This is a genomic window from Streptomyces sp. NPDC052687, from assembly GCF_040678395.1.
In the GTDB taxonomy this organism is placed as follows: Bacteria; Actinomycetota; Actinomycetes; order Streptomycetales; family Streptomycetaceae; genus Streptomyces.
Window position 1 is genome coordinate 57,672 of sequence record NZ_JBFATR010000014.1, and the last position, 57,671, is coordinate 115,342.

Consider the following 57,671-nt stretch of genomic DNA (forward strand, 5'->3'; position numbering starts at 1 on the left):
GCGTCCCTGGGTGGGACCGCGTGCCGTCCCTCGTCCGGCACCCTGGGGAAACCGTTTCACGGGCATGGGGCGGCGCCCCATAGGATTGGGCCAAAACACTCACACTCACCCCAGAGGATCGCTGCATGCCTGGCATCACGCGCGAGGAGGTCGCCCACCTCGCCCGGCTGGCGCGTCTGGAGCTGAAGCCCGAAGAGCTCGACCACTTCGCGGGACAGCTGGACGACATCATCGGCGCGGTCGCCCGCGTCAGCGAGGTCGCCGACCAAGACGTACCGCCGACCTCGCACCCGCTCCCGCTGACGAACGTCATGCGCCCGGACGAGGTCCGCCCCTCGCTCACCCCCGAGCAGGCGCTCTCCGGCGCCCCGGCCCAGGAGCAGCAGCGTTTCAAGGTGCCGCAGATCCTGGGGGAGGAGTAATCCGCCATGACGGACATCATCAAGCTGACCGCGGCCGAGACCGCCGCGAAGATCGCGTCCGGCGAGCTGACCGCCGTCGAGGTCACCGAGGCGCACCTGGCCCGGATCGAGGCCGTCGACGAGAAGGTGCACGCCTTCCTGCACGTCGACCGTGAGGGCGCCCTCGCCCAGGCCCGCGCCGTCGACGCCAAGCGCGAGCGCGGCGAGAAGCTCGGCCCGCTGGCCGGCGTCCCCCTCGCCCTCAAGGACATCTTCACCACCGTCGGCATCCCGACGACGGTCGGTTCGAAGATGCTCGAGGGCTGGATCCCGCCGTACGACGCGACGGTCACGAAGAAGCTGAAGGACGCCGACGTCGTCATCCTCGGCAAGACCAACATGGACGAGTTCGCCATGGGGTCGTCGACGGAGAACAGCGCCTACGGCCCGACCGGCAACCCCTGGGACCTCACCAGGATCCCCGGCGGCTCCGGCGGCGGCTCCTCCGCCGCGCTCGCCGCCTTCGAGGCGCCGCTCGCGATCGGCACCGACACCGGCGGCTCCATCCGCCAGCCCGCCGCCGTCACCGGCACGGTCGGCGTGAAGCCGACGTACGGCGCGGTGTCCCGCTACGGCATGGTCGCCTTCTCGTCCTCCCTCGACCAGGGCGGCCCCTGCGCCCGTACGGTCCTGGACGCGGCGCTGCTGCACGAGGTCATCGCCGGGCACGACCCGATGGACTCCACCTCCATCGACGCGCCCGTCCCGCCGGTCGTCGAGGCCGCCCGCAACGGCTCGGTCGCCGGCATGCGCGTCGGCGTGGTCAAGCAGTTCCGCGGCGAGGGCTACCAGGCCGGCGTCATCCAGCGGTTCGACGAGTCCGTCGCGCTGCTGAAGGAGCTGGGTGCCGAGATCGTCGAGCTGGACTGCCCGTCCTTCGACCTCGCCCTGTCGGCGTACTACCTGATCGCCCCCTCCGAGTGCTCCTCCAACCTCGCCCGCTTCGACGGCCTGCGCTACGGCCTGCGGACCGGTGACGACGGCACGCACTCCGCCGAGGAGGTCACCTCCCTCACCCGTGAGGCGGGCTTCGGCCCCGAGGTCAAGCGCCGCATCATGCTCGGCACCTACGCGCTCAGCTCCGGCTACTACGACGCGTACTACGGCAGCGCGCAGAAGGTCCGCACCCTCATCACGCGGGACTTCGAAAAGGCGTTCGAGCAGGTCGACGTGATCGTCTCCCCGACGACCCCGACCACCGCCTTCCCGATCGGCGAGCGCGCCGACGACCCGATGGCGATGTACCTCGCCGACCTGTGCACCATCCCGACCAACCTGGCGGGCAACGCGGCCATGTCGCTGCCCTGCGGCCTCGCCCCCGAGGACAACCTGCCGGTGGGCCTGCAGATCATCGCCCCGGCGATGAAGGACGACCGGCTGTACAAGGTCGGCGCCGCCGTCGAGGCCGCCTTCGTGGAAAAGTGGGGCCACCCGCTTCTCGAGGAGGCTCCGTCGCTGTGAGCAAGCTGTCGAAGGCCAAGGGCTTCAAGAAGTCCAAGAACGGCCTGTACCTGTCCATGGCCACCACCGCGTTCGGCGCGCTCAGCGTCGCGAAGCAGGCGAAGCTCGCCCGCGCCGAGAGCGACACGCTCCGCCTGGTCGACGCCGCCGTGTCCGCCGCCGCCATCGTCACCGGCCTCGCCATCCTCTACCGCGAGCTGAAGCGGCTGGGCGACGACGACGTCCTGCTGGGCTGAGAGGGAAGTTTCACCGTGACCACCACGACCGACCTGGTGTCGTACGAGGACGCGCTGGCGTCGTACGACCCCGTCATGGGCCTCGAGGTCCATGTCGAACTCGGCACCGAGACCAAGATGTTCTGCGGCTGTTCGACCGCGCTCGGCGCCGACCCGAACACCCAGACCTGCCCGGTCTGCCTCGGCCTGCCCGGCGCGCTCCCGGTCGTCAACGCGACCGGCGTCGAGTCCGCCATCAAGATCGGCCTCGCGCTGAACTGCGAGATCGCCGAGTGGTGCCGCTTCGCCCGGAAGAACTACTTCTATCCGGACATGCCGAAGAACTTCCAGACCTCCCAGTACGACGAGCCGATCGCCTTCAACGGCTACCTCGACGTGCAGCTGGAGGACGGCGAGACCTTCCGCGTGGAGATCGAGCGCGCCCACATGGAGGAGGACACCGGCAAGTCGACCCACGTCGGCGGCGCCACCGGCCGCATCCACGGCGCGTCCCACTCCCTGCTCGACTACAACCGCGCGGGCATCCCGCTCATCGAGATCGTCACCAAGCCGATCACCGGCGCGGGCGAGCGCGCTCCGGAGGTCGCCAAGGCGTACGTCCGTGAGCTGCGCGAGGTCATCCGCGCCCTCGGGGTCTCCGAGGCGCGCATGGAGATGGGCCAGATGCGCTGCGACGTGAACCTCTCGCTGATGCCGAAGGGCAGCGAGACGTTCGGCACCCGCTCCGAGACGAAGAACGTGAACTCGCTGCGGTCCGTGGAGCGCGCGGCCCGCTACGAGATCCAGCGTCACGCGGCCGTGCTGTCCTCCGGCGGCACGATCGTGCAGGAGACCCGCCACTTCCACGAGGACACCGGCTCCACCACCTCGGGCCGCGTGAAGGAGGAGGCGGAGGACTACCGGTACTTCCCGGAGCCCGACCTGGTGCCGGTCGCCCCGTCCCGTGAGTGGGTCGAGGAGCTGCGCGCCGCGCTGCCCGAGCTGCCGCTGGTCCGCCGCAACCGGCTGCGCGAGGAGTGGGGGATCTCCGGCACCGACATGCAGGCGATCCTCAACGCCGGCGCGCTCGATCTGATCGTCGCGACGATCGAGGCCGGTGCCGACGCCGCCGCCGCCCGCAAGTGGTGGATGGGCGAGCTCGCGCGCAGCGCCAACGAGTCCGGCACGGCGCTCGACGAGCTGGCGATCACCCCGGCGCAGGTCGCCCGGGTCGCCGAGCTGGTCGCGAAGGGCGACCTGAACGACAAGCTGGCCCGCCAGGTCATCGAGGGCGTCCTCGCGGGCGAGGGCACCCCGGACGAGGTCGTCGACAAGCGCGGTCTGAAGGTCGTCTCGGACGAGGGCGCGCTGACCGCCGCCGTCGACGAGGCGATCGCCGGGAACCCGGCCGTCGCGGACAAGATCCGCGGCGGCAAGGTGGCGGCGGTCGGCGCCCTGGTCGGCGCGGTCATGAAGGCCACCCGCGGCCAGGCCGACGCGGCGCGGGTCAAGGAGCTGATCCTGCAGAAGCTGGACGTCAGCGAGGGCTGAGCCCGTTTCTCACCGCCCGAGGGGGATGTGCCGGCTACTGCGCATCCCCCTCGGCGCGGGCACGGACGTACGCGCTACGCTGCCGCGCCATGAGTGGACGCCCTGATTCCGACACGCCCTCCGAGATAGCCCGGGATCCGGCCGCGGAGCCGGCCGAGCGGTGGCCGGAGGATCCGGCCGAGGGGCCGGCCGAGCGGTGGCCTGAGGAGCCTGCGGCGGAGTCGCCGGAGGCGCCGGCCGAGGGGCTGAGCGAGGCGCGGCGGGCCCGCTGGACGGCCTCCGGGGCCGGGGCCCTGCTGACCCTCGCGGGGCTCTCCGCGTCCGCACTGCGCGCGACCGCCTCCGCCCCGGCCCTCGTCCCCGCCGCCTACGGCCTGGGCGCCGCCGTGTGCGCCCTCGCCGCCGTCCTGGGCTCCCGGGGCCGCACCCGTCGCGCGCTGTGGCTGCTGGTCGCCGGCGTGATGGTGATGGCGGTGGGGGACCACTTCGACTGAGGTGCACCGTGTGAGGTGACCGACGTGTGAATAAGCGCACGAATCGGCCAAACGATCATTTGTGCCTGTAAGAGTGACCCCGCATAGCTCATACGTTCTTTGCGGGCCGTTCACCTCATGAACGACTGTTCCCGACCAAAGATCCACACGTCACCACCTGGGAGCACGTTCGTGGCAGCCCTTGCACGCTGGTGTGTCCGGCACCGCCTCGTCGCTGTTCTGCTCTGGGTCCTCGCCCTGGCCGGGGTGGGCGCGGGAGCGTTCGTCGCGGGCACGGCGTACTCGAACGACTACAAGGTCCCCGGCACCGAGTCCGGCCGCGCCGGGGAACTGCTGGCCGCGGGGTTCCCGGACCTCGGCGGTGACAGCGACACGGTCGTCTGGCACACCGACGAGGGCACCGTCCGCGCGGCGGACGTCGAGCAGACCATGACCCGGACGCTCGGCCGGATCGCCGACCTGCCGGGCGTCGCCTCGGTGACCGGCCCCTACGACGGCCACGGCGCCGGCCGGATCAGCGAGGACGGCCGCACCGCGTACGCCACCGTCACCTTCCGCGACCAGGCCAAGGACATCGACGCCGCCGAGGCGAAGGCCGTCGTGGACACGGCCAGGGCCGCCGAGGGCGACGGGCTGCGCGTGGAACTGGGCGGCAGCGCGGTCGCGCTCACCGAGTCCCCCGGCGGGCACCTGGCCGAGGTGGTCGGCGTGGTCGTCGCCGCCGTCGTGCTGTTCCTCGCCTTCGGCTCGCTCGCCGCGTCCCTGCTGCCCATCGCCACGGCGCTGGTCAGTGTCGGCACCGCGTACGCCGGGATCGTGCTGCTCGGCCATGTCATGACGGTCGCCGACTTCGCGCCCATGCTGGGCGTGCTGATCGGCCTGGGCGTCGGCATCGACTACGCGCTGTTCATCGTCACCCGCCACCGGCGCGGCCTGAAACGCGGGCTGAGCGTGACCGAGGCGGTCACCGGCGCCGTCGCGACCACCGGCCGCGCGGTCGTCTTCGCCGGGGCCACCGTGTGCATCGCCCTGCTGGGCATGCTGATCCTGCGGCTCGGCTTCCTCAACGGCGTCGCCATCGCCGCCTCGCTGACCGTCGTCCTCACCGTCGCGGCCTCCGTGACCCTGCTGCCCGCCCTGCTGTCCCTGATCGGCATGCGGGCCCTCAGCCGCCGCGAACGCCGCAGGCTCGCCGAGCACGGCCCCGAGCCCGAGCTGCCCACCGGGTTCGCCGCCCGCTGGTCCGCCTTCGTCGAACGGCACCCCAGGAAGCTCGGCGCGCTCGCGCTCGCCGCGATCACCCTGCTCGCCCTGCCCACCCTCTCCCTCCACCTGGGCACCTCCGACCAGGGCAACGGCCCCGCGACGGCCACCACGCGGCAGGCCTACGACCTCCTCGCCGACGGCTTCGGCCCCGGCGTGAACGGCCCCCTCACCCTCGTCACCGAGGTGCGCGGCGCCGAGGACCGGCTCGCCCTCGACAACCTCGACGCCACCCTGCGCGCCACCGAGGGCGTCGCCTCCGCGACCCCCGTGACCTTCGACGCCGGCGGCGACACCGCGTACCTCACCGTCGTCCCCGAGTCCTCCCCGCAGTCCGAGCGGACCAGCGAGCTGGTGGACCGGCTGCGCACCGAGGTGCTGCCCCGCGCGGAGGCGGGCACCTCGCTCGACCTGCACGTGGGTGGCGTCACGGCCGGCTACGACGACTTCGCCGAGGTGATCGTCGGCAAGCTGCCGCTGTTCGTCGGCGTCGTCATCGGCCTGGGCTGCCTGCTGCTCCTGCTCGCCTTCCGCTCGATCGGCATCCCGCTGAAGGCCGCCGCGATGAACGTCGCCGCCGTCGCGGGCGCGTTCGGCGTCGTCGTGGTGATCTTCCAGTGGGGCTGGGGCAGCGAACTGCTCGGCCTCGGCCGCGCGGGCCCCATCGAGCCGTTCCTGCCGGTGATCATGGTGTCGGTGCTCTTCGGGCTCTCCATGGACTACCAGGTATTCCTGGTCAGCCGGATGTACGAGGAGTGGCTGGAGACCGGTGACAACCGGCGCGCGGTGCGGATCGGGCTCGCGGAGACCAGCCGGGTGATCAACTCGGCCGCCGTGATCATGATCTCGGTCTTCCTCGCGTTCGTGCTCAGCGGCGACCGGGTGATCGCCATGTTCGGCATCGCGCTCGCCGCCGCCGTCGCCCTGGACGCCTTCGTCCTGCGCACGCTGCTGGTGCCCGCGCTGATGCATCTGCTCGGCGGCGCCAACTGGTGGCTGCCGCGCTGGCTGGACCGGCGCCTGCCGCGGATCAGCATCGAGCCGCCCGAGGACCGCACCGGGCGGGAAAAGCCCGCGGACGCCGGCGCCGGACGTGAAAGGCTCACGGACGTCGATGACGTACTGCACGAGGAGCGGCAGCCCGATGTACGCGATATCCCTGGGTGACGACGGAGCCGAACTGCGCCCCCTGGAGCCCTGGCACGCCGAGGAGTTCCTGCACCACCTGGACCGCGGCAGGGAGTTCATCAACCGCTTCGTGCCCTTCGGGGAGCAGGCCACCGACGTGGCCGGGGCGCGCGAGCTGCTGCAGCGGTACGCCGACGGGCGCGCCGCCGACCACCGCTCCCTGCACGGCATCTGGCTCGACGGCACGCTCGTCGGCGGCGTCCTCTGCCTCAACTTCGACGCCGCCCAGGGCACCTGCGAGGTCGGCTGCTGGCTGGAACCCGCCGGCACCGGGCGCGGGCTGGTCACCCGCGCGATGCGGGTGCTGATCGACTGGGCGGTCGAGGAGCGCGGCGTGCACCGCGTGGAGTGGGTCGCCGCCGCGGGCAACGAGGCCAGCCTGAACGTGGCCCGGCGGCTGGGGATGACCCGCGACGGCGTCCAGCGCGAGAGCTACCTCCATCACGGCGTACGGCACGACATGGAGATCTGGTCGGTGCTCGCTCCCGAGTGGCGCGCGGCCCGCGGCGCTCGTTAAGACGGCTCTCAGACTCCGTCCGTACGGTGCTGGGCATGGGTACCAGGACTGTGGACGAGACCGAGCCGACGACCGCGGGGGACGCGGCGGCTGCCGGTGACGCGACGACCGCCGGGGATGCGACGGCTGCCGGGGATGCGACCGCTGCCGGTGACGCGCCGACCGCCGGGGACGCGGCGACCGCCGGGGACGCGGCGATCGCCGGGGACGCGACGAGCGACGAGGTGACGGAGGCGGAGGCCGCCGCCGCGGAAGCCGGGGAGGGAGCCGCCGAGGCCTCCGGGGAGGCGGCGGCGCCGGAAGGCCCCTCCGGGGTCGGGCAGGGTGCCGGGGCCGTCGTCTCCGCCGCCCTCGGTGTCGTCTCGCTGACCGGCGGCTGGGTCGGCACGGTGGCCTCCGCGCGGGAGTCGCTGATCGGCCAGCTGGAGACGTCGGCGTCCTCCAGCGTGGCGGACATGGTCCAGGCGGGCTACGGCGACGCCTGGCGGGCCAGTGCCCTGTGGGCGGGAGTCTTCGCGCTGGCCGCGCTGATCGTCGGCGCCGTGGTCCTGGTCCGGCCCGCGTTCGGCGTGCCCGGCAGGCCGCAGGCCCCCTGGATCAAGTCCGTGGCCTGGGGAGGCGTCTCGCTCGGTGTCCTCGGCCTGCTGCTGGCCGTCCTGAAGTACACCGACGTACTGCTGGGACTGCCGTCGGCCTAAGGGTCCTTCCCCTGGCAGTGCCTCCCCCAGGGGTCCTCTCCCTGGGGGCCTTACGGCGGTGGGCTCCCGGCTCCCGCGGCCGCTAAGCCCCCGCGCGCCCGTCTAAGGCACCACCCCGCACCGAAGATGCGGCACTCTCCCGATGTGCCCGACCCCCCTGGGCGACGAAAGTCGAGGCATCGCAGCGAGCGATGACCGAACCTTTCGAACCCCCTGGGGAGAGACCATGTACGCGCCCGAACTCCAGCAGTTGCGCTCCGCAGAACTGCTCCGCCACGCCGAGCAGGAGCGCCTGGCCCGCGAGGTGGCCCGGAGCAACCGCGCCGCCCGCCGGGAAGCCGCCGCACGCACCGCCGAGAGCGAGTCCCATAGCCGGCTCGGCCGGCTGGGCCGGCTCCGTCCACCGCGCACCGCGTGACCGCGGCGGCCCGGCCCGGACCGGCTCGCCCCGGCGAACGGCCCGCCACCGACGCGTCCGGCCGGCCCGGCGCCCCTTCCACGGGCGCCGGGCCGCTCTCACGTCACACCCCGTCCGCCCCCTCCGGCCCGGATTCCGCCCTCTCCGGCCAAGGGTCCACCCTCTCCGGCCGGGAATCCGCCCCCTCCGGCCAAGGTCCCGCTCTCTCCGGCTCAGGTGCCGCCCTCTCAGGTGCCGCCCTCTCCGGCCCGGAATCCGCCCTAGCCGGCTCAGATTCCGCCGTCCCCGGCCCAAGAGCCGCCCTCTCCGGCCAAGGTCCCGCCCTTTCGGGCGGTGTCGCCCTGCTGGATCCCGCCGGGCGCAGCCCAACTTCCGCCCTTTCCAGCCGAGATTCCGCCCTCCCCAGCCGAGATTCCGCCCTCCCCAGCCCGGGATCCCCCCTCTCCGGCCAAGGTCCCGCCCTCCCGGGCCGCCGGTCCGCCCGCCCCGGCCGCCGGAAAACCGGTGACACGTCGTCGGACGCACGTGCGATGCTCTGGCCCGTGCAGACCAGTTCCGTCAGTCCCGTGTTCGTCGGCCGCGTCGAGGAGTTGGGGACGCTGGGCGACGCGCTCGCCCGTGCCGCCGCGGGCGAGCCGCAGGCGCTGCTCGTCGGCGGCGAGGCCGGTGTCGGCAAGACCCGGCTCATCGAGGAGTTCGCCGCCGTCGCCGCCCGCGCGGGCGCCGTCGTCGCGCTCGGCGGCTGCGTCGAGATCGGCGCCGACGGACTGCCCTTCGCCCCGTTCTCCACCGCCCTGCGCACCCTGCGCCGCGCCCTCCCGGACGCCGTGGCCGCCGCGGTCGCCGGCCAGGAGGAGGAACTGGCCCGGCTGCTGCCCGAACTGGGCGAGGTCGGCGCCGGCCGGCACGACGACGAGGAGGGCGTGGCCCGCCTCTTCGAACTCACCGCCCGCCTCCTGGAACGCGTCGCCGCCGACCGCACGGTCGTCCTCGCCCTGGAGGACCTGCACTGGGCCGACGCCTCCACCCGCCACCTGCTCTCCTACCTGCTGCGCACCCTGCGCACCGGCCGCCTCGTCGTCCTCGCCACCTACCGCTCCGACGACATCCACCGCCGCCACCCGATGCGCCCCCTGCTCGCCGAACTCGACCGGCTGCGCACCGTGCGCCGTATCGAACTCGCCCGCTTCACCCGCGACGAGGTCGGCCGCCAGATCGCCGGCATCCTCGCCGCCGAACCCGACCCCGCCGACGTCGACGACATCTTCGAACGCTCCGACGGCAACGCCTTCTTCGTCGAGGAACTCGCCGTCGCCGCCCACGAGGGCTGCCACACGGGCCTCACCGACTCCCTGCGCGACCTCCTCCTCGTCCGCGTCGAGGCGCTGCCCGAGAGTGCCCAGCGGATCGCCCGGATCGTCGCCGAAGGCGGCTCCACCGTCGAACACCCGCTGCTCGCCGCCGTCGCCGGCCTCGGCGAGGACGAGCTCGACGAGGCGCTGCGGGCCGCCGTCAACGCCCACCTCCTGCTCCCCACCCCGGCCGGCGACGGCTACCGCTTCCGCCACTCCCTGGTCCGCGAGGCCGTCAGCGACGACCTGCTGCCCGGCGAGCGCACCCGCCTCAATCGCCGCTACGCCGAGGCCCTGGAGGCCGACCCGGCCCTCGTCCCCGCCGACCAGCGCGTCACCCGGCTGGCCAGCTACTGGTACCACGCCCACGACGCCGCCAAGGCCCTCCCCGCCGTCCTCGACGCCGCCTCCGCCGCCCGCCGCCGCCACGCCTACGCCGAACAGCTCCGGCTCCTGGAACGCGCGATGGAACTGTGGGACTCCGCCCCCGAGGAAACTCGCGCCACCCTGCGCCCCGTCGACCACACCGAGGTCTATCCGCCCTGCGGCGGCGACCCGCGCACCGCCCCCCTGCGCTACCTCGACCTCATGGCCGAGGCCGCCGTCGCCGGCCGGCTCTGCGGCGAACGCGAACGCGCCCTGAAGATCACCAAGCGGGCCCTCGGCCTGCTGGAGGACGACCCCGACCCGCTGCGCGCCGCCTGGTTCTGGGTCCAGCGCGCCCAGCTCGTGCAGAGCCAGGCCCGCGGCGACGGCTGGCGTGAACTGGCCACCGCCCAGGACCTCGTGCGCGGTCTGCCGCCGTCCCGGGTGCACGCCGACGTGCTCGCCGCCGTCGCCGGCTGGCTCATGCTGCGCGCCCCCGGCCCGCAGGCCTTCTCCGCCGCCGAACGCGCGGTGGAGTACGCCCGGATGGTCGGCGCCCGCGAGACCGAGCTGAACGCCCGCCTCACCCTCGGCGGCCTCATGGTCGACTCCGGCGACACCGAGGCCGGGCTCGCGGTGATGTACGAGGTCAGGGACCGCACCGTCGCCGAGGGCATGTCGTACGTCGCGGGCCGCGCCTACGTGAACCTGCCCTCCGAGCTGGAGGCCGTCGGCCGTTCCCGCGAAGCCGTCCCGCTGCTCGAACAGGGCGTCGCGCACAGCCGCGCCTACGGCCTGCTCAACACCGAGGCGTGGGTGTGGGCCAACCTGTCCGACTCGCTGTACTCCCTGGGGCGCTGGGACGAGGCCGCCCAGGCCGCCGAGAACGCCCGGCGGCGCGGCCAGAACGCCAAGCCGCAGGGAGCGGGCACCATGTGCCTCGCCCGCGTCGCCCTGGGCCGCGGCGACGTGGCCGAGGCGGCCCGCCGGCTCGCCGCCGCCCGCGACTACTTCGGCACTCACGACCCCATGCCCCAGCAGTCCCTCCCGCTCGTCGACATCAGCGTCGGCGTCGCCGCCGCCGAGGGCCGCCTCCTCGACCTGCGCGCCGAACTCCACGCCACCGTGGAGGCCGGCTTCCCGCCCGGCACCCACCGCTACGGCTGGCCCCTGCTCCTCGCCGCCGCCACCGCCGAGGCCGACGCCCGCGCCCTGCCCACCGCCCGGCCGGGCCGCGCCGAGGCCGTCGACCGCATCCGCGACGCCGCCAAGCGGCTCACCACCAACGCGCCCGTCTGGCTCGCCCACGACACGTGGGTCCGCGCCGAGCTGGCCCGCGCCGAGGACACCGCCGGCGTGGACACCTGGTCCGACGTCGTCACCGCCTTCGAAGGGCTGGAACGCCCCTACGACCTCGCCCGCGTCCGCCACCGCCTCGCCGAGGCCCTGCTCACGTGCGGCGGCGAGGACGACCGCGACCGCGCCGCCGAGCTGCTGCGCCTCGCCCACGCCGTCGCCGGCCACCTCGGCGCCCGCCCGCTCGCCGACGCCGTCACCCAGCTCGCCCAGCGCGCCCGCCTCTCCCTGACCGGCGCCCCGCGGCCGGCCCTCACCCCGGCCGACCCGGCCGAGGCGCTGGGCCTGACCAGCCGGGAGCGGGACGTGCTGCGGCTGGTCTCCGCCGGGCGCACCAACCGCCAGATAGCGGAGGAGCTGTTCATCTCCCCGAAGACGGCCAGCGTCCACGTGTCGAACATCCTCGCCAAGCTGGGCGTCTCCGGCCGGGGCGAGGCGGCGGCGGTGGCCCACCGGCTCGGGCTGTTCGCCGCGGAGCCGCTCACGGCCGGCTTGTCCGGACCCTCCGGCCCGGCCGGTCCCGCCGGGTGAGGTCTACGCTGGAGGGACGCCGGCCCAGGGAGGTTCCGTGTTCAACTTCTTCGAGGAACTGTTCGCCCCGGGCCGCAAGCACACCCAGGACGAACAGAACCGCCTGGAGCTGACCCGTGAGGACGTCGGCGACGGGGACCCCGGCCGCGGCCCGATAGACCTCACCTCCGGGAAGGTCGTCATACGACGGCCCGACGCCGACCCGGCGGAACCGGCGGACCCGGGGGGCCGGGCGGATCCGGGGGACGAGGAACCGGACGAGGACTGAGCACGCGCCCCCGGTGCCGCGGGTCAGCTCACCTGGAGCTCCAGGATGCGGTCGTCGCCCTTACCGGGGGAGCCACGGCCGTCCGTCTCGCTGGTGACCAGCCACAGCCGGTCGCCGCCCGCGGGGACGACCGTGCGCAGCCGGCCGTGGTCGCCCTCCAGGAAGGACTGCGGGTCGGCCGAGGCCTTCGTGCCCTTCAGCGGAACGCGCCACAGACGCTCGCCGCGCAGGCCCGCCATCCAGATCGAGCCCTCGGCGTAGGCGATGCCGCTGGGGGAGGCCTCGTCGGTGGACCACTGGGCTATCGGGTCCCGGAAGCCGGCCTCGCCCGATCTGCCCTCGGCCTCCGGCCAGCCGTAGTTGCCGCCCGGCTCGATCGCGTTCAGCTCGTCCCAGGTGTCCTGGCCGAACTCGGCGGCGAACAGGCGCTGTTTCGTGTCCCAGGCGAGGCCCTGCACATTGCGGTGCCCGTACGAGTACACCGCGGAGTCCGGGAACGGGTTGCCCGGGGCCGGCTCGCCTTCCGGGGTGAGGCGCAGGATCTTGCCGCCCAAAGACTTCTTGTCCTGGGACAGGCCCTCCTCGCCGCTCTCGCCCGTGCCGGCGTAGAGCATCCTGTCGGGGCCGAAGGCGATCCGGCCGCCGTTGTGGACGAAGCCCTTCGGGATGCCCTTGAAGATCGTGTCCGGGGCGCCGAGCTGTTCGCCGGCGGGCTTCTTCTCCTCGTAGAGCATGCGGACGATGCGGTTGTCCGAGGCGGAGGTGAAGTACGCGTAGACCATGTGGTCCGAGGCGTATTCCGGGGACAGGGCGATGCCGAGCAGGCCGCCCTCACCGGCCGCGGAGACTCCGGGGACCTCGCCCAGCTCCGTCTTCTCGCCCGTCTCGCCGTCGACGCGCACGATCGTGCCCTCGTCGCGCGAGGAGACGAGCAGGTCGCCGTCCGGCAGCGGGGCGAGGCCCCACGGGCTGTCCAGGCCCTCGGCGACGGTGCGCACCACCTTGACGGTGCCGGTCGCGGGCGGGGCCTTCTCGGCCGCGCCGCCGCCCGCGGACGGGGCCCGCTCCGTCGCCGTACGGCTCGGGGTGGCGCTCGCGGCGCCGCCCGGCGGCCCTCCGTCGTCCCCGGAGGAGCACGCGGCGGTCAGCACGAGCGCGGCCGCGGCCAGCACGGCCGACACAGCTCGACGTTGCACGATCTTGGTCCCTTCGACGCGGCGGTCTCCAGCCCAGCTTCCACTTGTCATACACCGCTCGCGCCCCACAAGTTCCCCATCCCTTCCACCCCGCACCGCATCCAGGCCGACGAGGTTGCCGGGAACGCACACCGGCACCGTCTCCCCGGCCAACGCGGACAAGTCGACGCGGACAAGCCGACGCGGACAAGCGTCGGGGCTCGCGCCGCCAGGGTCCCCGCCCCACGCCGTCCGAGGTCCGGCTCGCGCCGCCCGAAAGCCGCCCTACGCCCCGGGCATCCGCCCTACGCCGCAGGCACCCGCCCCACGCCACAGGCACCCGGCTCGCGCCGACAGGTACTCCGCCCCGCGCCGACAGGCACTCTGCCCCGTGCCGACAGGCACTCCGCCCCGCGCCGCCGTCCGGGGCCTACTCCCAGGACCCCTGCGCCCCCGGCAGCCCCGCCACCTCGGCCAGGTCCTGCGGGGTCAGGCGCAGGTTCGCCGCCGCCGCGTTCTGGGTGACCCAGCGCTCCTGCTTGGTGCCGGGGACGGGGACGACGTGGCGGCCCTGGGCGAGTATCCAGGCGAGGGCGACCTGGGCTGGGGTGACGTGGTCGCCGTGGCGGGCGGCTATGCGGCGCAGGCCCACCACTATGGGCTGGTTCGCGGCCATCATCTCGGCGGTGAAGCGGGGGTGGCGGGCGCGCATGTCGTCGGGCTCGAAGCCCTCACCGGGGGTCAGCGTGCCGGTGAGGAAGCCGTTGCCGAGCGGCATCGCCGCCAGGAAGCCGATGCCGCGCGACTCGCACCAGGGCAGCAGGGTGTCCAGGGCCTCCGGGGACCACACCGACAGCTCCGCCTCCACCGCGCTCACCGGGAACACCTGCTGCAGGCGCTGGAGCTGTCGGATCGTCGCGTCGTAGAGGCGGCTCCCGCCGCGCCGGCCGCCGCGCGCGCCCACCGCGCACAGGCCCAGCGCCCGTACCTTCCCGGCCCGCACCAGCTCCGCCATCGCGCCCCACGTCTCCTCGACCGGGACCTCGGGGTCCGCGCGGTGCAGCTGGTACAGGTCGATGACGTCCGTCTGGAGCCGCCGCAGGGACGCGTCGCAGGCGCGCCTCACATAGCCGGGACGCCCGTTGGCCACGATGTGCTGCTCGCCCACCAGCAGCCCCACCTTGGTCGAGACGAACGCGTCGGACCGCCGCTCCTTCAGCACCCGGCCCAGCAGCAGCTCGTTGGTGAAGGGACCGTACATGTCGGCGGTGTCCAGCAGCGTCGAGCCCAGGTCCAGAGCCCGGTGCACCGCTCGCAGCGACTCGTCGCCGCGCTGCCTGGACGTGCTGTACCCCCAGCTCATCGGCATGCACCCGAGTCCGACGGCCCCCACCGCGAGTGCCGCCGCGCCGATCGTCCTGCGCTCCACGTGGTCGTGACCCTCCCTCTCCAGGCACCCCAACCTAACCTCTGCGCTCACGCGCCCCTGACATAGCCTCCGGACCATGACTGCTGACGTGTGGCTGCCCATCCCGCCGGAGGAGATCGAGGGGCTTCCGGAGGGGCCGGCGTACCGTTTCTGGGACGGTGCGGAAACCTTTCCCTCGGACCCTGCCGACTGCGCCTTCTACGTCGTCCCCTACATGAAGCCCGCCCCGCTGGGGCAGCGTCCCCTGCCGGAGATGACGTCCCTGGAGGTGGTGCAGACGCTGTCGGCGGGGGTCGACCACGTGCTGCCGGTGCTGGACCGGGTCCGCGCGGGGGTGCGGCTGTGCAACGCGCGCGGTGTGCACGAGGCGAGCACGGCAGAGTTGACGCTCACGCTGATCCTCGCCTCGCTGCGGGGCGTCCCCGACTACGTGCGCGCCCAGGACCGGGGCGAGTGGCTCGGCGGGTTCCGTCCCGCGCTGGCCGACAAGACCGTCCTCATCGTGGGCTACGGTTCGATCGGATCAGCGATCGAGGACCGGCTCGAACCCTTCGAGCTCGCGCGGGTGGCGCGCGTCGCGCGCTCCAGGCGCACCACGGCGCGCGGTCCCGTGCACCCGCTCACCGACCTGCCCGCGCTGCTGCCGGAAGCGGACGTCGTGGTGATCTCCACCCCGCTCACCGAGGACACCCGTGGTCTGGTGAACGCCCAGTTCCTGGCCCGGATGAAGGACGGAGCGCTGCTGGTCAACGTGGCCCGCGGGCCCGTCGTCGACACCGAGGCGCTGCTCGCCGAGCTGGGGCGCCGCCGGATCACGGCGGCCCTGGACGTCACCGATCCCGAGCCGCTGCCCCCCGCTCACCCCCTGTGGCGTGCGCCGGGGGTACTGATCAGCCCCCATGTCGGCGGACCCACCTCCGCGTTCCTGCCGCGCGCCAAGCGGCTCCTGGTGGACCAGTTGAGCCGTTTCGTGAACCGGGAGCCCTTGCGCAACGTGATCCTTACGACGGGCGCCGACAGGTCTGGCGCTCCGGGCGCAGCGGGCGTGTAATCCGATTCGGGCACCCTCCGCAACCTCTCGGACGCGGGGGGTACTCGCTTCCCGCAGGTGGTCACGGAGCGTAGAGAAGCTATGTCCCTGAGTGACGAGACTGGTGTATCGTCCCGACAGGGGCTGCGCCGCGCACCGTTCGGCGCCGGGGATGGACATTTCAGACTGCGAGGGGGGCGACGGGCGATGCACGGCCTATGGACCAACGATCCGACTCGGCGGGGCCGCCGGCGGCGACCCTGGCGCACGGCCACGCGCAGGCGTGGCCACCACGCCGGTCACGGCGGCCACCACGGCAGCCACAACCTCAGTCACCACCGCCGGCACGGCAGCCGCAGGCGGCACGGGCACCCGGCACAGCGGGTCCCGCGGGACGCGGGCGCGGCGCCGCGGAGCGGGAGGGACCGGTGAACGCGCCGACGCCCACCCTCGACGCCCGTCTGCGGACCCAGCGCGCCACCGGCGCGCTGCGTCCCCGCCCGCCCGTCGCGCGCCGCGGACCGACCGCGGTCCACCAGCTGCTGCTGGCCCTGGTGTGCGCCGCCTACGCCGTCGGTTCCGCCGTCGGCTGGGGCTCGGAGCAACTGGCACTGATCATGGGGGACTTCGGACTCAGCGCGGCGGCCGCGGCCGCCGCGGTCTCCTGCCTCCTGTACGCGCGCGGCCGCCAGGCCCGGTTCCGGCCCGCCTGGCTGCTGTTCGCCCTGTCCTCCACGATGGCGGCCCTGGGCAACCTGGTCTGGGGCTGGTACGAGGTGGTCCTGGGCCGCCCCGTGCCCAGCCCCTCCTACGCCGACCTGTTCTTCCTGTGCTTCGCGCCGCCCGCCATCGTGGGCCTGCTCGTGCTCGCCAAGCGGCCGGTGACGAAGGCGGGCTGGATCTGCCTGGCCCTCGACGCCTGGCTGATCGGCGGCTCGCTGCTCACCCTGTCGTGGAGCCTCGCGCTCGCGCAGGCCGCCAAGGGCGGCGACCAGGGCGTGGCGCACGCCGCGCTCTCGCTCGCCTACCCGCTGCTCGACATCGCCCTGGTCAGCATGGTGCTGGCGCTGCACTTCCGGCGTTCGGGCGCGCACCGTTCGGCCGTCAACACGGCGATCGGCGCCCTGGCCCTGACCGTCATGTGCGACGCCCTGTTCACCTCGCCGCTGCTGCACCACAGCTACCGCTCGGGCCAGCTGCTCGACGCGGGCTGGTTCGCCGGTTCGCTGCTGCTGGCGTACGCCCCGTGGGTGGCGCCCCGGCAGCCCGAGGAACAGCACACCCGCGTGGTGCACGAGCACGTGCCCGGCCAGCGTCCCGCCGGCCACCCGCCGCACGGTCCGTTGCCGCCGGGCGAGCACAGCCGCTACCCGGCCACCCGCCCGCTCACCGGTTCGCTGGCCGCCCTCACGCCGTACCTGGCCGCCGCCGTCTGCACGCTGGGGATCCTCTACAACGTGCTCAACGGCCGCAGCGTCGACCGCGTGGTGCTGCTCACCGGCGGCACCGTGGTGCTCGCGCTGGTGATGCGCCAGGGGATCATGCTGCTCGACAACATCACCCTCACCCAGGAGCTGGCGCAGAAGGAGAACCACTTCCGCTCCCTGGTGCAGGGCTCCAGCGACGTCATCATGATCGCCGCGCCCAACGGCATCCTGCGGTACGTCTCACCGGCCGCGGCCGGGGTCTACGGACGCCCCGCCGAGGAACTGGTGGGCTCCGAACTGGCCGATCTCATCCACCCCGAGGACCTGGGCTGTGTGGTGCACGAGGTGCGCCGCTTCCTCGCCGCCAGCCCCCTGGAGGAGCCCACCACGCGCATCGAGTGCCGGTTCCGCTCCGGCGACGGCGGCTGGCTGAACGTCGAGTCGACCGTCAACCGCCACCACGGCGGGCTGATCTTCAACAGCCGGGACGTCACCGAACGCGTGCGCCTCCAGGCGCAGCTCCAGCACAACGCCGAGCACGACCCGCTCACCGACCTGCCCAACCGGGCGCTGTTCACCAAGCGCGTCCAGCACGCCCTCTCGGGCCGCCGCGCCTCCGACCGGGGCGCCGCCCTGCGGGGCACCGCGGTGCTCTTCATCGACCTGGACGGCTTCAAGGCCGTCAACGACACCATCGGGCACCAGGCCGGGGACGAACTCCTCGTGCAGGCCGCCCGCCGGCTCCAGGAGGCGGTCCGCCAGGGCGACACCGCGGCCCGGCTGGGCGGCGACGAGTTCGCGGCCCTGATCGTCGGCGACGGCACCACCCGGGACCGGGCGGCCCGCGAACGCAACATCCTGGAGCTCGCCGACCGCCTCAGGGTGAAGCTGTCGCAGCCGTACGTCATCGACGGCAACGATGTCCGGGTCGCCGCCTCCATCGGCGTCGCCTTCGCCGAACCCGGCCTCGGCGCGGGCGAGCTGCTGCGCAACGCCGACCTCGCGATGTACCGGGCGAAGTCGGCCGGCAAGGGCCGCGTGGTGCTGTACAAGCCGCAGATGCAGCAGGACGTCGTCCGCAAGGCGGAGCTGGCCACCCGGCTGCGCGCCGCCCTGCACGACGGGGAGTTCACGCTGCTGCACCAGCCCGTGGTGCGGCTCGCGGACGGCCGGATCACGTCGGTCACCGCGCAGGCGCGCTGGCGGTCCTCACAAGGGGTGCTGTTCACGCCCGCCGAGTTCCTGCGGGTGGCCGAGGACAGCGACAAGGCCGCCGAGCTGGGCCGCTGGATGATCCAGGAGGCCGTCGAGCAGGCCGCCGAACGTGCCGCGAGCGGGCTCGTGGTGCCCGTGGCCGTCCGGACGACCGCCCGCCGCCTGCTGGACCGCTCGATGCCCGTCGGCTCGGTCGAGGCCCTGCTGACCCGGCACGGACTGCCGTCGGGGTCGCTGATCATCGAACTGACCGACATCGATCCGCGCGTCCCGCTGGACGAGCTGGAGCGCCGCCTCAGCCATCTCAGGCGGCTCGGCGTCCGCGTCGCGCTGGACGGGTTCGGCACCGGCTGTCCGGCCATCACGGCGCTGCGCCGGCTCCCGCTGGACGTGCTGAAGCTCGACCGCGGCCTGGTCGAGGGCGTCGTCGAGTCCGCGCGGCTGCACAAGATCACCAGTGGGCTGCTGCGGATCGCCGGCGACCTCGGGATGCAGTCCGTGGCCGAGGGCGTGGACCTGCCGGAGCAGGTCGCCGCGCTGCGCGCGATGGGCTGCACCCACGGCCAGGGCATGGCGTTCTCCGGGCCCCTGGACGAGTACCGGCTGCGCCGGGCGCTCGGATCCGGCCACTATCCGGTGCCGCACGCACCGGCCGAGCCGGCTCTGGCGCGCGGCGCCGCGGGGGTGTACACGAGTGGTGTGACCGCCGTCTTCGGAGGCGGGACGGCCCTTCGCTCACATTCTGAGACTCCCGTCCCACCCACTTGACAGTGGGTGCGTGCCGGGGGGAGGGTCAGTGCCATGCGCACCCGAATTCTCGTACTTGGACAGCGCGTCGGCTGAGCTGGGGCCCACCGGAGGACGATCCGGAACCCCCAGCGACCTCACCGGCGCGCTCCCCTCGCTTGCCTTTCGGCACGAGGGGTTTTTTGTTGCACAGGCACCTGCCGAACCGCGGTACGACACCGCACAAAACTCGCAAAAACCCTCAGCATCGAGAAGAGAATGCCGATGACCGAGCAGGCCACCGGGGCCCATCATCCGCAGCCGCGGCCCCGTTCCGGAGGACAGCAGCCGACGCCCGTCGAGCACGTCACGGGTGCGCAGTCCCTCATCCGCTCTCTCGAGGAGGTCGGCGCCGACACGGTATTCGGCATTCCCGGTGGGGCCATCCTCCCGGCCTACGACCCGCTGATGGACTCCACCAGGGTGCGCCACGTCCTGGTCCGCCACGAGCAGGGCGCCGGCCACGCGGCCACCGGCTACGCGCAGGCCACCGGCAAGGTCGGCGTCTGCATGGCCACCTCCGGCCCCGGCGCCACCAACCTGGTCACGCCGATCGCGGACGCCCACATGGACTCGGTGCCCCTGGTCGCGATCACCGGCCAGGTGTCCTCCAAGGCGATCGGCACGGACGCCTTCCAGGAGGCGGACATCGTCGGCATCACCATGCCGATCACCAAGCACAACTTCCTCGTCACCAAGGCCGAGGACATCCCGCGGGTGATCGCGGAGGCCTTCCACATCGCCTCCACCGGCCGCCCCGGCCCGGTCCTGGTCGACATCTCCAAGGACGCCCTCCAGGCCCGGACCACCTTCTCCTGGCCGCCCGCCATGGACCTGCCCGGCTACCGCCCGGTGACCAAGCCGCACGCCAAGCAGATCCGCGAGGCCGCCAAGCTGATCACCGCCGCCAGGCGGCCCGTCCTCTACGTCGGCGGCGGCGTCCTGAAGGCCCGGGCCACCGCCGAGCTGAAGGTCCTCGCCGAGCTCACCGGAGCGCCCGTCACCACCACCCTGATGGCGCTCGGCGCGTTCCCCGACAGCCACCCGCTGCACGTGGGAATGCCGGGCATGCACGGTGCGGTCACCGCCGTCACCGCGCTGCAGAAGGCCGACCTGATCGTCGCCCTCGGCGCCCGCTTCGACGACCGCGTCACCGGCAAGCTGGACAGCTTCGCCCCGCACGCCAAGATCGTCCACGCGGACATCGACCCGGCCGAGATCGGCAAGAACCGCGCCGCGGACGTGCCGATCGTCGGTGACGCCCGCGAGGTCATCGCCGACCTGATCCAGGCCGTCCAGAAGGAGCACAGCGAGGGCCACAAGGGCGACTACACCGCCTGGTGGCACGACCTGAACCGCTGGCGCGAGACCTACCCGCTCGGCTACGACCAGCCCGACGACGGCTCGCTCTCCCCGCAGCAGGTCATCGAGCGGATCGGGCAGCTCGCCCCCGAGGGCACGATCTTCGCCGCGGGCGTCGGCCAGCACCAGATGTGGGCCGCCCACTTCATCAGCTACGAGACGCCCGCGACCTGGCTGAACTCCGGCGGCGCCGGAACCATGGGCTACGCCGTCCCGGCCGCCATGGGCGCCAAGGCCGGCGCGCCCGACAAGACGGTCTGGGCGATCGACGGCGACGGCTGCTTCCAGATGACCAACCAGGAGCTGACCACCTGCGCCCTGAACGGCATCCCGATCAAGGTCGCCATCATCAACAACGGCGCCCTCGGCATGGTCCGCCAGTGGCAGACCCTCTTCTACAACCAGCGGTACTCCAACACCGTCCTGCACTCCGGCCCGGAGCACGACGGCAAGGCGCCCGGCCAGGGCACCCGGATCCCCGACTTCGTGAAGCTGTCGGAGGCCATGGGTTGCTACGCGATCCGCTGCGAGGACCCCGCCGATCTCGACAAGGTCATCGAGGAGGCGAACTCGATCAACGACCGTCCGGTCGTCATCGACTTCATCGTCCACGAGGACGCGATGGTGTGGCCGATGGTGGCCGCCGGCACCTCCAACGACGAGATCATGGCCGCCCGGGACGTCCGCCCCGACTTCGGCGACAACGAAGACGACTGAGCGAGAGAGACCGAAGAGAACATGTCCAAGCACACGCTCTCCGTCCTGGTGGAGAACACGCCCGGCATCCTCGCCCGGATCGCCGCCCTGTTCTCCCGCCGCGGCTTCAACATCGACTCGCTCGCCGTCGGCGTCACCGAGCACCCCGACATCTCCCGCATCACCATCGTGGTGAACGTCGAGGACCTGCCGCTGGAGCAGGTGACCAAGCAGCTCAACAAGCTGGTCAACGTGCTGAAGATCGTCGAGCTGGAGCCGTCCCAGGCCGTCCAGCGCGAACTGGTCCTGGTGAAGGTGCGCGCCGACAACGAGACCCGCTCCCAGATCGTCGAGATCGTCCAGCTGTTCCGCGCCAAGACCGTCGACGTCTCCCCGGAGGCCGTCACCATCGAGGCCACCGGCTCCGGCGACAAGCTGTCCGCCATGCTCAAGATGCTGGAGCCGTACGGCATCAAGGAGCTGGTCCAGTCCGGCACGATCGCGATCGGACGCGGAGCCCGGTCCATCACGGACCGCTCGCTGCGCGCCCTCGACCGCAGCGCCTGATCCGTCCCCCGGCCCGGCCCTCGTACGGCCGATCCCTCGTACGGGCGGCATTCGGCCGAGGACGCCGCCCGTATACCGAGACCCCCGGACTTCCCTTCCCGCCACCGTCATACGGTGGGACGCAACACCTGCACTCAAGGAGAGAACCCAAAGTGGCCGAGCTGTTCTACGACGCCGACGCCGACCTGTCCATCATCCAGGGCCGCAAGGTCGCGGTCATCGGTTACGGCAGCCAGGGCCACGCGCACGCCCTGTCGCTGCGTGACTCGGGTGTCGACGTCCGCGTCGGTCTGCACGAGGGCTCCAAGTCCAAGGCGAAGGCCGAGGAGCAGGGCCTGCGCGTGGTGACCCCGTCCGAGGCCGCCGCCGAGGCCGACGTCATCATGATCCTCGTTCCGGACCCGATCCAGGCGCAGGTCTACGAGGAGCACATCGCGCCCCACCTGAAGGACGGCGACGCGCTGTTCTTCGGCCACGGCTTCAACATCCGCTTCGGCTTCATCAAGCCCCCGGCCGGCGTCGACGTCTGCATGGTCGCCCCGAAGGGCCCGGGCCACCTGGTGCGCCGTCAGTACGAGGAGGGCCGCGGCGTTCCCTGCATCGCGGCCGTCGAGCAGGACGCCACCGGCAACGCCTTCGCGCTGGCCCTGTCGTACGCCAAGGGCATCGGCGGCACCCGCGCCGGCGTCATCAAGACCACCTTCACCGAGGAGACCGAGACCGACCTGTTCGGCGAGCAGGCCGTGCTCTGCGGTGGCACCGCCGCCCTGGTCAAGGCCGGCTTCGAGACGCTGACCGAGGCGGGCTACCAGCCGGAGATCGCCTACTTCGAGTGCCTGCACGAGCTGAAGCTGATCGTCGACCTCATGTACGAGGGCGGCCTGGAGAAGATGCGCTGGTCGATCTCCGAGACCGCCGAGTGGGGCGACTACGTCACCGGCCCGCGGATCATCACCGACGCCACCAAGGCCGAGATGAAGAAGGTCCTCGCCGAGATCCAGGACGGCACCTTCGCCCAGCAGTGGATGGACGAGTACCACGGCGGTCTGAAGAAGTACAACGAGTACAAGCAGCAGGACTCCGAGCACCTGCTGGAGACCACCGGCAAGGAGCTGCGCAAGCTCATGAGCTGGGTGAACGAGGAGGCGTAAGCCTCACCCGAAGGGCTGTCGCCACACGGCGACAGCCCTTTCGGCGAACCCGGGGCGACGCCGACGAGAGGCGTTGTCCATCCCGTCCAGCCACGGACGGGTGATCCTTCCGCAGAGGCGCAAGACGACCTCCGCCGCGCCACTAGACTGCAGTTCAACAAACGCGTCAGGCCCACAGCGTCGTGCGTCTTCCACGCGGCTAGCACTTCTTCACCGCCTGCGGCCGTCGGGACGGCCGTCCGCATTGGACATGTGAGGACTCACGTGAGCTCGAAACCCGTCGTACTCATCGCTGAAGAGCTGTCGCCCGCCACCGTCGACGCGCTGGGCCCCGACTTCGAGATCCGCCACTGCAACGGCGCCGACCGGGCGGAGCTGCTCCCGGCCATCGCCGACGTGGACGCGATCCTGATCCGCTCCGCCACCAAGGTGGACGCCGAGGCCATCGCCGCCGCGAACAAGCTGAAGGTCGTCGCACGAGCCGGCGTCGGCCTGGACAACGTGGACGTCTCCGCCGCCACCAAGGCCGGCGTGATGGTCGTCAACGCCCCCACCTCCAACATCGTGACCGCCGCCGAGCTGGCCTGCGGTCTGATTCTGGCCACCGCCCGCAACATCCCGCAGGCCAACGCCGCGCTGAAGAACGGCGAGTGGAAGCGCAGCAAGTACACGGGCGTCGAGCTGGCCGAGAAGACCCTCGGCGTCGTCGGCCTCGGCCGCATCGGCGCGCTGGTCGCCCAGCGGATGTCCGCCTTCGGCATGAAGGTCGTCGCCTACGACCCGTACGTGCAGCCCGCGCGCGCCGCGCAGATGGGCGTGAAGGTGCTGTCGCTGGACGAGCTGCTGGAGGTCTCCGACTTCATCACCGTCCACCTGCCCAAGACCCCCGAGACGGTCGGTCTGATCGGCGACGAGGCGCTGCGCAAGGTCAAGCCGAGCGTGCGGATCGTCAACGCCGCGCGCGGCGGGATCGTCGACGAGGAGGCGCTGTACTCCGCCCTCAAGGAGGGCCGGGTCGCCGGCGCCGGTCTCGACGTGTACGCGAAGGAGCCCTGCACGGACTCCCCGCTGTTCGAGTTCGACCAGGTCGTCGCCACCCCGCACCTGGGCGCCTCCACGGACGAGGCCCAGGAGAAGGCCGGTATCGCCGTCGCCAAGTCGGTGCGGCTGGCCCTCGCGGGCGAGCTGGTGCCGGACGCGGTGAACGTCCAGGGCGGCGTCATCGCCGAGGACGTCAAGCCGGGCCTGCCGCTCGCCGAGCGCCTCGGCCGGATCTTCACCGCCCTCGCGGGCGAGGTCGCGGTCCGCCTCGACGTCGAGGTGTACGGCGAGATCACCCAGCACGATGTGAAGGTGCTGGAGCTGTCCGCGCTCAAGGGCGTCTTCGAGGACGTCGTCGACGAGACGGTGTCGTACGTCAACGCCCCCCTGTTCGCCCAGGAGCGCGGTGTCGAGGTGCGCCTGACCACCAGCTCCGAGTCGCCCGACCACCGCAACGTGGTGACGGTGCGCGGCACCCTCGCGGACGGCGAGGAGGTGTCGGTCTCCGGCACGCTGGCCGGCCCCAAGCACCTGCAGAAGATCGTCGCGGTCGGCGAGTACGACGTGGACCTCGCGCTCGCCGACCACATGGTCGTGCTGAAGTACGAGGACCGCCCGGGTGTCGTCGGCACCGTGGGCCGCATCCTCGGCGAGGCGGGCATCAACATCGGCGGCATGCAGGTCGCGCGTGCGGCGGTCGGCGGCGAGGCGCTCGCCGTGCTCACCGTCGACGACACGGTGGCCCCGAACGTGCTGGCGGAGCTGGCCGCGGAGACCGGCGCGACGTCGGCCCGGTCGGTCAACCTCGTCTGAGCCGACCGTCCTCCCGGGGGCGACCGCTCCCGGACCCCCGCTCGGGCCCTGGAACGGGCCTCGTCCCCGGACGCCGGACGAGCCGACGCGATCGGCTCGTCCGGCGTCTCGCCGTTCCGGCCCCCTGCCGACCCTGGCTTCGGCCCCTGCGTCGTCCCTGATCGGCCTCGTCCCTGATCGGCCTCGTCCTCACACCGCGGACGGGCTGAACGGCTCGGCCGGCTCGGCGTCCTTCCGCGGCCGGACCCGCCGCAGGGTCACCGCCGCGAGCGCCGCCGCGCCCGCGAGCAGCACCGTGCCCGCGACCGCCGCCGCCCGCATACCGTCGGTGAAGGCCTCCCGCGCCACCGTCGCCAGGGCGTCTCCCGCGCGCCCCGGCAACTGCCCCGCGGCGGCGAGCGCGCCGCCCAGCGTCTCGTGGGCCGCGTCCGGGGCGGACGACGGGATGCCGCGCTGGTACACGGCCGTACCGATGGCACCGAGGACCGCCATGCCCAGGGCGCCGCCGAACTCCGCGCCGGTCTCCAGCAGCGAGGAGGCGGAGCCGGCGCGTTCGGCCGGGGCGGCTGTGATGGCCAGGTCCGTCAGCTGGGACATCACCATGACCATCCCGCAGGCCAGCACGCCGCTCGCGGTCAGCACCAGCGCGAGCGAGTCGGTGCCGGCGAGGGTCAGCAGCGCGTAGCCGCTCGCCGCGACCGCGAAGCCCGCGGCGACCACCCGGCCACGGGGCACACCGCGCTGGACGAGCGCCGTCGCGGCCGGTGCGGCCAGGCCGATCGGCACGGTGGGCAGCAGCGCCCACAGGGCGGCCTCCATCGCGCTCTTGCCGAGCACCGACTGCAGGTACTGCGTGGTGAAGAACGCCGAGCCCATCGTCCCGAACGCGGCGAGCAGGTTGAGCACGACCGCGGGGGCGAAGCCCCCGCCGCGGAACAGCGCCGGCGGGATCATCGGGTGCGCGGCGGTGCGCTGGCGGTGCACGAACAGGACCGCGAAGAGCAGTCCGACGGTGATCGCGACCACGTACCGGACGTTCCCTCCCTGGGAGGGAATCTCCTTCAGGCCGTAGACCACGGGAAGGACGGCGGCCAGCGACAGCGGCACGCTCGGCCAGTCGTACCGTCCGGGAGCGGGGTCGCGCGCCTCCGGCAGCAGGATCGGGCCGAGCACCAGCAGCAGCGCCATCGCGGGCAGGTTGACCAGGAAGACCGAGCCCCACCAGAAGAACTCCACCAGCACACCGCTGAGTACCGAGCCGAGGGCGATGCCGGCCGTCATCACGCCCGACCACAGCGCGATCGCCTTCGCCCGCTGCCGCGAGTCGGGGAACAGCGCGCGGGTCAGGCCCAGCGTCGACGGCATCAGGGTCGCTCCGCCGACGCCGAGCACCGCGCGGGCCGCGATCAGCATCCCGGCGCTGGTGGCGTACGCCGCCACGAGCGAGGCGGCACCGAACGCGGCGGCGCCGATCAGCAGCAGCCTGCGCCGGCCGATCCGGTCACCGAGCGAGCCCATCGTCATCAGCAGACCGGCCAGCACGAACGCGTAGATGTCGAAGATCCACAGCTGCTGGGTGGCGGTCGGGGCGAGATCCGCGCTGATCGCCGGGATGGCGAAGTAGAGGACGGAGACGTCCATCGACACGAGCAGCAGCGGAAGCATCAGCACGCCGAACGCCGTCCATGCGCGGCGGCCGGCGCGGGGCGGGGAGGGGTGGGGTGTCGTCGTCATGCCGGTGACTATACGAGCGTATTAGACTAGCGTCTAGTACGAGCGTATGGATCAGATGTATAAATCGCTCGTCTGGGACGCCTGTCTAGGGCGGCGCTAGCCTGACCGCATGGGACACCGCGAAGATCTGCTCGAAGGCGCCAAGCGCTGCCTGCTCACCAAGGGGTTCGCGCGCACGACGGCACGGGACATCGTCAAGGAGTCGGGGACGAACCTGGCGTCCATCGGATACCACTACGGCTCGAAGGACGCGCTGCTCGCGCAGGCCTATATCGCCCTGGTCGAGGCGATGGGCGACACCTTCGACGGCGGTGGCGGACTGCGCGGCGAGCCGGGCTCCCTGGAACGCTTCCGGGAGGTCTGGTCCAACATCATCTCGACCATGCGGGACCCCGGCTCGATCTGGCACCTGAGCATGGAGATCGTCGTGATGGGCGACCAACTCCCCGAAGTCCGCGACCACTTGGCCCGGGCGCAGCGCGAAGCCGGACGCGGGCTCGTCCCGCTGCTGATGGGCGGCACCGAGGACGACGTCACCGACGAGGTCGCGGACACCGTCGGGCTCTTCCTGACCACCCTGATGACGGGCCTCATCGCCCAGTGGACCTTCGACCCGAAGAGCGCACCCGACGCGGACCGGCTGACGGAGGGGTTGCGGCGGGTGATCGAGGCGGCTACGACGCGCTGATCCGCCCGTCCCGCATCTTCAGCACCCGGTCCGCGAAGTGCCGTACGACGGCCTGGTCGTGGCAGATGAAGAGGTAGCCGAGGCCGAGGTCGTCCTGGAGGTCCGCGAGGAGGTTCAGGACGCCGGCCCGCACGGACGGGTCGAGGGCGGAGACCGGCTCGTCGAGGACGAGGAGGCGGGGGTCGGAGGCGAGGGCGCGGGCGATGCCGGCGCGCTGGCACTGGCCGCCGGAGAGTTCGTGCGGGCGGCGGTCACCGCAGGACGGGTCGAGGCCGACGCGGTCGAGCAGTTCGGCGACGCGGGCGGGGCCCTCGGCGGTGCTCCAGCGCCCCTGGACCTTCAGGGGTTCGGCGACCGCGTCGCGGATGCGGTGGCGGGGGCTCAGCGAGCCGTAGGGGTCCTGGAAGACGGGCTGCATGCGCGGGCGCAGGGGACGCAGTTCGCGGTCCGTCAGCGTGGTCAGGTCTCGGCCCTCGAAGCGGACCTCGCCCGCGTCGGGCCGGCGCAGCTGGAGCACGGCCGTCGCGGTGGACGACTTGCCGCAGCCCGAGGGGCCGTTGAGGGCCAGGGTCTCACCCGCCGCGAGGGTGAAGGAGACGCCGTCGACGGCCGTGACCGCGCCGTAGCGGACGACGAGGCCGCGGACGTCCAGCAGGGGGTGGCTCATGCGCTCTCCCCCGTCTCAAACAGCACGGCGGCCGGGTGCGGGACTTCCTCCGCGCGGTGGCAGGCGACCAGGCGTCCGTCCAGGGGGCGTGGTGCGGGTTCGGACGTACGGCAGACCTCCGCGGCCAGCGGGCAGCGCGGGGCGAAGGCGCAGCCCGCGGGGAGGGCGCCCGGTGTGGGCGGGGTGCCGGGCAGCGCGGGGAGGCGGCGGCGCCGGGGGCCGTCGTCCGGGGGGAGCGAGGCGAGCAGGCCCGCGGTGTAGGGGGCGCGCGGGCGGGCCAGTACCTCGCCGGCGGGGCCGTACTCGGCGGCCCGGCCCGCGTACAGGACGAGGACCCGGTCCGCGTGCCGGCGTACGGCGTCCAGGTCGTGGGTGACGAGGACGAGGGCCGCGCCGACCGCCTCGCGCCGCCCGGCCAGGACGCGCAGCACCTGTTCCCGGCGGCCGGGGTCGAGGGCGGTGGTGGGCTCGTCGGCGACGACGATGTCCGGCTCGTTGACCGTGGCCATCGCGATCACCGCGCGCTGCCGCATACCGCCGGAGTACTCGTGCGGGTAGGCGCGGGCGCGGCGGGCGGCGTCCGGGATGCCCACCCGGTCGAGCGCGGCCACCGCGCGGGCGCGGGCCTCGGCGCGGGAGACCCGGTGCACCGACCGGACGGCGGCGGCGAGCTGGTCGCCGACCGGGTGCACGGGGGAGAGCGCGGAGAGCGCGTCCTGCGGGATCAGGGCGATGCGGCGGCCGCGCGCGGACGACAGGTCGGGGCCGACCGTCCCGGCCGTGGCCGCCTCGCGGGGCAGCATGCCGAGCAGCGCCCGCGCGGTCAGCGACTTCCCGGCGCCGGACTCGCCGACCACGGCGAGCACCTCGCCCGCGCGCACGTCGAAGGTGAGGCCGCGCACGACCTCCACCCCGGCGAAGGAGATCCGCAGGTCGTGGACCGAGAGCAGGACTTCAGCGGACACCGGCGGGTGCCTCCTTCCCCCGGGGGATCCGGGTTCCTCGCGCGTACGCCGCGCCGGAGACCGCCAGCGCCGCCAGCAGCGCCAGCGCGACCGCCGGGGCGAGCGCGGCCCAGGGGGCGCGCTCCACGTAGGCGCGCGACTCGTCGAGCAGCAGGCCCCACTCCGGGGCGGGCGGCTGGGCGCCCAGGCCGAGGAAGCCGAGCGAGGCCAGCGCGAGGGCGATGCCGGGCAGCCGCAGCAGGGCGTGCCGGGCGACCGGGGCGGCCACCGACGGCAGGACGTGCCGGGTGAGGATCCACCAGGGGGACGCGCCGATCGCCCGCTGGGCCGTGAGGAACGCGGACGCCCGCACCTCCTGCGTCAGCGCCGCCGCGTGCGCGGCCAGGGGCGGCCAGGAGATCAGCGCGACCGCGAGGGCCGCGCCGCCGGTGCCGGGCCCGGCCGCCGCGGCGACCAGGATGCCGACGATGACCGGGGGCAGCGCGTTGGCGATGTCCGCCGCGCCCGCGGCGACGCGGGGCAGGAAGCCGAGCGCCAGCCCGGCCACCAGGCTCAGCAGGCCGACGGCCGCCGCGGTGCCGACCGTCGGGGCGGCGCCGTGCCCGAGCCGGGCGAGCACGTCCCGGCCGAGGCCGTCGGTGCCCAGCGGGTGCGCCCAGGACGGCGCGGCCAGGCGGGCGGTGGTGTGCACGGCGTACGGGTCGCGCAACAGGCCCCAGCCGATGGCCGCGGCGAGCACCGTGAACAGCGCGAGCGGCACGGCGGGGTGGACGCGGACCGGGCGGGCCGGGGGCAGGGCGAGTCCGGCGTCGCGCAACGCGGGTCCCAGCAGCCGGCGCCGGAGCAGGGCGGCGAGCGCGCCGGTGAGCAGCCCGAGCAGCAGCAGCGCCAGCACGGCGCCCTGGAGTAGCGGCAGGTCCTGCGACTTGGCCGCGCCCAGCGCCGTACGGCCGATGCCGGGCACCGCGAACACCGTCTCCACCGCGACCGCGCCGCCGGTCAGGCCGACCGCCGCCATCCCGAACTGCGGGACGAGCGGCGGCAGGACGCGCCGCAGGGCCGCCGCGGCGATCCGGGCACGGCCGACCCCCGCGCCGCGCCACAGCTCCACCCAGCGTTCGTCCAGCACGGCGGGCAGGGCGTCCGCGACCAGGCGGCCGAGCAGTCCGCCCGCGGGGACGCCGAGCGCGAGCGCGGGAAGGATCATGTACCGCGGTCCCTGCCAGCCCGAGGTCGGCAGCGCGCCCAGCCACACGCCGCCCACCAGCAGGGCGACGGTGGCCAGCAGGAACTCGGGCAGGGCGGCCGGCACCGCGGCCAGGCCGCCCGCCGAGCCCCGGCCGCGCACCAGAACCGGCGCGGCCAGTGCGGCGGCCAGCAGGAGCGCGACGGCGAGGGCGGCGCCCATCAGGCCCAGCGACACCTGGAGGCCGGCCGTCACGGCGGGCAGCACCTCGGTGCCCGAGACCCAGGAGGTGCCGAGGTCGCCGCGGAGCAGCCCGCCGGCCCAGTCGCCGAGCAGGGCGAGCGGCCCGGCGTCCAGCCCGAGGTCGCGGCGTACGGCGTCCAGGGCCTCCCGCGTCGGTTCCTGCTCGGCGGAGCGGGCCCGCAGCACGGTCAGCGCCGGGTCGCGGCCGGAGAGCCAGGGCAGCAGGCCGACGGCGGCGACGACGGCGGCCAGGCAGACCAGGCGGGTCGCTCCGGCGGGGCCTGCCGACCGCCCTGCGGCACGCCTCACTTGACGTAGGTGTCGGCGGTGACCAGCTCCCGCTCGCGCGGGTCGTGGGCGGCGTCCACCACTCCCGCGGCGTCGCCCTGGATGACCCGTTCGTGGAGCATGGGCACGGCGGCGTCGGTGCGCAGCACGGCGGCCTCGGCGGCGACGACGGCCTTGCGGCGGGCCTCGCCGGTCGCGGTCGCGGCGGCCTCGGCGAGGGCCTTGTCGACGGCCGGGTCGGCGAGCTGGGCGATGTTGAAGGAGCCGTCGGAGGCGAAGTCGCTGTAGAGGTAGGCGGCCGGGTCGCCGGAGTCGAGGACGGTGGCGCGGGAGAGGACGAACGCGTCGAACTCGCCGGCGAGCGCGTCGGATTCGATGTGGGCGTACTCGCGTACGTCCAGCTTCACCCGGAACCCGGCCTTCTGGAGCTGCTGCTGCAGCGTCGCGGCGACCTCGGGCAGTTCGGCGCGGTCGGTGAAGGTGCCGATGGTGATGCTCGCGCCGTCCGGGTCGCCGGCCTCGGTGCGCCGGACGGGCTCGCGCAGGCCGGCCGCCCACGGGAGGGCGGGCCCGAGCAGACCCCGCGCGAGGTCGGCGCGGCCCTCGTAGACGCCCTTGACGATCGACTCGGCGTCGATGGCCTCGCGGGCGGCGGCGCGCATCGCGGGGTCCTTGAAGACGCCCTCGGCGGTGTTGAGGTAGAGGGTGTTGGTGCGCGGCATGGGGACCTCGGTGACCAGGTCCGGGTCGAGCAGCGCGGCCTGGGAGACCGGTACCGCCTCGACGATGTCGGCCTCGCCGCTGCGCAGGGCGGCGGCGCGGGCGGTGCCGTCGGGCACGAACTTCACGTCGATGCCGGGGGCCTTGGCCTTGCCGCCCCAGTAGTCCTCGTAGCGGTCGAGGGAGGCGGAGGAGGTGCCGTTCACCTCGGTCAGCTCGAAGGGGCCGGTGCCGGCGCCGACCGGGTTCACGGTCTTCCCGCGGTACGCCTTCGCCGCGAGGATCGACAGCTGCGGGGAGCTGAGCCGCTGCGGGAGCAGGGGGTCCTCGGTGGCGGTGGTGACGACGACCTTGTCCCCGTCGGCCTTCGCGGTCAGGTCGACGCCGTCGAGGATGCGGGGCTTGGGGGCGGCTTCGGCGGCGCGGGTGAGGGAGTTGACGACGGCCCGCGCGGTCAGTTCGGTGCCGTCGTGGAAGGTGACGCCGTCGCGGATCGTGAAGGTCCAGCTGCGGCCGTTCTGCTTCCACTCGGTGGCCAGCGCGGGTTCGGCGTCGCCGTCCTCGTCGAGGGTCACCAGGGTCTCGGCGGTCGACCAGCGCGAGAGCTTGAACGCGTCGTCGGAGAGCGGGGACAGGCCCGAGCGCGGGGGCTGCATCATCGCGACGCGGACGCGCTTGCCCTCGGTGGCCGCGCCGGTGGCGTCGGGCGCGGCGAAGCAGCCGGTGAGCAGGGCGGGGGCCGCTATGGCCGCGGTGAGGGGGAGCAGGCGGACGGGGACGCGCACAGGTCACTCCGGGTAATGGCGTGGTCAAAGGTTGAACGCCGGACGACCGTAGCATGATGACAATCATTTCCAATAATCGCGACCGCGGGCCGGTGCCTCTCGCGCGCTGGCCGGTGCCTTGCGCGCCATGGCCCGGTGCCTCGCGTGCCCCGCGCACCCGCTCGATCGTTCCCACGGCGACCGAGTCGACGAGGGCGAGAGGCGGACCGACATGACGGGACTGTGCATCGGCGTGGTGGTGCCGCGCACCGGGCGGCTGGCACCACTGGGCGAGCCGCTGTCGTACGTGCTGGAGCGGCTGGCGCCCCGGCTGACCCGGCTGCGCGCGCGGGGCCGCGACCACCCGCTGCGCATCGCCGTCCGCGACAGCCGCTCCGACGCGGCGACGGCCCGCGGCGCCGTGCGCGAACTCGCCGAGCGGGAACGGGCGAACATCGTGCTCACCATGGCCGGCACCCAGGTCCTGCCCGCCGTCACCGACGCCTGCGAGGAGCTGGGCGTGCCCTGCGTGTCGACGACCTTCCCCTGGCAGGCGTACGGCTACGCCCGCGGCGGCGATCCGCGGCGCGCCTTCCGGTGGACGTACCACTTCGCCTGGGGCCTGGACGACATCGCGGGCGTCTTCGCCGACCTGTGGGAACGGCTGCCCGGCACCGAGGGGACGGAGCGGACCGTCGGCTGCCTGTGGAACGACGACCTGCAGGGACGGCTGCTGCGCGACCAGGGGTTCGGCTTCGTCCCCGCCGCCCGCGCCCGCGGGCACCGGCTGATCGACCCCGGCCCGTACCCGGAGCCGGCCGGGGACCTGACCGCGTGGGTCACCCGGCTGCGCGAGGCCGGCGCCCCCATCGTCACCAGCGCCGCCACCGCCGCCGACCTCGCCCACTACCACCGCCAGGCCCGCGAGGCCGGCGCCCGGCCCCGGCTGATCACCTGCTCGCGCTGGCTGACCTACCCGCACACCGCCACCGCCGCCGACCGGCGCGTCCACGACGAACTGGCCGGCGCGCGCGTCGCCACGCTCGTCTACTGGTCACCCGGTCACCCGCACCGCTCCGGCCTCGACGGCACCACCTGCGCCGAACTGGCCGGCGCCTACCAGGAGACGACCGGCCGCCCCTGGCTCCAGCCCCTCGGCCTGGCCCACGCCCTCGTCGAGACCGCCCACCACGCCCTGACCGCGGCCCCCGACCCCACCGACCGCGCCGCCGTCGCCACCACCCTGTCCCGCACCCGCCTCACCACCATCGCGGGCCCCCTCGACTGGACCGCGGGCCCCACCCCGAACATCGCCCTGCTCCCCCTGGCGGGCGGCCAGTGGCACTCCGGCCCCCAGGGCCCGCGCCTGGAGATCGTCACCAACACGCGCACACCGGAGGTGCCCGTCACGGCGGACCTGGTGCCGGCGGCCTGACCCCGGAAACGGTCCGCCGGGGCGCTGTCCCTGCGGTCCGCCGGGGCGCTGTCCCTGCGGACCGCCCCCTACAGCCGCGCCGCCTTCAGCGCCATGTGCAGCAGCAGCCGGTCCTCCCCGTCGTCCAGGTCCAGGCCCGTCAGCTGTTCCACGCGGGACAGCCGGTAGTAGAGGGTCTGGCGGTGGATGCCCAGCTCGGCGGCGGTGCGGCCGGCCTGGCCCGCGCGGTCGAGGTAGGTCTCGGCGGTACGGGCCAGTTCGCGGTGGGCGGGGGAGAGGAGGGGGGCGACGACGGGATCGTGGACGGCCTCCGGGGGGAGCGCGGTGAGCAGGCGGTACGGGCCGACGCGCGCCCACTCGGCGACCGGGCCGAGCCGGGGCTCCGCGAGGGCGGCGCGGGCGGCGGCCGAGGCCTCCTGCCAGGAGGTGCCCAGCTCGGCCAGCCCGGCGCGCGGCTCGCTCACCCCGGCCGCGCGGGCGCCCTCCCGCAGCAGCCGGGACGCCGTGGTCAGCGCGGGCGCGGTGACGTCCGTCGAGCGCAGCCGGACCAGCGCCGCGAGGCTCTGCCCGGTGGTGCCCCAGGGCACCGTGCACAGGGCGGTGGTGTGCGGGACCGTCCGCGCGGAGGGCGCGTCGTCCGGGTCCGGGGACGGCCAGGGCGCCACGCACACCACCGCGTGCGGGGAGTCGCCGCGCGGCCCCAGCGCGGTGCGCAGCGCCGCCACCGCCATGTCCCGCTGCCAGCCCCGCTCCGCGGTCAGCACCGCCCGCAGCTCCCGGGTCAGGTCGGCGCCGTGCTGCGCCTCGTCGGCGAGCAGCGCGCCGATCCGCCCGGTCACCTCCATGGCCGCCGCGAGCTGCCGCTCGGTCGGGCCGGGCTCGTCCTCCAGCAGCCAGACGTAGCCGAGGACGACACCCCGATGGCGTACCGGGAGGCAGATCCGCCCCCGGTAGACCCCGGCCTCCGGGCTCGCCGGGATGCGGACCGGGCCGGTCGCGCGGGTGATGCCGAAGCCCTCGAACCAGGTGCGGACCGCCGCCGTGGAGCGCCGGGTGAGGATCGAGCGGGTGCGGACCGGGTCCAGCGCGGAGGGGTCCAGCTCGCCCTCGCTGTCGTAGGCCCCGAAGGCGATCAGCTCGAAGTCGCGGTTCTCCAGCGTCGCCGGCGCGCCCAGCAGCTCGGAGATCTCGTCGACCAGCTCCTGGTAGTCACCCTTGTAATCCGACGTCACCCGGGCATTCTGCCGCATATCCGCGTCGCCCTCATACATGTGTCTGAGATCTCCGGCACGGATGCGTGACAGCTGTCGATGGCCGACGATCGGAGGGATCCTTAGGTTTCACGGTGGTTCTCCGTGCCGTACCCGAATCGTCGGGTAACGGACGATGGTTGGCAGTATGTGGAGGTGCCCCGTGCTGGGTCCCGTGATTCTCGCCGCGTCGCGCAGCGACCGGATGCGACGCCTGATCTCGGCGGCGCCGGTGACCAAGCAGGTCGTCGACCGCTTCATCCCCGGCGAGACCGTCGACGACATCGTCCCGATCATCGAGGACCTCACGGCCAAGGGCCTGGAGCTGACGATGGACGTCGTCGGCGAGGACATCACCACCCCGGAGCAGGCCACCGCCGCCCGCGACGCCTACCTGGAGCTGATCGAGCGGATCAAGCCGCTGGAGCTGGGCGAGCGCGTCGAGATGTCCGTGAAGCTGTCCATGTTCGGCCAGGCGCTGGAGGGCGGCCACGAGCTGGCGCTCGCCAACGTCCGCCCGGTCGTCGAGGCCGCCGCCGCCATCGGGACCACCGTCACGCTCGACGCCGAGGACCACACCACCCTCGACTCGATGTTCGCCATCCACGAGGAGCTGCGGAAGGACTTCCCGCAGACCGGCTGCGTCATCCAGGCCTACCTCTTCCGCACCGAGGCCGACGCCCGCCGCCTCGCCGCGAACGGCAGCAGGGTGCGGATCGTGAAGGGCGCCTACAAGGAGCCCGCGTCCGTCGCGTACCAGGACAAGCACGAGATCGACAAGGCGTACGTCCGCATCCTGAAGATCCTGATGGAGGGCGAGGGCTACCCGATGATCGGGTCCCACGACCCGCGGCTGATCGCCATCGCCCAGGAGCTGGCCCACCAGGCCGGCCGCAAGCTCGACGAGTACGAGTTCCAGATGCTCTACGGCATCCGCGGCGACGAGCACCTGCGCCTGGCCGCCGAGGGCCACCGGATGCGCGTCTACACCGCCTACGGCACCGACTGGTACGGCTACTTCATGCGCCGCCTCGCGGAGAAGCCCGCCAACCTGCGCTTCTTCCTCCGCTCGATGGTCAGCAAGGGCTAACCCGAACACCCGCTCACGTACAAGGAGTTACGGATCTCATGGACGCTGTGACCCAGGTCCCCACCCCCGTCAACGAGCCGGTGCACGGCTACGCCCCCGGCTCGCCCGAGCGCGCCCGCCTGGAGGTCAAGCTCAAGGAGCTGGCCGAGAACCCGATCGACCTGCCCTGCACGATCGGCGGCGTCAAGCGGATGGGCGGCGGCGAGGCCTTCCAGGTCGTCCAGCCGCACAATCACAAGGCCGTCCTCGGCACCTACCGCAACGCCACCAGGCAGGACGCCCAGGACGCCATCGACGCGGCCCTCGCCGCGGCCCCGGCCTGGCGCGCGATGTCCTTCGACGACCGCGCGGCGATCCTCCTGCGCGCCGCCGAGCTGCTGGCCGGCCCGTGGCGCGAGACCATGGCCGCCTCCACCATGCTGGGCCAGTCCAAGACCGCCCAGCAGGCCGAGATCGACACCCCCTGCGAGCTGGTCGACTTCTGGCGCTTCAACGTCCACTACGCCCGCCAGATCCTCGCCGAGCAGCCCCCGGCGAACTCCCCGGGCGTGTGGAACCGCCTGGACCACCGCCCGCTGGAGGGCTTCGTCTACGCGATCACGCCGTTCAACTTCACGGCCATCGCGGGCAACCTGCCCACCGCCCCGGCCCTCATGGGCAACGTCGTCGTGTGGAAGCCGTCCCCGACGCAGACCCACGCCGCCGTGCTGCTGATGCAGCTGCTGGAGGAGGCCGGTCTGCCCAAGGGCGTGATCAACCTGGTCACCGGCGACGGCCTGGAGGTCTCCGAGGTCGCCCTGAACCACCGCGACCTGGCCGGCATCCACTTCACCGGCTCCACCAAGACCTTCCAGTACCTGTGGAAGACGGTCGGCCAGAACATCGAGAAGTACCGCTCCTACCCGCGCCTCGTCGGCGAGACCGGCGGCAAGGACTTCCTCGTCGCCCACCCGTCGGCCGACCGCGCGGTCCTGAAGACCGCCCTGACCCGCGGCGCCTTCGAGTACCAGGGCCAGAAGTGCTCGGCGACCTCCCGCGCCTACATCCCGGCGTCCATCTGGAACGACGGCTTCAAGGAGGAGTTCGCCGCCGAGGTCGACTACCTCACCATGGGTGACGTCACCGACCTGTCGAACTTCATCGGCGCCGTCATCGACGAGCGCGCCTTCGCCAAGAACAAGGCCGCCATCGACCGCGCCAAGAACGACCCCACCTGCACGATCGTCGCGGGCGGCTCCTACGACGACTCGGTGGGCTATTTCGTCCGCCCGACCGTCATCGAGTGCACCGACCCCGAGAACGAGGTCTTCACCACCGAGTACTTCGGCCCGATCCTCGCCGTGTACGTCTACGAGGACGACAAGTACGACGAGATGCTGACCCAGATGGAGTCCGTCTCCGACTACGCCCTCACCGGCTCCGTCATCGCCAACGACCGCGCGGCGGCGGCGTACACCATGGAGAAGCTGCGCTACGCCGCGGGCAACTTCTACATCAACGACAAGTCGACCGGCGCCGTCGTCGGCCAGCAGCCCTTCGGCGGCGGCCGCGCCTCCGGCACCAACGACAAGGCCGGCGCCCCGCAGAACCTGCAGCGCTGGACCCTGACCCGCGCCATCAAGGAAACCCTGGTCCCGCCGACCGACTACACCTACCCGCACATGGGCTGACACACCCCGGAAACGGGTGAAACGGGCCGGGTCCTCACACGGACCCGGCCCGTTCGGCGTCCCCGCCGCCGGGAGCGCCCAGGCGGTACAGCACACAGCGGCGCAGCGGCCCCTCGGGCACGGCCGGGTCGTCGAAGTCGTCGGCCGGGTCGTACGTCATGCCCAGGCGGCGCATCACGGCCCGTGAGCGCAGGTTGTCGTGCGTGGTCACGGCGAGGATCTCCGGCAGGCCCAGCTCGGCGAAGCCGTACGCGAGCGCCGCGCGGGCGGCCTCCGTGGCGTAGCCGTGGCCCCAGGCGGAGCGGGCGAGCCGCCAGCCCGCCTCGACGCCGGTGAACGGCTGGCCCTCCTCGACCGGGTCGAGGCCGGTGAAGCCGATGAACTCGCCCGTGCCGCGCACTTCGACCGCCCAGAATCCCCAGCCGCGCGCGTCCAGGCCGGCCTGGAAGCGGGCGACGCCGGCGTCGGTCCGCTCCCGGCTGGGCACGCCGGGCAGATACCGGCGCACCTCCGGGTCGGTGTTGAGCGCGGCCCACGGGGCCAGGTCGTCGTCCCGCCAGGAGCGGAGCAGCAGGCGTGCGGTGCGCAGTTCCGTCATCGGGGCACCGTAGGCCGCGTGGATCATGCCCGGCGACCGAAATAAACCGGCGGAAACCGCCTGGCGCGCCTCGCGATACTGAGCCCATGACCACCACGACCACCGTGCGCACCGCCCACACCGCCGACCTCACCCCCGCCGAACTCACCGCCGTCCGCTCCCTGTTGCACGACGCCTTCGACGGCGACTTCGCGGACGAGGACTGGGACCACACCCTGGGCGGGATGCACGCGCTCGTGCACGACGAGCGGGGGCTCGCCGCGCACGGGGCGGTCGTCATGCGGCGGGTGCGCTTCCAGGGGCGGTGGCTGCGCACCGGGTACGTGGAGGGCGTCGCCGTACGGCGGGACGCGCGGCGCCGAGGGCTCGGCGGCCGGGTGATGGCCGCTCTGGAGGGGGTCATCACCCGCGCCTACGACCTCGGGGCCCTCTCCGCGAGCGACGACGGCGCCCTGCTCTACACCGCCCGCGGCTGGTGCGCGTGGAGCGGACGGATCTGCGCGCTCGGGCCCGGCGGGATCGTCCGGCTGCCCGAGGAGGAGGGCAGCACCTATGTGTGGCCCGTGCCGGCCGCGGCCTCGGACCCGCTCGCCGAGCTTGTCTTCGACTGGCGGGACGGAGACGTGCTGTGACACTGCTCCGACCTGGGCCGTCTCAGATAGTAGGAAGTCCGAGTAATTGTGGAGACAGACGCTCCGTCCTCACCTACTTTTGTAGGAGCCGAACGTCTCGCTCGACCCAGCGACTGGCGCTCGTGAGCCGGGCCCGTGCAGGCAACCCCTGCGGCACCGCAGCTCCGCGCCCATCCGGCGTCTCGTGAACCCCTTTCCGAGCTCCCGTCCGTCGAAGGAGTCGATTCCCCATGGCCGAGACGACCGTCCGCCGCCGAGTCCGCCACGCCTCCCGCATCAGCGAGTCCGACCGCAAGAACGCCGCCGCGGCCCTCCAGCGCGCCCTCGACCGCCGGGACAACGGCGGCTCGACCGGCCACTGAGAGCCGCGGCCCGGCGGTCAGCCGCCCCTGCGCACCTCGAAGTGGTCGATCCGCTCCCCGTTCCCGGCGAGCGCCGACACCGTGAGCCGGGGGGCCGCGCCGCCCTCCGCCTCCACCTTGAGGAACGAGAAGCCGCGGTAGCGCACCCGTGACCACTCCACGGTCTCCGGCTGCGCCTTGCGCGACTTCGTCCAGTGGAACGTCGGCACGGCCTCCCGGTCGGCGACCTTCCCCTCGTAGCTCTCCGGCACCCCCGCCGGGAAGCCGTACAGGTCCTTGCCGCCGCCGCCCGCGGTGACGTACACCGTTCCGTCGCGCGCCGGATCGGTGGAGCCGCCCACCGGCACCGGCCTGCCCACCTCGCCGCCGCGGATCGCGTCGGTGCGCTCGTAGACGTGGTTGTGCCCGTTGATCACCAGGTCCACCCGGTGCTCGGCGAACAGCGGCACCCACTCCGCGCGCACCCCGCCGTCGGAGGCGTGCGAGGAGGTTGAGTAGGCGCAGTGGTGGAAGAAGACCACGACGAAGTCGACACCCCGGTCGGCGCGCAGCTCGCGCAGCTTCTTGTCCAGCCAGGCCGTCTGCCGGCCCTCGCTGTGACCGAGGTTGGCGGGGATCTCGTAGGACACGTCGTTGGCGTCCAGCGCGATGACGCCGACGTTGCCGTAGGTGAACGCGTACACGCCCGGCGCCCGGCGCGGGTCGAAGCCGCTGTCCGGCAGGGACCAGCGGGCCCACTGGCCGCCGTAGCCGTCGGGCGAGTACCAGGCCTCCATGTCGTGGTTGCCGGTCGTCACCATCCACGGCACCGAGCGCGCCACCGGCTCGGTCTGCCGCAGGTAGTGGTCCCAGTGGGTCGCGTCGTAAGCGTCCGAGGTCAGGCCCTTGCCGGTCGGGTCGGCGTAGCAGATGTCCCCGGCGTGCAGGTGGAAGGCCGGGTTCTGGCGCAGCAGCAGCGCGTTGTTGGCGGCGGCGGCCTCGCCGACGCCCTGGTCGCCGAAGGCGGTGAACACGAACCGGTCCGCCTTCGCCGGCGCGGTGCGGAAGGTGCCGAGGGCGGCGCGGTGCTCCGGCGCCGCGGGGTCGTGGCCGTCGTGTCCGACGCCGTAGTGATACGTCGTGCCGGGCAGCAGGCCGTCCAGGGCGGCGTGCACGTAGTACTGCTCGACCGCCGCGCGCACCCCCGGCAGCTCGGGTGTGCGCAGGGCCCGCACCTCCGCCTCGATCCGGCCGCCCAGGTCGTCGGGACGGGTGCCGATGCGCACGAACGGGCGGCGCACCCGCGCGGGCACCTGCCAGGAGATCCGCATCCCGGTGCGCGGGTCGGGGCCGAAGGCGAGGTGGCGGCCGAAGGGGACGACGGAGGAACCGGGCGGCCGGGAGTCGGCGTGGGCCGGGGGCCGGTCCGGTCCGCAGCCGGTCAGCAGTCCGCCCGCGACGGCCCCGGCCGTCACCAGGGCGCGGCGCCGGGTGAGGGTCGCGCGCAGATACTCATGCTGCTCTGCCATGCTCATCCGGGCCGCGAGCCGGGCCGGGACACCGAAGTCGGGGATCTCCATGCCGGTGAACTTCCCAGCGTGGGCCGACAGCCGCGCGTCATACGGGTGAACCGTGGATGGCGACCCGCACGGCCTGTCCGCATCGCGGACAGCGCGTGTCATCACATGGGACGAGGAGTAGGGTGCCCGCATGTCTCGCAGCATCGATCTCGCAGTGATCCCGGGTGACGGCATCGGCCAGGAGGTCGTGGCCGAAGGCCTGAAGGTCCTCTCCGCCGTCCTTCCGCAGGATGTGAAGCTGGAGACCAAGGAGTACGACTTCGGCGCCAAGCGCTACCACGCCACCGGTGAGACCCTCACCGACGCCGACCTCGACGCCCTGAAGCGGCACGACGCCATCCTGCTGGGCGCGATCGGCGACCCGAGCGTCCCCTCCGGCGTCCTGGAGCGCGGCTTCCTGCTCAAGCTGCGCTTCGCCTTCGACCACCACGTCAACCTGCGGCCGTCCAAGCTGCTGCCGGGCGTGGAGACGCCGCTGAAGGGCCAGCCGGAGATCGACTTCGTCGTGGTCCGCGAGGGCACCGAGGGCCCGTACACCGGCAACGGCGGCACCATCCGCAAGGGCACCGCGCACGAGGTCGCCACCGAGGTCTCCGTCAACACGGCCTTCGGCGTCGAGCGCGTGGTCCGCGACGCCTTCGCCCGCGCCCAGGCCCGCCCCCGCAAGAAGCTCGCACTGATCCACAAGAACAACGTGCTGACCTTCGCGGGTCACCTGTGGACGAACATTTTCAATAAGGTGGCCGCGGAGTACCCGGAGGTCACCACCGAGTACATGCACGTGGACGCGGCGACCATCTACCTGGTCACCCAGCCCGAGCGGTTCGACGTGATCGTCACCGACAACCTGTTCGGCGACATCATCACCGACCTCGCCGCGGCCGTCTCCGGCGGCATCGGCGTCGCCGCCAGCGGCAACATCAACCCCAGCGGCGAGTTCCCGTCCATGTTCGAGCCCGTGCACGGCTCGGCCCCCGACATCGCCGGCCAGGGCAAGGCCGACCCCACCGCCACGGTCCTGTCCGTCGCGCTCCTGCTGCGCCACCTCGGCTACGACGCCGAGGCCGACCGGATCGACGCGGCGGTCGCCGCCGACCTCACCGAGCGCGCCGGCAAGCCCGCCCGCTCGACCTCCGAGATCGGCGACGCGCTCGCCGTACGCGTAGCCGGCTGAGGCCCGGCGCGCACCTCCTCGCAGCAGCCGTCGGGTCCCTTTCCAGGCACCCGGCGGCTTTCGCGTGTCCCCCACCGGGTGCCACCATCGACCCCTGGGCCGCCTCCACCCCGTTCCTTCCGCCGTGCGCCGCGCGAGATAATCGAACGCGGAGCCGCGGAATGAGGGAGAGCTCGGACGTCCAACCACCGGCCGGAAGCGGCCGGTGCGGGCGGATCAGCGGATCGGCGGCCCGTCACTACAACCGGTGAAGGACAACCACTCATGACGACGCCCACGATCGAGCTGAAGCCCTCGGCCAACCCGCTCTCCGACGCGGAGCGGGAGGCGATCCTCGCCAGCCCGGGATTCGGCCGCCACTTCACCGACCACATGGTGACGATCAAGTGGACGGAAGGCCGCGGCTGGCACGACGGACAGCTCGTGCCGTACGCGCCGATCCCCCTCGACCCGGCCACCACGGTCCTGCACTACGCGCAGGAGATCTTCGAGGGCCTGAAGGCCTACCGTCAGCCCGACGGCTCGGTCGCCACCTTCCGGCCGGACCAGAACGCGCTGCGCTTCCAGCGCTCCGCGCGCCGGCTCGCCATGCCGGAGCTGCCGGTCGAGACCTTCATCGAGGCCTGTGACGCGCTGGTCCAGCAGGACAAGGCGTGGGTGCCCGCGCACGGCGGCGAGGAGTCCCTCTACCTGCGCCCGTTCATGATCGCCACCGAGGTGGGGCTGGGCGTGAAGCCCGCCAACGAGTACCTGTTCCTCGTCATCGCCTCCCCGGCCGGCGCCTACTTCCCCGGCGGCGTGAAGCCCGTCTCCATCTGGGTCTCCGAGGACCGCGTCCGCGCCGTCCCCGGCGGCATGGGCGACGCCAAGACCGGCGGCAACTACGCGGCCTCCCTGCTCGCCCAGGCCGAGGCCGCCGCCAAGGGCTGCGACCAGGTCTGCTACCTCGACGCCGTCGAGCACCGGTGGGTCGAGGAACTGGGCGGCATGAACCTGTACTTCGTCTACGGCGACAAGATCGTCACCCCGACCCTCACCGGCTCCATCCTGGAGGGCGTCACCCGCGACTCCCTCCTCACCGTCGCCCGCGACCTCGGCTACGAGGCCGAGGAGGGCCGGGTCTCCGTCGACCAGTGGCAGCGCGACTCCGGGAACGGCACCCTCACCGAGGTCTTCGCCTGCGGCACGGCCGCGGTGATCACCCCGGTCGGCACGGTCAAGCGGGCCGGCGGGGAGTGGCAGCAGAGCGGCGGAGAGCCCGGCGAGGTCACGCTGCGCCTTCGCCAGGCCCTCCTGGACATCCAGCGGGGCACGGCCGAGGACAAGCACGGCTGGATGCACAAGCTGGGTTAGGCCTCGGCGGCCGTGGTGGTGGCCGTCGCGGACTCGGGTTCCGCGGCGGCCCTTTCCTTGCCCTGGCCGTTACGGCCCGTACGGCCCGTACGACCTGTACGGCTGGTCAGCGCCAGGTACGCCGCACCGCCCACCGCACCCGACAGCAGGAAGCTGACGTCGATCCCGCCGGTGAGGGCCAGCAGCGGCCCCTCGTACGACGGCAGGGCGACCGCCGGCACGCCGACGGCCGCGCCCAGCGCCCAGGAGACGGTGGCCGGGATGTTCCAGCCGGCCGTGAACCAGTACGCGCCGCCCCGCGCCCGGCGGTTGAACACCTGGAGCGCGTCCGCGTCGTAGACCCCGCCGCAGCGGACGAAGCCGATGAGGGTGACGACGGCCCACGGCGTGCCGATCGCGGTGAGCAGCAGCACGAAGGACGTCATCGCGGTCTGCGCCTCGATGGCGAAGTGCCCGGCGAAGACGCAGGCCGTGGCGAGCACGGCGACCGTACAGGTGGCCCGCGCCCGGGACAGCCGCGGCAGGATCGCGTCCAGGTCGAGGCCCATCGAGTAGAGCATCAGACCCGCGTTGCCCACCGAACCGGCCGAGGCGGCGAGCAGCAGCGGCAGCAGGTACCAGGCGGGGGCGGCCTCGGCGAGCGGCCCCGCGTAGTCGAGGGCGGCGCGGGCGGCGAACGACGTGAAGGTGCCGAACAGCTGCGGCACCAGCAGGCCGAGCAGCAGGCCCACCCAGGTCGCGTGCAGGACCTTGCGCGGGGTGTGGCGGGCGGGGGAGATGTAGCGGGTGTAGTCGCCGAGCAGGGTGATGAAGGCGACCGGCCCGGACAGGCCCGCGGCCACCGCCGCCAGCACCCACGTCTGCCAGAACCCGCCGAGCAGATAGCCGCCGGTCTCCGGGAGCGCGGCCGTGGTGAAGTCCGGGGCGTAGGCGATCACGCCGAGGACCAGCAGGGCCGTCATGCCGATCGCGAGCAGGCGGGACATCGCGAGCAGCACCCGGTAGCCGTAGACGGCTCCCGCGACGGTCGCCGCCGCCAGCAGGCCGTAGACCAGGACGTACGCCAGGTCGTCCGCGGGCAGGCCGACCAGCCGGCCCAGCACCCGCACCGTGACGTCGCCGCCGATCCACACCGTCAGCGCGGTGTAGCCGAGGGCGAGCAGCAGGCCGACGACCGAGCCGACGAGCCGGCCGCGCACCCCGAACTGGGCGCCGGAGGAGGTGGACAGGTTGGTCGCGGTGCGCAGCGAGATCAGCGCCAGCGGGGCGGTGAAGGCGATGCCGGCCAGGGTGCCCACGACGATCGAGCTGACCGACGCCCACCAGTCCAGCCCGAAGGACGGCGGCAGCCAGCCGAAGACGATCACTCCGAGGCAGAGATTGGAGCCGAGCAGGATCGACACCAGGTCACGGGGCGTGCTGGTGCGTTCCTCCTCGGGGATGGTGTCGACTCCGCGCTGTTCCATCGGCATGGGCTGGTCTCCTTCGACGCCGCCTGACAGTTTTGAACGGCGCTCAATGTGGCGTGGCTCAAGGTGGCCCGTCAATGCTTCAACTGCGAGAATCTTGTTTTAGAGTGATGCTCTAATCTTGGGGAAGGCAAGGAGGTGCCCGCGTCATGAGACTGACCCCCACGGAACGTGACCGGCTGCTGCTCTTCGGAGCCGCCGAGCTGGCCCGCGCCCGCCGCGCCCGCGGCCTGAGGCTCAACGTGCCGGAGGCCACGGCGCTCATCGCGGACACCGTCTGCGAGGCCGCCCGCGACGGGAAGCGGCTCGCCGAGGCCGTCGAGGCGGCCCGGTCCGTGCTCGGCCCCGACGACGTCCTGCCCGGCGTCGCCGACGTGGTCACGGAGGTCATGGTCGAGGCCGTCTTCGACGACGGCTCCCGGCTCGCCGTCGTCTCCGACCCGCTCGGCGCGGGCCTCGGCGAGCGGGGTCCGGGCGCGCTGCTGCCGGGACCGGCCCACTGTGATCCGGAGCCCGTGGTGCGGCTGCGGGTCACCAACACCGCGGGCGTACCGGTCTCCGTCACCTCGCACTTCCACTTCTTCGAGGCCAACCCGCGGCTCGACTTCGACCGCGCCGCGGCCTACGGCATGCGGCTCGCCGTCCCCGCCGGATCGTCCGTGCGCTTCGGGCCGGGCGAGAGCGACGAGGTCGGCCTGGTGCCGATCGGCGGCGACCGGATCGCGATCGGCTTCGCCGGACTGGTCGACGGGCCGCTGGACGCGCCGGGCGCGAAGGAAGAGGCCCTGCGCCGGGCCGCCGCCTGCGGATACCTGGGAGTTCCCAGCGAGGAGGGAAACCGATGAGCCGCCCCGGAGGGCACCCCGCCGAAGCCCGCCGCCTCACCCCGTACGAGTACGCCGCCACCCACGGTCCCCGCGCCGGCGACCGCATCCGCCTCGGCGACTCCGGCCTGACGATCGAGGTCGAGTCCGACGCGCAGCGCTACGGCGACGAGTTCCTCGCCGGATTCGGCAAGACCGCCCGCGACGGACTGCACCTGAAGGCCGCCGCCGTCCGCGAGACCTGTGACGTCGTCATCAGCAACGTCGTCGTGATCGACGCCGTGCAGGGCATCCGCAAGGTGTCCATCGGCATCCGCGAGGGCCGGATCTGCTCCATCGGCCGGGCCGGCAACCCCGACACCCTCGACGGGGTCGACGTCGTCGTCGGCACCGGCACCTCGATCGTCTCCGGCGAGGGCCTGATCGCCACCGCCGGCGCCGTCGACACCCACGTCCACCTGCTGTCGCCGCGCATCATGGAGGCCTCGCTCGCCTCCGGCGTCACCACGGTCATCGGCCAGGAGTTCGGCCCGGTGTGGGGCGTCGGCGTCAACTCGCCCTGGGCCCTCAAGCACGCGTTCAACGCGTTCGACGCCTGGCCCGTCAACATCGGCTTCCTCGGCCGCGGTTCGTCCTCCCACGAGGCCCCGCTGATCGAGGCACTCGCCGAGGGCGGCGCGTCCGGGTTCAAGGTGCACGAGGACATGGGCGCCCACACCCGCGCCCTGGACACCGCGCTGCGCGTCGCCGAGGACCACGACGTCCAGGTCGCCCTGCACAGCGACGGCCTGAACGAGTGCCTGTCGGTCGAGGACACCCTGCGCGTCCTGGAGGGCCGTACGATCCACGCCTTCCACATCGAGGGCTGCGGCGGCGGACACGTGCCCAACGTGCTGAAGATGGCGGGCGTGCCGAACGTCATCGGCTCCTCCACCAACCCCACCCTGCCCTTCGGCCGGGACGCGGTCGCCGAGCACTACGGCATGATCGTCTCCGTCCACGACCTCAAGCCGGACCTGCCCGGCGACGCCGCCATGGCCCGCGACCGCATCCGCGCCGGCACCATGGGCGCAGAGGACGTGCTGCACGACCTGGGCGCCATCGGCATCACCTCGTCCGACGCGCAGGGCATGGGCCGCGCGGGCGAGACCGTCCGCCGCACCTTCGCCATGGCCGGGAAGATGAAGGCCGAACTCGGCGGCCCGGACACCGGCCACGACAACGAGCGCGTCCTGCGCTACATGGCCAAGCTCACCATCAACCCGGCCATCGCGCACGGCCTCGCCCACGAGGTCGGCTCGATCGAGACCGGCAAGCTCGCCGACATCGTGCTGTGGCGCCCCGAGTACTTCGGCGCCAAGCCGCAGCTCGTGCTCAAGGCGGGCTTCCCGGCGTACGGCGTGGTGGGCGACCCCAACGCGGCCACCGACACCTGCGAACCCCTCGTGCTGGGCCCGCAGTTCGGCGCGCACGGGGCCACCCCGGCCGACATCTCCGTCGCCTTCGTCGCGCAGGCCGCCCTCGACCAGGGCCGCGACACGCTGCCCACCCGCCGCCGCCGGGTCGCCGTGCGCGGCACCCGCGGCATCGGGCCGGCCGACCTGCGCCTGAACTCCCGTATCGGAGCGGTCGACGTCGACCAGCGCACGGGCCTCGTGACGCTGGACGGCGAGCCCCTGCGCTCCGAACCGGCCGACTCCGTCTCCCTCAACCGCCTCTACTTCCTCTGACCCTGACTCTCACCCTGACTCCCTGGGACCTCTTCATGACCTTCCGCATGCCCCCCGAGTGGGCCCCGCACGAGCGCACCTGGATGGCCTGGCCCGGCCCCAACCCGACGTTCACCACGGACGAGGAGCTGGCCGAGGCCCGCGCCGCCTGGGCGTCCGTGGCCCGCGCGGTGCGCCGCTTCGAACCGGTGACGATGGTGCACGGCCCCGGCCAGGCAGAGTCCGCGCGGGAACTGCTCGGCCCGGACGTCGACCTGGTGGAGCGCGAGCTGGACGACGCGTGGATGCGTGACATCGGGCCGACCTTCGTGGTGGACGAGGCGGGCCGGCTCGCCGCCGTGGACTGGGTGTTCAACGGCTGGGGCGGCCAGGACTGGGCCCGCTGGGAGCACGACTGCAAGATCGCCCGCCATGTCGCCGACCTCGCCGCAGTCCCGGTGCTGAGCAGCACCCTCGTCAACGAGGGCGGCGCGATCCACGTCGACGGCGAGGGCACGGTCCTGCTGACCGACACCGTCCAGCTCGGCTCCGGCCGCAACCCCGGCTGGACCCGCGAGCAGGTCGAGGCGGAGATCCACGCCAAGCTCGGCACCACCAAGGCGATCTGGCTCCCGCACGGCCTGGCCGGCGACTACGGCATGTACGGCACCCAGGGCCACGTCGACATCGTCGCCGCCTTCGCCCGGCCCGGCACCGTCCTCGTGCACAGCCAGCGCGACCCCGCCCACCCCGACCACGCCCGCTCCCGGCTGTACCTGGACATCCTGCGCAACCAGACCGACGCCAAGGGCCGCCCCCTGGAAGTCGTGGAGATCCCCGCGCCCACGGTCCTGAAGGACGAGGACGGCGACTGGGTCGACTACTCCTACATCAACCACTACCTCTGCAACGGCGGCGTCGTCCTGTGCGCCTTCGACGACCCGAACGACGAAGTCGCCGCCGGCATCTTCCGCCGCCTGTTCCCCGACCGGACCGTCACGCTCGTCGACGCCCGCCGGATCTTCGCGGGCGGCGGAGGCATCCACTGCATCACCCAGCAGCAGCCGAAGGTTGCTGGTCGGTGAGGTGACCTGGGATTTTTGCCGACGGGCTGTTGGCGTTAGTTAGCTTGAGCCAGCTCCAGTCGACTTGGGATGAGCAAGATCTCTCGGTCCGCGACCCGACCCACACCATCCCGCGGGCAATCCCGATCGCACTGGCATCACTTTCGTCGTCTACGCCCTCGTCGCGGTCTCGGTCCTGATGGTGCTGGGCCCGGACGGGCTGGCCGAGGCGACAGCGCCGCTGTCGGACGCCGCACGGGCCGCGGGAGCCGACTGGCTCGCCCCCGTCGTCCACGTCGGTGCGGCCGTCGCCGCGCTCGGCTCCCTGCTCGCCCTCATCCTCGGCGTCTCCCGCATCACCCTGGCGATGGCCCGCGACCGGCACCTGCCCCACGCCTTGGCCGCCGTCCACCCCAATTCCGGGTCCCGCACCGCGCCGAGGCTCCTCGTCGGCGCCGTCGTGGCCGTGCAGCCGCGACCGGGGACCTGCGCGGGGCGATCGGCTTCTCCTCCTTAGGCGTTCTGGTCTACTACGGCGTGGCCAATGCCTCCGCCTGGACCCTCACCCCCGACGAGGGCCGCCCGGCCCGCGTCATTCCGGTCGTCGGGCTGGCTGGCTGCCTCGTCCTGGCCTTCGCCCTGCCCGTGTCCTCCGCTCCGTGATCTGGGGAGCCGCGGTCCTCGCCGTCGGCGTCGCCGCGTACGGGGTCCGGCGCGCGGTGGCCGCACGCATGCCGTGACCTGGTGACGGTCGCACGGTCATCCGGCCGGCCGGCCGGTCGGCCGGTCGGCCGGTCGGCGTGGCGGGAGCGGGTCAGCGCCCGGCGGCCGAGGAATACGGCGCCCAGCCCCAGCGGGATGGCTGCGATGGCACCGACGAGCCCGTTGCCGGTGCCGGGGCCGCCGCTGGATGTGGCCAGGTGCAGCAGCGCGAGGACCGTGCCGGCCAGCCCTGCCGCGATGGCCGACATCCCGCCGGTGCGCGCGTTGCCGGTGCTGATCCGGTCGTCGGCGCGGGCCAGGGCCAGCCAGCCGATGGCCAGCCCGAGTGCCCCTACCCCGAGGGCCAGGTTGGCGCCGGTCCGCCCGTCGCCGATGATTCCGCCCTCGGCGGTCGCCAGCAGCGCTGCTGATGCACTCATAACCGCTCTCCTCCTTCTCCGTCGCTGATTGCGAGGTTTGATGTGCCTTGAGCATGCGAGCCGGACCTCCGGCCGGTCGTCCGACAGGCGCAGGCACTTTCCGCTGCCGCCGCTGCGGCATCCGAATACTGCGGATGCCGCAGACGGCGCGCTGGTACCGCACATGCGGTAGCCGACCGCTCGTCCGTGAGCCGGACTCGCCCGTAGCCGCATGCGGCTACGGTGCCCCGCATGGACAAATGGCGGTTCGCTGTCCCGGCCGGGGTCACTGACTGGGCGATCGCCATGGGCGTGGCGGCGCTGCTGCTGGGCACCGGGCTCTCCGGGCCACACCCGGCCGGCGGGCGCGAGTTGCTCGGCTCCGCGCTGCTGGCGGTCGGCGGGCTGGCGCTGGCCGCGCGCCGCAGGGCACCGCTCGTGGTCCTGGCCGTCACCGGGCTGTCCGCAGTGGGCTACCTGGGGGCCGGGTTCGAGGTGCTCGCCGTCTCCTATCTGGTCGCGGTCTACGGCGCGGTACGCGCCGGGCATCGCACCGTCACACTGGCCGCCTCCTTGGGCCTGCTGGCGGTGCTCCACCTCACCGCCCTCGTCTCCCACGACGGGCCAACGCGCGAAATCGTGACGCAGGCCCGGCACACCCTTGAGATCGCCTGGCTCATCGCCGCATTCGCCGCCGGGGAGGCGGTGCGGCAGGCCGAACGGCGGGCGGACGAAGCCGAGCACACCCGCGAGGAGACCGCGCGCCGCCGGGCCGACGAGGAACGGCTGCGCATCGCGCGGGAACTGCACGACTCCCTCACCCACCAGATCTCGGTCATCAAGGTGCAGTCCGAGGTCGCCGTTCACGTGGCCCGGAGGCGAGGCGAGCAGGTGCCCGAGGCCCTGCTGGCGATCCAGGAAGCCGGCCGGGAGGCGAGCCGGGAGCTGCGCGCGACCCTGGAGGCACTGCGCGACGACGACACCGCCCCGCCGCCCGGACTCGACCACATCCCGAACCTCGTGAAACGGTTCCGAACGACCGGCCTGGAGACAACGCTCACGATAGAAGGACAGCCGCACGCCGTGCCGGCAGCAGTGGGCCGTACCGCATACCGGATCGTTCAGGAATCGCTCACCAACGTCGCCCGGCACGCCGCCGCCACCGCCGCATCGGTGCTCATCGACTACCGGCCAGGCGCCCTCGCCATCCGCGTCGACGACAATGGAAAGGCCACTTTGCACCCCGCGCCGACGCCCGGCCTCGGTCTGCTCGGCATGCGCGAACGCGTCACGGCCCTGGGCGGCCGGCTGCGTACCGAGCCGCGCAGCACAGGCGGCTTCACCGTCCAGGCCGAACTTCCCACGAACGGAGCCTCGTGATCCGTGTCCTGCTGGTCGATGACCAGCCGCTCATCCGCAGCGGCTTTCGCGTGCTGCTCGACCTCGAAGACGACATCGAGGTGGTAGCCGAGGCCGCCAACGGCCAAGAGGGCCTGGCGCTCGTCAAGGAGCACCTGCCCGACGTCGCGCTCATCGACATCCAGATGCCCGTGATGGACGGCATCCAAGCAACCCGGCACATCGCCGCGGACCCGGCCCTGGCGGGCGTACACGTCGTCATGCTGACCAACTACGGCATGGACGAGTACGTCTTCGACGCGCTGCGCGCCGGCGCTGCCGGCTTCCTCGTCAAGGACATCGTGCCGGAAGACTTCCTGCACGCCGTACGCGTCGCCGCCCGCGGCGATGCCCTGCTCGCGCCCGCGATCACCCGAAAGCTCATCGACCGGTACGTCGCCCAGCCCCCCGCCCGCACTGGCAACGGCCTCAAGGAGCTGACCAGCCGCGAACGCGAGGCAGTCGCCCTGGCCGCCCAGGGCTTGTCCAACGACGAGATCGCCGACCGCTTGGTCATCAGCCCGTTGACCGCCAAGACCCACATCAACCGGGCCATGGGCAAGGTGCACGCGCGCGACCGCGCCCAGCTCGTCGTCCTGGCCTACGAATCCGGCCTGGTAGCCCCGCGCGGCTCCTGACCTCGGACCGTTGACTGGCCAGGACGCTACGGCGCCTGGCCGCCCGAGACCTCGCGGGCGAGCTCCGCCAGCACCTTCCGGTCCTCCGCCAGAGCCTTCTTCCCGGCCTCGTGGCCAGCTCCTCGGTCATCCACGCGCCGTGGATCTTCTCCTCGGCCGCGTGACGCAGGATGTGCAGCCGCACCGCGCCCCGCTGGGACTCCCGCACCCTGGCCACCTCCGGCAGTGACGAAACCGATTGCCTGAAGTCCTGCGTGCCGCTGTCCGCGCGGTCGTCGCCGAGTACGAGGCGCGGGAGACGCCCGAGGCCATCTGCGCCCGAGACGCGGACAAGCTGGAGTGCATGTTGCAGGGCCTGGAGTACAAAGCGCAGGGGTACGAGGCGGCCCAGCGCTGGGTCGACAACTGCCGGGCCCGGATCGTCACGGAGTCCGGGCAGCGGCTGGCCGACCAACTGCCGGCCCAGGCCCCGCTCGACTGGCTGCGCGCAGCCATGGGCGAGCACAGCTGACCGCGGACACCCGTCCGGGAGGGGGGTGAGGGGGACTCGTGGCTCGCACGGTCTCGGTGAGGCCCGGCCCCTCCGGGCCGCCGGACGCCACGATCGCCGTGAGGACGGCGAGGACCTGCATCACCCAGCACGAGGACCCGCATCACCCACCAGTCAGCCGAAGACCCGCCGACGGTCCGCGCGGGTCGCACCGTCGGGTAGAACATACGGGTGAACGTCCTGGTCTGCGCGGCATGCGGCCGCCCTCTCACCGAGCCGGTGCGGCTGCTGCCCGGGCTGCCCGGCCGCCCGGCGTACGACGGCCTGCCCAACCCCGACGGGTCGCGGCACGCCCCGCCGACCGTGCCACGGGGCACGGACGCGGTGGACCCGCGCCCGTCGGGCGCGCCGTACGTGGAGGACCCCGATCCGCTGGCGGAGCGGGACCACTCCGTCGACACCCACCTCCCTGCGGAGAACGGGTTCCCGATGATCTCCGCCGGTTCGCGCGACACCCTCGTGGTGAACCCCGAGGACACCTACGGCCGCGTGACCTACAACCCCGCCTCGGGGGACCACTGCTGCTGTGGCTTGGGCGGCAAGGACGGACCCAACCAGCTGTGCGCGGGGTGCGGCGCGGTCGTGGCCACCCAGTTCAGCGAGTGTTACGGCCCGTTCGAGACCCATTTCCTGCCCGACGCCGTCCGGGTGGAGGCCGCCCCGTGAGCACCCGTCGCCGTACCCCCGCACCGCCCCGCGAGGACGTCCTCGCCGCGGCGATGGAGATGATCGCCGAACGCGGCCTGGAGAAGCTGACCATGGCCGCGCTCGGCCGTGAGGTCGGCATGAGCAGCGGCCACCTCCTCTACTACTTCCGCACCAAGGACGAGCTGCTGCTGCAGACCCTGGAGTGGAGCGAGGGCCGTCTCGGCGCGGAGCGCGGGCGGCTGCTGGCCCGGCCCGTGCCGGCCCGTGAACGCCTCGACGCCTACGTCGACCTGTACGTCCCCGACGGCCACCGCGACCCGCACTGGACGCTGTGGCTGGAGGTCTGGAACCGCTCGCAGAACGCCGACGACGACGCCCGCGACCGGCAGGTCGCCATCGAGGGCGCCTGGCACCGCGACCTGGTCGCGCTGCTCGCCGAGGGCGTCTCGCGCGGCGAGTTCCGCCCCGTCGACCCCGACCGGTTCGCCGCCCGGCTGCGGGCGCTGCTCGACGGCTTCGCCATCCACGTCGCCATCGGTCTGCGCGGCACCGACCGGGAGCAGATCCTCGGTCACGTACGGGAGTTCCTGGACCAGACCCTCCTCGCGGACGCGTGAGAAGACGCCGGCCGGCGGGTGCGACGAGTGATCAGAGGCTCGCATACTGAGACAGGCCGGTCACGGAGGGTCGGTCTGTGCCAGACTGCCCCCGTGCTCTCGTTCGCCACGATTATTGGCAGCAGGCGCGCCGGTCCGCAGTGACCGCCTCGTACGACCCGGTACGGGCGGACACCGTCGTCCTCGACCCGCGCGCAGACCTCTCGCACCCGCGAGAGGTTTTTCGTTTTCCTGGCCCACCCCCAGCCGGGAGGAGAGCGCGAGGGATCACAGAAGGACGGTGGAGCCGGTCATTCCGGTAGACCGAGATCCCCCTACAGGAGCCTTCAGATCATGACCGCATCCAGCGAGCTCGACGATTCGTTCCACGTCTTCGACACCACCCTGCGCGACGGCGCGCAGCGCGAGGGCATCAACCTCACGGTCGCGGACAAGCTCGCCATCGCACGGCACCTGGACGACTTCGGCGTGGGCTTCATCGAGGGCGGCTGGCCCGGCGCCAACCCGCGGGACACCGAGTTCTTCGCCCGCGCCCAGGCGGAGATCGACTTCCGCCACGCCCGGCTCGTCGCCTTCGGCTCCACCCGCCGGGCCGGCACCACCGCCGCCGACGACCCGCAGGTCAAGGCGCTCCTCGACTCCGGCGCACCGGTGATCACCCTGGTCGCCAAGTCCCATGACCGCCATGTCGAGCTGGCCCTGCGCACCACCCTCGACGAGAACCTGGAGATGGTCCGCGACACCGTCGCGCACCTCAAGGCCCAGGGCCGCCGGGTCTTCGTCGACTGCGAGCACTTCTTCGACGGCTACCGCGCCAACCCCGAGTACGCCAAGGCGGTCGTCCGTACGGCGTCGGAGGCCGGCGCCGACGTGGTCGTCCTGTGCGACACCAACGGCGGCATGCTCCCGGCGCAGATCCACGCCGTCGTCGCCACCGTCCTCGCCGACACCGGCGCCCGGCTCGGCATCCACGCCCAGGACGACACCGGCTGCGCGGTCGCCAACACCCTCGCCGCCGTCGACGCGGGCGCCACCCACGTGCAGTGCACCGCCAACGGCTACGGCGAGCGCGTCGGCAACGCCAACCTGTTCCCGGTGGTGGCCGCGCTGGAGCTGAAGTACGGCAAGAAGGTCCTGCCCGACGGCAGGCTGCGCGAGATGACCCGGATCTCGCACGCCATCGCCGAGGTCGTCAACCTCACCCCCTCCACCCACCAGCCGTACGTCGGCCTCTCCGCCTTCGCGCACAAGGCCGGCCTGCACGCCTCCGCCATCAAGGTCGACCCGGACCTCTACCAGCACATCGACCCCGAGCAGGTCGGCAACACCATGCGGATGCTGGTCTCCGACATGGCGGGCCGGGCGTCCGTCGAGCTGAAGGGCAAGGAGCTGGGCATCGACCTCGGCGGCGACCGCGAACTGGTCGGCCGGGTCGTCGAGCGCGTCAAGGAACGCGAGCTGCAGGGCTACACCTACGAGGCCGCCGACGCGAGCTTCGAACTCCTGCTGCGCACCGAGGTCCAGGGCAAGCCGCTGCGCTACTTCGAGGTCGAGTCCTGGCGGGCCATCGTCGAGGACCGCCCCGACGGCACCCACGCCAACGAGGCCACCGTCAAGCTGTGGGCCAAGGGCGAGCGGATCGTCGCCACCGCCGAGGGCAACGGCCCGGTCAACGCCCTCGACCGGGCGCTGCGCGTCGCCCTGGAGAAGATCTACCCGCAGCTCGCCCAGCTGGAGCTGGTCGACTACAAGGTCCGCATCCTGGAGGGCAAGCACGGCACGCAGTCCACGACCCGGGTCCTGATCTCCACCTCGGACGGAACCGGCGAGTGGTCGACGGTCGGCGTCGCGGAGAACGTCATCGCCGCCTCCTGGCAGGCCCTGGAGGACGCCTACACCTACGGCCTGCTGCGGGCGGGGGTACAACCCGCGGAGTGAGCCGCGCGCCCGGCACGGATCCCCGGCGGGTTCCCGCGACGCGTGGAACTCGCCGGGGCGGGTACCGAGGTCCGGGTGCACCCTCCAGATGCCGAGGTCCGGGTGCCGACCCGTGCGGTCGGCCCCGCGGCCGTACCTGCGGCCGTACCTGCGGCCGGCCGTGCCGGGAGCCGTTGCGCGGGTGCCGTCCGGGACCGATGTCAATATTCGCCCTTTTCGGGTACTTTCGAACATATGAAGGCCGCACTGTGGCGTACCTTCGTACGCCTGCTGATCGTGCCGGTCACCGCCGCGCTGGCGGTGCTGTCGGCCGGTGCGCCGGGAGCGCATGCGGCCACCGACCTCTCCGTGGTCGCCCAGGCCCTCCGGGAGAGTCCCGTCTACGTCGATCCGGCCGCCGCCGACGTACTGTCCGAGGCGGACGCCGAAGCGCTCGCGAACAAGATCGAGGACGCGGACAAGCCCGTGTTCATCGCGGTTCTCCCGGCCGACCAGCCGACGCAGAACCTGTTCCGCAACCTGCGCACCGAGACCGGCGTCACCGGCCTGTACGGCGTCCGGGTCGGCGACCGCTTCGACGCGCGCGCCGACAGCAGTGTGCTGAGCCGCCAGGGTGTGTCCAACCTGGTCACGGCCGCGCAGGACGCGGGTGACGCCAAGGCCCAGCTGAACGACTTCGTCGACGACGCCCTGCGCGGCGGCGTCGGCGGCTCGGCCCCCACCTCCTGGGGATCCGCCGACACCGGAGTCTCCACCACCGCGCTCGTCACCACCGGCGCGGTGCTCGCGGCGGGCGGCGCGGGCGCGTACGCCCTGGTCCGCCGCAACCGGCTGCGCCACGAGGCGGAGCAGCGGGCGGCCCTGGAGAAGCTGCGCGTGGTGGTCGACGAGGACATCACCGCGTTCGGCGAGGAACTGGACCGCCTCGACTTCCGGCCCGGGGACCCGGCGGCCGACGACGCGATGCGCGCCGACTACGCCCACGCCCTGGACACCTATGACGTGGCGAAGGCCCGGATGGCGGCGGCACGAAAACCGGAGGACGTGCGCCCGGTGACCGAGGCGCTGGAGGACGGCCGGTTCGCGCTCGCCCGGCTCGCCGCCCGGCGCGAGGGCCGGCCGCTGCCGGAACGCCGGCCGCCGTGCTTCTTCGACCCCCGGCACGGCCCGTCCGTCGCCGACGTCACCTGGACCCCGGAGGGCGGCGCGACCCGCGAGGTCCCGGTCTGCGCGGCCGACCAGGCCCGGCTCGCCGACGGACTCGATCCGATGATCCGCGAGGTCGACACCGGTTACGGCCGCCGCCCCTACTGGGACGCGGGCCCGGCCTACGGTCCTTGGGCGGGCGGCTACTTCGGCGGCGGCCTGCTGCCCGGCCTGCTCGTCGGCACCATGCTCGGCAGCATGATGGCCGCCCCCGCCTACGCGGCCGACTACGGCGCCGGCTACGGCGACTCCGGCGGCTACGACGGCGGCGAGGTCTCCGGCGCCGACTTCGACACCGGCGACTTCGGAGGCGGTTTCGGCGGGGGCGGGGACTTCGGCGGCGGCGGGGACTTCGGTGGCGGTGGCGATTTCGGCGGCGGCTTCTGACGCCACCCGGCGGCCCTCATCCACCGGCCCTCCGCCCTCATCCACCGGGCCTCCGGCCTCACCCGGCGGCCTCCGGCCTCACCCGGCGGCTTCTGACCTCAGCCGGCCGCCGGCCGCCGCCGGGCCGCTCACGCGTGGTCCGGCAGCCGCAGCCACTCCTCCCAGGTGAGGTCCCGGCCGATGAACCGGGGCCGCTCGAAGGGCCAGGCCTCGGCGATCCAGCGCGGCACGAACGCGTCCAGCGCCCGCTCCAGCGGCCCGCCGGCCTCCTCGTCCACCACCCACCAGGAGATCTCCGCGTCGGCGCCCCGCTTCTCGGGCGGGTCGATGTAGACGCAGCCGCGCAGGGCGGTGCGGTCCGGGCTCTCCAGGGTGTAGTTGAACGACTGGTGCGCCTCGATCTCCACGGCGTGCCGCTCCAGATCGGCGAGGTTCGCCTCGTACGTCATGGTGGCGGGCGGCCATCCCCAGGCGGGCCCGTAGACCGACCACAGCCGCTCGCGGGAGCCCATCACGGCGGGGTAGTCGAGCGGCGCGTCGGCGCCGCTGATGGGGCGCAGCCGGTGGCCCCCGCCGCCGGGCAGCTCGACGTGGACGGGGTGGACGAAGTCGTGCGGCAGCCAGGTCATGGGCGCGAGCCAACCACGCGCACACCGCCCCGCGCACCGGCTTTAACCGGCGCCACCGCCTGCCGGGCCCCCTCTCGCCGCTCGGTCTCCGGTCCAGCGCCCGGCGCCCTCGGCGTACCGCTCGCCCGCGGCGTGCCACCACCGGGGCGGTGACGTCCCGCCCGCCGCGGCCGTCGCCTGCCCGGGGTGCAGGCCGAGCCGCCGCAGCACCGGCGCCGGCACGGCCACGCTGACCCAGGACCGCCAGTGCCCGTCGGCTCCGGG

At 73.0% G+C, this 57,671-nt stretch carries 46 protein-coding genes and 3 pseudogenes; 36 read left to right on the top strand and 13 right to left on the bottom strand.

Going from position 1 to position 57,671, the window contains the following annotated elements:
- Positions 1–125 precede the first annotated feature (125 nt).
- From gatC to AB0K92_RS14880, 11 genes are all read left to right on the top strand, one after another.
- Complete coding sequence (gene gatC / locus AB0K92_RS14830; RefSeq protein WP_004925108.1) at positions 126–422, top strand: Asp-tRNA(Asn)/Glu-tRNA(Gln) amidotransferase subunit GatC; 297 nt, start codon at positions 126–128, stop codon at positions 420–422.
- A 6-nt stretch (positions 423–428) separates the two neighbouring features.
- Positions 429–1,922, top strand: coding sequence for an Asp-tRNA(Asn)/Glu-tRNA(Gln) amidotransferase subunit GatA (gene gatA / locus AB0K92_RS14835; protein ID WP_365922803.1), 1,494 nt, complete (start codon positions 429–431; stop codon positions 1,920–1,922).
- Entirely contained in the window at positions 1,919–2,158 is a 240-nt protein-coding gene (locus AB0K92_RS14840; RefSeq protein ID WP_166002421.1) for a hypothetical protein, read from the top strand. Before gatA ends, AB0K92_RS14840 begins: the two co-directional genes overlap by 4 nt.
- Before the next feature lie 15 nt (positions 2,159–2,173).
- Positions 2,174–3,688: an Asp-tRNA(Asn)/Glu-tRNA(Gln) amidotransferase subunit GatB gene (gatB, locus tag AB0K92_RS14845; protein WP_365922805.1), complete on the top strand. Its 1,515-nt coding sequence runs from the start codon at positions 2,174–2,176 to the stop codon at positions 3,686–3,688.
- A gap of 89 nt (positions 3,689–3,777) precedes the next feature.
- Complete coding sequence (locus AB0K92_RS14850) at positions 3,778–4,182, top strand: hypothetical protein (protein ID WP_365922807.1); 405 nt, start codon at positions 3,778–3,780, stop codon at positions 4,180–4,182.
- 171 nt (positions 4,183–4,353) lie between these two features.
- Positions 4,354–6,612, top strand: coding sequence for an MMPL family transporter (locus AB0K92_RS14855; protein WP_365922809.1), 2,259 nt, complete (start codon positions 4,354–4,356; stop codon positions 6,610–6,612).
- On the top strand, positions 6,590–7,150 hold the full coding sequence (locus AB0K92_RS14860; protein WP_365922811.1) for a GNAT family protein: 561 nt from the start codon (positions 6,590–6,592) through the stop codon (positions 7,148–7,150). Before AB0K92_RS14855 ends, AB0K92_RS14860 begins: the two co-directional genes overlap by 23 nt.
- Before the next feature lie 35 nt (positions 7,151–7,185).
- Positions 7,186–7,848, top strand: coding sequence for a hypothetical protein (locus tag AB0K92_RS14865; protein ID WP_365922813.1), 663 nt, complete (start codon positions 7,186–7,188; stop codon positions 7,846–7,848).
- Positions 7,849–8,074: 226 nt separating this feature from the next.
- Complete coding sequence (locus AB0K92_RS14870; RefSeq protein ID WP_365922815.1) at positions 8,075–8,266, top strand: hypothetical protein; 192 nt, start codon at positions 8,075–8,077, stop codon at positions 8,264–8,266.
- Positions 8,267–8,796: 530 nt separating this feature from the next.
- A complete protein-coding gene (locus AB0K92_RS14875) occupies positions 8,797–11,871 on the top strand; it encodes an AAA family ATPase (RefSeq protein ID WP_365922817.1) in 3,075 nt (1,024 codons plus the stop codon).
- Between the two features lie 37 nt (positions 11,872–11,908).
- Complete coding sequence (locus tag AB0K92_RS14880) at positions 11,909–12,139, top strand: DUF6191 domain-containing protein (RefSeq protein ID WP_365922819.1); 231 nt, start codon at positions 11,909–11,911, stop codon at positions 12,137–12,139.
- Between the two features lie 23 nt (positions 12,140–12,162).
- On the opposite strand, the gene AB0K92_RS14885 is transcribed toward AB0K92_RS14880, so the two are convergent.
- Together AB0K92_RS14885 and AB0K92_RS14890 are read right to left on the bottom strand one after the other, a co-directional pair.
- The gene (locus tag AB0K92_RS14885) at positions 12,163–13,386 is read right to left on the bottom strand and encodes a PQQ-dependent sugar dehydrogenase (protein ID WP_365922821.1); all 1,224 of its coding nucleotides are present in this window, start codon (positions 13,384–13,386) and stop codon (positions 12,163–12,165) included.
- 358 nt (positions 13,387–13,744) lie between these two features.
- The gene (locus AB0K92_RS14890) at positions 13,745–14,743 is read right to left on the bottom strand and encodes an aldo/keto reductase (RefSeq protein WP_166002428.1); all 999 of its coding nucleotides are present in this window, start codon (positions 14,741–14,743) and stop codon (positions 13,745–13,747) included.
- Positions 14,744–14,819: 76 nt separating this feature from the next.
- Between AB0K92_RS14890 and AB0K92_RS14895 the strand changes: the two genes are divergently transcribed.
- From AB0K92_RS14895 to serA, 6 genes are all read left to right on the top strand, one after another.
- The gene (locus tag AB0K92_RS14895; protein WP_365922823.1) at positions 14,820–15,794 is read left to right on the top strand and encodes a 2-hydroxyacid dehydrogenase; all 975 of its coding nucleotides are present in this window, start codon (positions 14,820–14,822) and stop codon (positions 15,792–15,794) included.
- A 407-nt stretch (positions 15,795–16,201) separates the two neighbouring features.
- A complete protein-coding gene (locus tag AB0K92_RS14900) occupies positions 16,202–19,183 on the top strand; it encodes an EAL domain-containing protein (protein ID WP_365922825.1) in 2,982 nt (993 codons plus the stop codon).
- A gap of 243 nt (positions 19,184–19,426) precedes the next feature.
- A complete protein-coding gene (locus AB0K92_RS14905) occupies positions 19,427–21,280 on the top strand; it encodes an acetolactate synthase large subunit (protein WP_365922827.1) in 1,854 nt (617 codons plus the stop codon).
- 21 nt (positions 21,281–21,301) lie between these two features.
- Positions 21,302–21,826 carry an acetolactate synthase small subunit gene (ilvN, locus tag AB0K92_RS14910; protein WP_365922829.1) on the top strand — a complete coding sequence of 175 codons (525 nt, stop codon included), beginning with the start codon at positions 21,302–21,304 and terminating at the stop codon, positions 21,824–21,826.
- Positions 21,827–21,978: 152 nt separating this feature from the next.
- Positions 21,979–22,977: a ketol-acid reductoisomerase gene (ilvC, locus tag AB0K92_RS14915; protein ID WP_166002433.1), complete on the top strand. Its 999-nt coding sequence runs from the start codon at positions 21,979–21,981 to the stop codon at positions 22,975–22,977.
- A gap of 264 nt (positions 22,978–23,241) precedes the next feature.
- The gene (serA, locus tag AB0K92_RS14920) at positions 23,242–24,831 is read left to right on the top strand and encodes a phosphoglycerate dehydrogenase (protein WP_166002434.1); all 1,590 of its coding nucleotides are present in this window, start codon (positions 23,242–23,244) and stop codon (positions 24,829–24,831) included.
- 189 nt (positions 24,832–25,020) lie between these two features.
- Here the strand turns inward: serA and AB0K92_RS14925 are convergent, their stop codons facing one another.
- Positions 25,021–26,565, bottom strand: a complete 1,545-nt coding sequence (locus AB0K92_RS14925; RefSeq protein ID WP_365922832.1) for an MFS transporter — start codon at positions 26,563–26,565, stop codon at positions 25,021–25,023.
- A 109-nt stretch (positions 26,566–26,674) separates the two neighbouring features.
- On the opposite strand from AB0K92_RS14925, the gene AB0K92_RS14930 reads away from it, so the two are divergent.
- A complete protein-coding gene (locus AB0K92_RS14930; RefSeq protein ID WP_365922834.1) occupies positions 26,675–27,253 on the top strand; it encodes a TetR/AcrR family transcriptional regulator in 579 nt (192 codons plus the stop codon).
- Here the strand turns inward: AB0K92_RS14930 and AB0K92_RS14935 are convergent.
- Genes AB0K92_RS14935 through AB0K92_RS14950 form a run of 4 tightly spaced genes read right to left on the bottom strand, consistent with a single transcriptional unit; the run spans position 27,240 to position 32,107 of the window.
- Positions 27,240–27,920: a dipeptide/oligopeptide/nickel ABC transporter ATP-binding protein gene (locus AB0K92_RS14935; RefSeq protein ID WP_365922836.1), complete on the bottom strand. Its 681-nt coding sequence runs from the start codon at positions 27,918–27,920 to the stop codon at positions 27,240–27,242. The genes AB0K92_RS14930 and AB0K92_RS14935 overlap by 14 nt on opposite strands.
- On the bottom strand, positions 27,917–28,885 hold the full coding sequence (locus tag AB0K92_RS14940; RefSeq protein ID WP_365922838.1) for an ABC transporter ATP-binding protein: 969 nt from the start codon (positions 28,883–28,885) through the stop codon (positions 27,917–27,919). The genes AB0K92_RS14935 and AB0K92_RS14940 overlap by 4 nt, the downstream gene beginning before the upstream one ends.
- A complete protein-coding gene (locus tag AB0K92_RS14945) occupies positions 28,875–30,623 on the bottom strand; it encodes an ABC transporter permease subunit (protein ID WP_365922840.1) in 1,749 nt (582 codons plus the stop codon). The genes AB0K92_RS14940 and AB0K92_RS14945 overlap by 11 nt, the downstream gene beginning before the upstream one ends.
- Positions 30,620–32,107, bottom strand: coding sequence for an ABC transporter substrate-binding protein (locus AB0K92_RS14950; protein ID WP_365922842.1), 1,488 nt, complete (start codon positions 32,105–32,107; stop codon positions 30,620–30,622). Before AB0K92_RS14950 ends, AB0K92_RS14945 begins: the two co-directional genes overlap by 4 nt.
- 211 nt (positions 32,108–32,318) lie before the next feature.
- On the opposite strand from AB0K92_RS14950, the gene AB0K92_RS14955 reads away from it, so the two are divergent.
- Positions 32,319–33,521: an ABC transporter substrate-binding protein gene (locus AB0K92_RS14955; RefSeq protein ID WP_365922844.1), complete on the top strand. Its 1,203-nt coding sequence runs from the start codon at positions 32,319–32,321 to the stop codon at positions 33,519–33,521.
- Between the two features lie 68 nt (positions 33,522–33,589).
- Here AB0K92_RS14955 and AB0K92_RS14960 read toward each other — a convergent pair whose 3' ends face one another.
- On the bottom strand, positions 33,590–34,792 hold the full coding sequence (locus AB0K92_RS14960) for a helix-turn-helix domain-containing protein (protein WP_365922846.1): 1,203 nt from the start codon (positions 34,790–34,792) through the stop codon (positions 33,590–33,592).
- A 142-nt stretch (positions 34,793–34,934) separates the two neighbouring features.
- On the opposite strand from AB0K92_RS14960, the gene AB0K92_RS14965 reads away from it, so the two are divergent.
- Together AB0K92_RS14965 and pruA are read left to right on the top strand one after the other, a co-directional pair.
- Positions 34,935–35,861, top strand: coding sequence for a proline dehydrogenase family protein (locus tag AB0K92_RS14965; protein WP_365922848.1), 927 nt, complete (start codon positions 34,935–34,937; stop codon positions 35,859–35,861).
- Between the two features lie 38 nt (positions 35,862–35,899).
- Complete coding sequence (gene pruA, locus AB0K92_RS14970; RefSeq protein WP_365922850.1) at positions 35,900–37,531, top strand: L-glutamate gamma-semialdehyde dehydrogenase; 1,632 nt, start codon at positions 35,900–35,902, stop codon at positions 37,529–37,531.
- Positions 37,532–37,565: 34 nt separating this feature from the next.
- On the opposite strand, the gene AB0K92_RS14975 is transcribed toward pruA, so the two are convergent.
- Positions 37,566–38,129 (bottom strand): GNAT family N-acetyltransferase, encoded by a 564-nt coding sequence (locus tag AB0K92_RS14975; RefSeq protein ID WP_365922852.1) that lies wholly within the window; start codon positions 38,127–38,129, stop codon positions 37,566–37,568.
- 86 nt (positions 38,130–38,215) lie between these two features.
- Here AB0K92_RS14975 and AB0K92_RS14980 point away from each other — a divergent pair, with 86 nt between their 5' ends.
- Both AB0K92_RS14980 and AB0K92_RS14985 read left to right on the top strand, forming a co-directional pair.
- On the top strand, positions 38,216–38,761 hold the full coding sequence (locus AB0K92_RS14980; protein WP_365922854.1) for a GNAT family N-acetyltransferase: 546 nt from the start codon (positions 38,216–38,218) through the stop codon (positions 38,759–38,761).
- 230 nt (positions 38,762–38,991) lie between these two features.
- A complete protein-coding gene (locus AB0K92_RS14985) occupies positions 38,992–39,123 on the top strand; it encodes a hypothetical protein (RefSeq protein WP_277347415.1) in 132 nt (43 codons plus the stop codon).
- Positions 39,124–39,140: 17 nt separating this feature from the next.
- Here the strand turns inward: AB0K92_RS14985 and AB0K92_RS14990 are convergent, their stop codons facing one another.
- A complete protein-coding gene (locus AB0K92_RS14990) occupies positions 39,141–40,682 on the bottom strand; it encodes a metallophosphoesterase family protein (RefSeq protein ID WP_365922856.1) in 1,542 nt (513 codons plus the stop codon).
- Between the two features lie 130 nt (positions 40,683–40,812).
- On the opposite strand from AB0K92_RS14990, the gene AB0K92_RS14995 reads away from it, so the two are divergent.
- Both AB0K92_RS14995 and AB0K92_RS15000 read left to right on the top strand, forming a co-directional pair.
- Positions 40,813–41,856, top strand: coding sequence for a 3-isopropylmalate dehydrogenase (locus AB0K92_RS14995; protein ID WP_365922858.1), 1,044 nt, complete (start codon positions 40,813–40,815; stop codon positions 41,854–41,856).
- Positions 41,857–42,120: 264 nt separating this feature from the next.
- Positions 42,121–43,209 carry a branched-chain amino acid aminotransferase gene (locus tag AB0K92_RS15000; RefSeq protein ID WP_365922860.1) on the top strand — a complete coding sequence of 363 codons (1,089 nt, stop codon included), beginning with the start codon at positions 42,121–42,123 and terminating at the stop codon, positions 43,207–43,209.
- Here AB0K92_RS15000 and AB0K92_RS15005 read toward each other — a convergent pair.
- Positions 43,206–44,681, bottom strand: a complete 1,476-nt coding sequence (locus AB0K92_RS15005) for a cytosine permease (protein ID WP_365922862.1) — start codon at positions 44,679–44,681, stop codon at positions 43,206–43,208. The two genes, AB0K92_RS15000 and AB0K92_RS15005, sit on opposite strands and share 4 nt — an antisense overlap.
- A gap of 146 nt (positions 44,682–44,827) precedes the next feature.
- Here AB0K92_RS15005 and ureA point away from each other — a divergent pair, with 146 nt between their 5' ends.
- The 4 genes and pseudogenes from ureA to AB0K92_RS15025 form a co-directional block, all read left to right on the top strand.
- Complete coding sequence (gene ureA, locus AB0K92_RS15010; RefSeq protein WP_365922864.1) at positions 44,828–45,523, top strand: urease subunit gamma; 696 nt, start codon at positions 44,828–44,830, stop codon at positions 45,521–45,523.
- Positions 45,520–47,232, top strand: coding sequence for an urease subunit alpha (locus AB0K92_RS15015; protein ID WP_365922866.1), 1,713 nt, complete (start codon positions 45,520–45,522; stop codon positions 47,230–47,232). Before ureA ends, AB0K92_RS15015 begins: the two co-directional genes overlap by 4 nt.
- Positions 47,233–47,267: 35 nt before the next feature.
- Positions 47,268–48,296 (top strand): agmatine deiminase family protein, encoded by a 1,029-nt coding sequence (locus tag AB0K92_RS15020; RefSeq protein ID WP_365922868.1) that lies wholly within the window; start codon positions 47,268–47,270, stop codon positions 48,294–48,296.
- Positions 48,297–48,382: 86 nt separating this feature from the next.
- A pseudogene (locus tag AB0K92_RS15025) lies at positions 48,383–49,015 on the top strand (amino acid permease); the annotation flags it as partial.
- A 69-nt stretch (positions 49,016–49,084) separates the two neighbouring features.
- On the opposite strand, the pseudogene AB0K92_RS15030 reads toward AB0K92_RS15025, so the two are convergent.
- A pseudogene (locus AB0K92_RS15030) lies at positions 49,085–49,630 on the bottom strand (DUF6223 family protein); the annotation flags it as partial.
- Positions 49,631–49,648: 18 nt separating this feature from the next.
- Here AB0K92_RS15030 and AB0K92_RS15035 point away from each other — a divergent pair.
- From AB0K92_RS15035 to AB0K92_RS15065, 7 genes and pseudogenes are all read left to right on the top strand, one after another.
- Positions 49,649–50,776: a histidine kinase gene (locus tag AB0K92_RS15035; protein ID WP_365922870.1), complete on the top strand. Its 1,128-nt coding sequence runs from the start codon at positions 49,649–49,651 to the stop codon at positions 50,774–50,776.
- The gene (locus AB0K92_RS15040) at positions 50,773–51,432 is read left to right on the top strand and encodes a response regulator transcription factor (RefSeq protein WP_365922872.1); all 660 of its coding nucleotides are present in this window, start codon (positions 50,773–50,775) and stop codon (positions 51,430–51,432) included. Before AB0K92_RS15035 ends, AB0K92_RS15040 begins: the two co-directional genes overlap by 4 nt.
- A 238-nt stretch (positions 51,433–51,670) precedes the next feature.
- Positions 51,671–51,943, top strand: a pseudogene (locus AB0K92_RS15045) (HD domain-containing protein); the annotation flags it as partial.
- 210 nt (positions 51,944–52,153) lie between these two features.
- Entirely contained in the window at positions 52,154–52,648 is a 495-nt protein-coding gene (locus tag AB0K92_RS15050) for a hypothetical protein (RefSeq protein WP_365922874.1), read from the top strand.
- Between the two features lie 53 nt (positions 52,649–52,701).
- A complete protein-coding gene (locus AB0K92_RS15055) occupies positions 52,702–53,247 on the top strand; it encodes a TetR/AcrR family transcriptional regulator (RefSeq protein ID WP_365922899.1) in 546 nt (181 codons plus the stop codon).
- 333 nt (positions 53,248–53,580) lie between these two features.
- Complete coding sequence (cimA, locus tag AB0K92_RS15060; protein ID WP_365922876.1) at positions 53,581–55,185, top strand: citramalate synthase; 1,605 nt, start codon at positions 53,581–53,583, stop codon at positions 55,183–55,185.
- Between the two features lie 234 nt (positions 55,186–55,419).
- Positions 55,420–56,778 (top strand): hypothetical protein, encoded by a 1,359-nt coding sequence (locus AB0K92_RS15065; protein ID WP_365922878.1) that lies wholly within the window; start codon positions 55,420–55,422, stop codon positions 56,776–56,778.
- A 128-nt stretch (positions 56,779–56,906) separates the two neighbouring features.
- Here the strand turns inward: AB0K92_RS15065 and AB0K92_RS15070 are convergent, their stop codons facing one another.
- Positions 56,907–57,407 (bottom strand): N-acetyltransferase, encoded by a 501-nt coding sequence (locus tag AB0K92_RS15070; RefSeq protein ID WP_365922880.1) that lies wholly within the window; start codon positions 57,405–57,407, stop codon positions 56,907–56,909.
- Positions 57,408–57,671 lie beyond the last annotated feature (264 nt).

What these genes read in the sequence shown, in the direction of transcription:
- gatC (WP_004925108.1), top strand. Translation starts at nt 126, where the DNA reads ATGCCTGGCATCACGCGCGAGGAGGTCGCCCACCTCGCCCGGCTGGCG.
- gatA (WP_365922803.1), top strand. Translation starts at nt 429, where the DNA reads ATGACGGACATCATCAAGCTGACCGCGGCCGAGACCGCCGCGAAGATC.
- AB0K92_RS14850 (WP_365922807.1), top strand. Translation starts at nt 3,778, where the DNA reads ATGAGTGGACGCCCTGATTCCGACACGCCCTCCGAGATAGCCCGGGAT.
- AB0K92_RS14860 (WP_365922811.1), top strand. Translation starts at nt 6,590, where the DNA reads ATGTACGCGATATCCCTGGGTGACGACGGAGCCGAACTGCGCCCCCTG.
- AB0K92_RS14865 (WP_365922813.1), top strand. Translation starts at nt 7,186, where the DNA reads ATGGGTACCAGGACTGTGGACGAGACCGAGCCGACGACCGCGGGGGAC.
- AB0K92_RS14870 (WP_365922815.1), top strand. Translation starts at nt 8,075, where the DNA reads ATGTACGCGCCCGAACTCCAGCAGTTGCGCTCCGCAGAACTGCTCCGC.
- AB0K92_RS14875 (WP_365922817.1), top strand. Translation starts at nt 8,797, where the DNA reads ATGCTCTGGCCCGTGCAGACCAGTTCCGTCAGTCCCGTGTTCGTCGGC.
- AB0K92_RS14885 (WP_365922821.1), bottom strand. Translation starts at nt 13,386, where the DNA reads ATGACAAGTGGAAGCTGGGCTGGAGACCGCCGCGTCGAAGGGACCAAG.
- AB0K92_RS14895 (WP_365922823.1), top strand. Translation starts at nt 14,820, where the DNA reads ATGACTGCTGACGTGTGGCTGCCCATCCCGCCGGAGGAGATCGAGGGG.
- AB0K92_RS14905 (WP_365922827.1), top strand. Translation starts at nt 19,427, where the DNA reads ATGACCGAGCAGGCCACCGGGGCCCATCATCCGCAGCCGCGGCCCCGT.
- ilvN (WP_365922829.1), top strand. Translation starts at nt 21,302, where the DNA reads ATGTCCAAGCACACGCTCTCCGTCCTGGTGGAGAACACGCCCGGCATC.
- AB0K92_RS14925 (WP_365922832.1), bottom strand. Translation starts at nt 26,565, where the DNA reads ATGACGACGACACCCCACCCCTCCCCGCCCCGCGCCGGCCGCCGCGCA.
- AB0K92_RS14930 (WP_365922834.1), top strand. Translation starts at nt 26,675, where the DNA reads ATGGGACACCGCGAAGATCTGCTCGAAGGCGCCAAGCGCTGCCTGCTC.
- AB0K92_RS14935 (WP_365922836.1), bottom strand. Translation starts at nt 27,920, where the DNA reads ATGAGCCACCCCCTGCTGGACGTCCGCGGCCTCGTCGTCCGCTACGGC.
- AB0K92_RS14955 (WP_365922844.1), top strand. Translation starts at nt 32,319, where the DNA reads ATGACGGGACTGTGCATCGGCGTGGTGGTGCCGCGCACCGGGCGGCTG.
- AB0K92_RS14960 (WP_365922846.1), bottom strand. Translation starts at nt 34,792, where the DNA reads ATGTATGAGGGCGACGCGGATATGCGGCAGAATGCCCGGGTGACGTCG.
- pruA (WP_365922850.1), top strand. Translation starts at nt 35,900, where the DNA reads ATGGACGCTGTGACCCAGGTCCCCACCCCCGTCAACGAGCCGGTGCAC.
- AB0K92_RS14975 (WP_365922852.1), bottom strand. Translation starts at nt 38,129, where the DNA reads ATGACGGAACTGCGCACCGCACGCCTGCTGCTCCGCTCCTGGCGGGAC.
- AB0K92_RS14980 (WP_365922854.1), top strand. Translation starts at nt 38,216, where the DNA reads ATGACCACCACGACCACCGTGCGCACCGCCCACACCGCCGACCTCACC.
- AB0K92_RS14985 (WP_277347415.1), top strand. Translation starts at nt 38,992, where the DNA reads ATGGCCGAGACGACCGTCCGCCGCCGAGTCCGCCACGCCTCCCGCATC.
- AB0K92_RS14990 (WP_365922856.1), bottom strand. Translation starts at nt 40,682, where the DNA reads ATGGAGATCCCCGACTTCGGTGTCCCGGCCCGGCTCGCGGCCCGGATG.
- AB0K92_RS14995 (WP_365922858.1), top strand. Translation starts at nt 40,813, where the DNA reads ATGTCTCGCAGCATCGATCTCGCAGTGATCCCGGGTGACGGCATCGGC.
- AB0K92_RS15000 (WP_365922860.1), top strand. Translation starts at nt 42,121, where the DNA reads ATGACGACGCCCACGATCGAGCTGAAGCCCTCGGCCAACCCGCTCTCC.
- AB0K92_RS15005 (WP_365922862.1), bottom strand. Translation starts at nt 44,681, where the DNA reads ATGCCGATGGAACAGCGCGGAGTCGACACCATCCCCGAGGAGGAACGC.
- ureA (WP_365922864.1), top strand. Translation starts at nt 44,828, where the DNA reads ATGAGACTGACCCCCACGGAACGTGACCGGCTGCTGCTCTTCGGAGCC.
- AB0K92_RS15015 (WP_365922866.1), top strand. Translation starts at nt 45,520, where the DNA reads ATGAGCCGCCCCGGAGGGCACCCCGCCGAAGCCCGCCGCCTCACCCCG.
- AB0K92_RS15020 (WP_365922868.1), top strand. Translation starts at nt 47,268, where the DNA reads ATGACCTTCCGCATGCCCCCCGAGTGGGCCCCGCACGAGCGCACCTGG.
- AB0K92_RS15035 (WP_365922870.1), top strand. Translation starts at nt 49,649, where the DNA reads ATGGACAAATGGCGGTTCGCTGTCCCGGCCGGGGTCACTGACTGGGCG.
- AB0K92_RS15055 (WP_365922899.1), top strand. Translation starts at nt 52,702, where the DNA reads ATGGAGATGATCGCCGAACGCGGCCTGGAGAAGCTGACCATGGCCGCG.
- cimA (WP_365922876.1), top strand. Translation starts at nt 53,581, where the DNA reads ATGACCGCATCCAGCGAGCTCGACGATTCGTTCCACGTCTTCGACACC.
- AB0K92_RS15065 (WP_365922878.1), top strand. Translation starts at nt 55,420, where the DNA reads ATGAAGGCCGCACTGTGGCGTACCTTCGTACGCCTGCTGATCGTGCCG.
- AB0K92_RS15070 (WP_365922880.1), bottom strand. Translation starts at nt 57,407, where the DNA reads ATGACCTGGCTGCCGCACGACTTCGTCCACCCCGTCCACGTCGAGCTG.